Source organism: Siminovitchia fordii DSM 16014 = CIP 108821, from assembly GCF_000374565.1.
In the GTDB taxonomy this organism is placed as follows: domain Bacteria; phylum Bacillota; class Bacilli; order Bacillales; family Bacillaceae_C; genus Siminovitchia; species Siminovitchia fordii.
Genome location: NZ_KB894690.1, coordinates 150,920 through 204,275, shown reverse-complemented (window position 1 = coordinate 204,275; position 53,356 = coordinate 150,920). Strand labels below are relative to the sequence as shown.

Genomic DNA, 53,356 nt, shown 5'->3' with positions numbered 1-53,356 from the left:
TTGAACTGCACCCCGAATGTTAGACACATACTCGAACATTTGGAGGTGCTTTTTTAGATGGTAAAAATATCAGATTCAAATAAACATACTGCTGTTCTTCGCTATTTAGAAGGAAAGGAGTCATATCAGGATATTTCAAACTCTCTTGGAGTTGATTGTGGAGATTTTCGTCTTTGGGTTAAGCGTTATGAGTACCATGGGGAACAAGCATTTATAAAGAGCTATACAAACTATACAGCAGACTATAAACTAGACGTACTAAACTATATAAATGAACACGGGACGTCTATCCGAGAAACATCTGCGATTTTCAACCTTCCTACCACCAACTTGATACGGAGCTGGAAAAAACTCCTGGAGTCTGGTGGGATAGATGCCCTTATTCCAAAGAAAAAGGGGCGTCCAGCCATGAAAAGAAAAGATGAAAAGCAACTGAATAAAAAACGTTCAGCCGAAGGATCCGTAGAATCTTTACAGGCAGAAGTAGAACGTTTGCGTATGGAAAATGCTTATTTAAAAAAGTTGAACGCCTTAGTTCAAAACAAGGAAAAGTCACCAAACAAGACAAGGCACAAGTAGTCTATGAACTAAGGCATGAATTTCCGGTAAAGGCACTAATCAAACTAGCAGGTATTCCACGCAGCACTTATTATTACAACGTAAAAAATTTTGGCCGGCCAGACCCTGATAAAGAACTGAAACAATTGGTTCAGTCTATTTATGATGAACATGAAGGTCGTTTTGGTTACCGCCGTATACGCGATGAACTCAGAAATCGTGGGTATAAGGTAAACCACAAAAAAGTACAGCGCCTCATGAAGGAACTGGGGATTAAATGTATAGTCCGCATCAAAAAATATAAATCCTATAAAGGGACGGTTGGTGAGATCGCGCCGAATATCTTAGACCGTAACTTCCAGGCTGAAAAGTCAAATGAGAAATGGGTTACCGATATTACGGAATTTAAATTATTTGGGGAGAAGCTGTATTTATCACCCATACTGGATTTGTTTAATGGGGAAATCATCACTTATACAATCGGGCCAAGACCAACCTATTCACTAGTTTCCACCATGCTGGATCAGGCATTTAAGCGACTATCAGAAGAGGATGAACTCCTGCTTCATTCAGATCAAGGATGGCATTATCAGATGAAAAAATACCGGCATACCCTAGAGAAACGCGGGATTACGCAAAGTATGTCACGTAAAGGCAACTGTTATGACAACGCCGTTATTGAAAACTTTTTCGGTATCCTGAAGTCTGAATTTCTTTATCTTAAGGAGTTTGAAAGTGTGGAACACTTTAAACTAGAACTAGAAAAGTATATAAAATACTATAATCACAAACGGATTAAGGCCAAATTAAAAGGCATGAGCCCGATACAATACCGGGTTCATGCCCAACATGCCGCCTGACGAAATAACCGTGTCTAACTTTTTGGGGTCACTTCAGTTCGAGAGGCTTTTCTTAGTTTAATTTTTGTTTAACTTAACACCATGAAATTGAACTGTATAAACATCATTCCGTACATCATTCAACAGCGGTGCCGGGCTATGCTCCCGTGACCTTCTCAAAGCTCCCAAATCAAGCCGCCCGCTTACGATCATTTCTTTATCATTTTCTCCCCTGGCCACAATCCCGTCCTCTGTAAAATATGGATCACATGGAGAATAGATTCCTGCAAAACCAGCATTTGTTGAGAAGTTTCCTAGTTTGGGCAAATTGCTGAGAGTGGCTGTTTTTACAACAAAGACTTGGTTTTCTACCGCCCTTGCCCTTGCACAATGATCGACACGATACACTCCGTGCATCGTTTCGGTCCACGATGGACAGAAAATAATCTCCGCCCCATCGGACACCGCCTTTCTCGACAATTCCGGAAATTCAATGTCATAGCATGTTAACAACGCCACTTTAGCCCACTCAGTCTCAAAGATGTTCAACTGACTCCCGGCGTCCAAAAGACACACGTTTTTTTCAAATTGTGTCAAATGGATTTTATCCTGATGGACAAACTTACCGTCAGGGTAAAACAGGAAGCACCGATTGACCCACCGGCCGTTTTCATCTTTTACTACATGAGAGCCGCCTATAATATGAACATTGTTTGCAATACTTAACCGCCTGAACAAATTGAGATAAAGATCCGTATATTGATCAAGTCTCCTGACCAAATCATATTCCGATCCGTTTGGATGAAGGCAAATCAGCTGTGTTGAAAAAAATTCAGGAAATAAGATAAAAGCCGGATTGTCTTCCATTGCTTTGTTTGTCATTAATTCAACCTGTTCTTCAAACTGTTTTTCATCAACGATTTCTCTTATATAGTATTGAATCGCTGAAACAATAAGGTCCATATGATTCTCTTCCTTTCTGCCAAATTCCACCGTTACACATTAAACAAGAAAGTTTTTCCGGCCCCTGGAAGAAGTGTATTTCATAAATAGCATGATGGATATCAAAACGAGCACTGTCAGGAGAATAGCCAGCGCAGATCCAAGCTGCCAGTTCATTTCCACCATGAAGGTATCACGGATGACATTTCCGACCATAACCAGTTTATTTCCGGTCAACAAATCCGTTGTGACAAATACACTCAACGCAGGAACGAAAGTAATGATGATGCCTGCCAGTACACCAGGCATAGTGAGGGGAAGGGTAACATTTAAAAATGTCTTTACAGGGCTTGCCCCCAAGTCTTCTGATGCTTCCAAATAAGTCTTATCCAATTGTTCAATAGATGAATATATAGGAAGAATCATAAATGGAAGAAATCCATAAACCATGCCGATCAAAACTGCACTGGGTGTATACAGCATGTTGACCGATTCCGAAATTAATCCAAGTTTTAGAAGAATATTATTGATCACACCTTCATTATTCAATAGGATGATCCAGGAGTAAAGTCGTATAACAAGATTGCACCAAAACGGGATCATGACAAGGACAAGCAGAAGGTTTTTCCATTTATCGGCATGAGCCACAAAGTAGGCAAAAGGATACGCCAATAGGAGACAAACAATTGTTGTCATAAACGCCCAATAAAGGGAATTCCAAATGACCTTTAAGTACAAGGAACTGAAAGCAGTTTTATAGGATTCCACGCTAAACTCATAAATGGTTGTTCCATATCCGCCATTCACCGTAAAACTGATGATGGAAATCATGACGACTGGTATCATAAGGAAAAATAGCAGCCAAAGTAAACTTGGCGACAGCATCGCATAAGCACTTCTTACATTTTTAACCATAATCATCACCCCATTATCTACTTTTGTTTGAACTTCCCATACCTTTTCCTGCTGCAATAACCCCGATTACAATCAACAAAATCATAATAGTAGAAAGGGCATTAATCTCAGGGGATATCCCCTGACGGACCATTGAATAGACGAGAACCGGCAAAGTATTGGATCCTGGTCCCGCGGTAAAATAGGATATATTAAACTCATCAAGAGATATCGTAAAAACCAATAAGGATCCTGCAAGAATCGCAGGAAAGATCAATGGAAATGTAACTCTCCAAAACGTATGCCACCCGTTGGCACCGAGATCTTTGGCAGCTTCCTCTATGGAACTGTCAAATCTCACCAGCCGTGCCATGACAACAAAAATGACGTATGAGGTGGTCAACGCTACGTGACCGGGTATGACAGTTGTTGTACCCAGAGTTACGTCCATCCAGCCATATAGAGATAACAAAGCAACAGCGACTACCACGTGAGGGATAACGACAGGAATGTAAAATAAAAAATCAAACAGCTTCTTGCCTGGAAAATCATACCGATGCAAGGCAAGTGCAGCAAGCGTGCCTATCAAAGCAGAAATCACAGTTGTGACAATCGCAATAAATAAACTGTTCTTCGTCGCACTTAAAATTTGTCCATTTGAAAATAATTGTGCATACCATTCAAATGTAAAACCAGTCCATGTAGTCCCCGTCTTTGAGTCATTAAAAGAGTAAACCATCAGTACAAGTATGGGTACGTAGAAAAATAAAAACATAATGAATGTATATATGGAGAGTATCTTCTTTGTTTTTGGCCGCACCTTAACATCTACCTTTCTATGTTGCAGTAATTGAAAATAAAGTGGCTCGACAGGCCACTTTATTCAATACAATATGTTTTGTATTATTGAATTTTCAGCTCGTTATATAAACGATTGATTGACTCAAGAATTTTAGGATCCAAGATTTGATACCATTCTCCTCTTTCAACTTCCTTATCCGTCGGGTAAATGGCGGTATTATTTTTGATATCGTCATCCATCAACTCAACTGCTGCCGCGTTGGGACTGCTGCCGTTTATTTCTTCCGCATTCTTTTTGCTGTTTTCGGGGTCCAGCATAAAATTGATGAATACTTCTGCGGTATATTTATTTTCCGCAGTTTTTGGAATGGCCATATTATCCATCCAAAGCACTCCGCCTTCTTCAGGTAAAACGAATCCTACGTCTGGATTTTTAGCCATTGCCCGTGCAGCATCACCATTGTATGACATGCCAATCCAAGCTTCTCCACTTACAAACTGGGCTTCAGGTGTACCATCATATGTCAGTACATTAGGGTGAAGCTCTGTTAATTTTTCCTTAGCTTCCTCAAGTTGTTTTTCTGTGGGTTTATTAATGTCATAGCCTAACACCTGAAGAGGGACTGTGAATACTTCCCTAGCACTTTCATTCATGGCCACATGGCCTTTATATTCAGGGTTCCATAAATCATTCCAACTCTTTGGTTCTCCAGCTTTTTTCTTATTGTAGGCCAGTCCGATGCTTCCGTAGAAATAAGGAACGGAATACTTATTGCCAGGATCAAAATCCTGGTTTTTCAATGATTCAGATATATGCTCAAAATTCGGAATATTATCCATATTTAACTCTTGAAGAAAATCGTCTTTAATCATTTGTTCTACAAAATAATCGGTCGGAAAAACGACATCATAAGAAACAGCCCCGCCTTTAAGTTTCGTGTACATTTCCTGATTGGCGCTATATGTGTCTAAGATCACTTTAACACCATATTCTTTTTCAAAGCTTTTTAAAAGATCTTGAGATATATATTCTCCCCAGTTAAAAACTTTCAATTCCTTTGCCAGCTTTTTCTCTCCTTCTCCTCCGTCGGATTCCGAAGAAGATTTTGAAGAGTTCCCACATGCTGCCAAAACAAACACTAGCACCAAAGCAGCCATCAGCGATGTAAATTTTCTCAAGATGATTCCTCCTTATTATTAAAATCTATAAAACTATTGAAAACCCTTTCATTCTAACTGTAAACTATAGTATAGTTGATTTTTATATTATTGCAAATATATAATACATATGAATTTAATATATATTACAAATAATTTAACTACTTTAGTAAGAGGAGAAGTAATATGGATCTTCATCGATTACGCTGTTTCATAAAAATAGTAGAAGAAGGAAGTGTTTCTAAAGCGGCTGAAGCCCTGAATATGACACAACCGCCCTTAAGCATAATGATGGGCAAGCTTGAAAAAGAATTAAAAGTTGCATTATTTGACCGTTCCGGGAGACGTCTAACTTTAACAAGGGACGGGGAATTTTTATATTCCCGGGGAAAAGAGCTGATTGCATCGACCGAAAAGATGGTAAAAGAGCTGGTTGAGCATAACGGCGGAATACGTGGGACTGTCACCGCGGGATGCATTACCTCTGCTAATCTATTCATCATTCCCGATGCTGTGAAAAGACTCCGGGACGAGGCACCAAACATCGTCATGCGTGTAAAGGAGGGAAATTCTTCATTTGTACTGAATGAATTGAGAAATCATAGAGTAGATATCGGCATTGTACGTACGATATTTGAAGCGGAAGATCTCCATATTTCCACTTTAATGACGGAACCTTTACTGCTGGCATTGCCCCCCGGGCATCCATTATTGGAAAAGCCGTTGATCAGTATTGCCGATCTGCGGGATGAGAAATTCATCCTGCCTACCTCCTCGCACGGTTCGGGAATTGCTGAAGAGATCATGGAAGCCTGCAATAACAGCGGTTTTTCCCCTGACGTAATTTATTGGGGAACGGAAGTATTCCCCATGCTTTTAATGGTGATGAAAGGAGTAGGAATCAGCTTTGTACCTCAAAATTTCAGCCAGTTCAATTGGGCCGGACTGCCCAACCTTGTTCCTTTAGCGGAACCCACACTGGAAACAAAATTAAGCTTGGTCACACTTCAAAACCATTACCAGCCGTCTATTGTCGAACGTTTTTTGGACATCACCAGAGATGTTGCCAAAGGATTGCAGTTCCAAACTTAAATAGGGCGGGGCATCGCCCCGCCCTATTTAAGTTTATTTTACTCCATTTAAAGTTTCTCTTATGCTCTCATAAGAGTTATTCCAAAAATCAGGGGTTTCTTTGAACGTTTTTGCGACGATTTTAACCATCTCTTTGAATTTCTCATCATAGTTGTCATCTTCTTTTGATGGCAGTTCTTTTTTATACTCGTCGACAAAAGCTTTCGTCGATTCGGTGATCGGTCCCCACTTTGCCACTTCATTGCCATTTTCATCGATGAAAATGAATATCGGAATGACCCGCTTTCCATTTGTTAAATATTTGTCCATCAAATCCAAATGCTGATCACGCGGGAGAAGCCGGACGTCCATATCTGTTTTTTCCGCCAGCCGAAGCAAAACGGGAACATTTAACATACAATGGCCACACCAAACTTCAGCCAACGCTGCAACACGCAGGTTCTTCTCTTTTATTTTATTCAAAAACTCTTCGTCAACAGGCGGTTGGAAGTTCTCAAAAATATGTAAAAAGCTGTCTTTATGGTACTCCAACTTATCCATATATTGCTCAGGCGTCAATCCTTTTTCAAACCAACTATTCAAGTTCATTTTTGTCACTCCTTCGTTTTTCTTATAAAAAAGCTTATCGAATCGTGATTATTCTGTAAACAAAACTGCTTGTTTAATATAAGATAGATAGACAAACATATTTTGAAAAAGGAAGGGGAAGGTAAAGTTGGAAATAATCAATAACGCCATTCAAGACGAATATCCGGATGAATTCGCCCACTGTTTTGGATGCGGGCGCCTAAACGAGGCAGGTCATCATTTTCGGACTGGCTGGGAAGGCAGCAAAACGGTCACCATTTATGAACCCAAAGAAGAACATACGGCGATTCCCGGTTTTGTTTATGGCGGATTACTCGCTTCACTGGTCGACTGCCACGGTACAGGCTCAGCCGCACTTGCCCTACATAGGAAAAATGGCCACGAACCAGGCAGCGGGGAAGCTCCTCCTCGATTCGTTACAGCTTCATTGCATGTCGATTATTTAAAACCTACTCCCCAAGGAACAGCTTTAAAAGCGATTGGTACAGTCGAAGAGATCCACCCTAAGAAATGGAAAACCTCAGTAGAAGTCTTCGCCGGGAACATACTATGTGCGAAGGGCGAAGTAATGGCTGTCGTCATGCCTGATACCTTTAGAACTGAAAGAAAAGCTCAAGACGCACAGCCTTAGTAAGAGGAATCCCTCGGCCACCGATCTGATCCTTAAGCCAATGTACCTGATCGATAAAAGTTCTATGTCCTGTGCCACCGACGGCACTAAGACCTCCTGCCTCCTGTGCATCGTACACATTCTTTCTATTATAGAACTTGATCTATTTTATAAAAAGCATCCTTCTGTGAACTGCCCCGTAATTGTTAGACACAATCTGACGTTTACGGGGGTTTTTAAGTATCAAGCAAAGTTCCTTCCAATGCGTTTATATACCGTTTGGCAGACCTTTGCACAGCTTCATGAGCATTTTTGATGACTGCCTTTTGGAAAGCATTATACAAGCGGTCAAAATGAAGGTCATTCACACGATTGGCCAGCTCCTTTACTTTGCTGGCTGGAAGTGGTATAAGATTCGGATAACTGTACATGAAACTGACCCAGTTTGTATCTGCCACAACTTGAATAATATCGCCGGTCAATAAAATTCCTTTTCCACCGTTTCCTCCCGGCCAATGCAGAACAGATCCACCTTTGAAATGTCCGCCGAGCCGATGCAGAAAAAGATCTTCAGACAATTCCAATTGTTCATCCGACCAAAAAACAATTCGGTTGCTCGGCTCCATCACCCACTTTTTGTCATCCTCATGAATATAAATGGGGCAATCAAACGCTTCTGCCCACTGAACCTGAGTCGAATAATAATGCGGATGGGAAAGACTGATGCCATCAATTCCTCCCAGCTCCCTTATTTGCTTTTGGGTTTCTACATCAAGATAAGAGATGCAGTCCCATAGAACATTGATTCTGTCGCCTTGAACAACAAAGGCGGACTGGCCAATCCCGAATTCCGGCACCGTCGTTATCCTGTAAAGGCCTTCCTCCATTCTCACTATTTCATTTTGATAAATACCACTGGCCCGCATATCATCAAGCGTCGTCCAATCCTGGCCGTTCGGATTCACGTACTGCCTCTCCTCCGTACAAATACTGCAGTATTCAGGTGGCTCTTCGCTCTTATGATATTGAACACCACAGGTTGTACAAATGAATTTTTCCATCCCTATCCTCCACTTCATTTAGATTCCATCTTCTAATTCATGTAAAGCTATGGATATTTCCATGGCAAACGGACTTTATTAAAAACAGGATTCATGGTGACCGTACGATGCGCTTTTATCGAGATTCGCGCTCTTTGAAGTGTGATGATGACTAAATGAATAAAGTTTCCTAGATTCATTTAATCAGAACCGACAAGGGCCTTCTAAAGAGACTCTCCTTTAAAACCTTGATATTTCCCCTCCAATTCCCCTTTACCTTTCTACAGTCCCACCCGTTTTGTCCCCAACCAACAACAAAAGCAGCCAAATTTTGTTTTCTCCAGACGATGCCAGATAATTTTAAAGTTTATACAATAAAGTTAAGTCTAATATACCTAAGGTGGTGAATAAAATGGAAGCGGTAACAAGAAATTTCTTTTTATGTCTTTCCAAAAACAATTGGCTGAATCAGGTGGCAAGGAAAAGAGGCAGCGGTATTGTAACAGGAAAAATCATCGCCGGAATTGATTTTCCAAATTCGGTCCAAATCATCAGAGAGCTTAACAGAAAGGGTTTGTCCACCACTGTTGATCACTTGGGAGAGTTTGTCCATTCAAAAGAAACAGCCATCGAAAGAACAAAGGAAGCCATTGAAACGGTCGAAACGATCGCCAGGGAAAAGCTCGATTCCCACATATCCGTTAAAATGACATCGCTTGGCCTTGATATTGACCGGGATCTTGTCGTCAGAAACATGACAAGCATTTTAGATACAGCTGAAAAACATGGCGTCATGGTTACGATCGACATGGAAGATGAGCCACGCTGTGAGCAAACACTGGAGCTATTTAAACAGCTCAGGGAATCGTACAGTTGTGTCAGTACAGTCCTGCAGGCCTATTTGTACCGAACGGAACAGGATCTAAAAAAATTAAGTGTTTTGAAACCGTTTTTACGGCTTGTTAAAGGGGCCTACAAAGAGCCGGCAACAGTTGCCTATCCCGATAAAAAGGATGTCGATGACAATTATAAAAAATTGATTAGGCAAAGCTTGGAATACGGACTGTATACGGCCGTCGCCACTCACGATGACGAAATGATCAACTATACAAAGGCACTTGCAGAAAAACTGAAGATCCCAAATGACCAATTCGAATTCCAAATGTTGTACGGGATGAGGAGCAAGACTCAACTGGAGTTAGTGGAACAAGGATATAAAATGAGAGTTTACGTGCCATACGGACGCGATTGGTATGGTTATTTCATGAGAAGGCTGGCTGAAAGGCCGGCAAATATTTCATTTGCCTTTAAGGGATTAGTAAAAAAATAATCATATAAAATAATAAGGAGTTGTGGCGGATGATCACTTATAAACATGAACCATTCACTTATTTTTCCAAAGAGGAAAACAAACAGGCATTCAAAGCAGGGCTGGATTTGGTTGAAAGCTATCTTGGCAAGGACTACCCTTTAGTTATCGGCGGTGAAAAAATCACGACGGTTGAAAAAATCATTTCTATAAATCCTGCAAACAAAGAAGAAACCGTCGGCCGAGTGTCGAAAGCTAACCGAGTATTGGCTCAACAGGCGATGGACAGTGCACTCGCAGCCTTTGAATCTTGGAAAAAAGTAAAACCAGAAATCCGGGCAGATGTCCTATTCAAAGCGGCAGCCATCATTCGTCGAAGAAAACATGAATTTTCTGCATTGCTTGTCAAAGAAGCCGGGAAGCCATGGAATGAAGCGGATGCCGATACGGCAGAAGGCATTGACTTCCTGGAATACTATGGAAGGCAGATGCTTGAGTTGAAAGACGGGAAAAAAGTGGAGAGCCGGCCAGGAGAATACAACCGATATGATTATATCCCGCTTGGTGTTGGTGTAATCATTTCACCATGGAATTTCGCCTTTGCCATCATGGCCGGAACAACCGTGGCCGCCATCGTTTCAGGTAATACGGTCCTCTTGAAGCCGGCATCAACCACACCTGTCGTCGCAGCCAAATTTGTTGAAGTGATGGAAGAGGCAGGATTGCCAAAAGGGGTTCTCAATTATATTCCGGGAAGCGGCTCCGAAGTCGGCGACTTCCTTGTCGACCACCCAAAAACCCGTTTTATCAGTTTTACAGGGTCAAGAGAAGTCGGCACACGTATCTACGAACGTGCAGCTATTGTAAACGAAGGCCAGATTTGGCTGAAGCGCGTAATTGCTGAAATGGGGGGAAAAGATACAATTGTCGTGGATAAGGAAGCAGACCTGGAGCTGGCAGCTCAATCAATCGTTCGCTCGGCTTTTGGGTTTTCCGGACAAAAATGTTCTGCGTGTTCCCGCGCTGTCATTGTTGATGATGTATATGATGAAGTGTTAAATCGTGCCGTCGAATTAACCAAAGAGCTGACCGTAGGGGATCCTGCCGATCAGAATAATTTTATGGGACCGGTGAACGACCAAAATGCATTTGATAAAATCATGAAGTATGTCGAAATCGGAAAAAACGAAGGTGAATTGATGATCGGGGGAGAAGGTGATGACTCACAAGGTTACTTCATCAAACCGACCATTTTTGCTGGGGTGGATCCTAAAGCACGCATCATGCAAGAAGAGATTTTCGGTCCAGTCGTAGCATTCGCCAAAGCGAGAGATTTTAAGGAAGCGTTGGAGATTGCCAATAACACTGAATATGGGCTGACAGGAGCTGTCATCTCCGACAACCGCATGCACCTGGAACAAGCCCGTGAAGATTTCCATGTCGGGAATTTATATTTTAACCGCGGATGTACAGGGGCGATAGTAGGATATCAGCCTTTCGGCGGCTTCAATATGTCCGGTACCGATTCCAAGGCTGGAGGCCCAGATTATCTTCTGCTTCATATGCAGGCGAAGACTACATCTGAAATGTTGTAGTCATTGGAACGGAGATGAATTTTTATGACAGATGAAACTTTAAAGCTTGTCACAATTGTTGTGTATATGTTACTCATGCTTGTGATTGGCTGGGTAGCCTATAGGAAGACAGGCGACCTGACCGATTATATGCTCGGGGGGCGGTCTCTTGGTCCGGCAGTCACGGCGCTCAGCGCCGGGGCTGCAGATATGAGCGGCTGGCTCCTCATGGGGCTGCCCGGAGCTGTTTACGCAAGCGGATTGACCAGTGTATGGATTGCCGTCGGTTTAACGATAGGAGCTTACTTAAACTGGATTTTTGTCGCACCTAGACTCCGCAGCTACACACAGGTGAGCAATGATTCCATTACAATCCCCTCTTTCTTTGAAAATAGGCTGAAAGACAATACGAAACTGCTGCGAATTGTTTCGGCCCTTATCATCTTGGTCTTTTTTACTTTTTATGTTTCTTCAGGTCTAGTCGCAGGAGCCGTTTTCTTTGAAACCTCTTTTGGATTCGGTTATCAGCAAGGGTTGCTCATCATCGCCTTCGTTGTCGTGGCCTACACACTTTTTGGCGGTTTCCTCGCTGTGAGCTGGACGGACTTTGCTCAAGGCCTGATCATGTTGACTGCACTGTTGATTGTACCGGCATTGGCAGTTATGAATACGGGAGGTCCGGCAAAAACAGTTGAAACGATTCAGTCTATTGACCCTGAAATTTTTTCATTTTTTAGGGATACAACATTGATCGGAATTATTTCCCTCCTTGCTTGGGGTCTCGGTTATGTAGGGCAGCCCCATATCATTGTAAGGTTCATGGCCATCAGTTCAGTACGAGAAACAAAAGTAGCCCGCCGAATTGGGATGAGTTGGATGATTGTATCGTTGCTGGGAGCTGTATTGACAGCCCTTATTGGGATCGCGTATTTCTATACGACGAATCACACACTGCATGATAAGGAAGCTGTCTTTATCGAGCTGGGCCAAATCCTTTTCCATCCATTATTTGCAGGTTTTGTCTTAGCGGCGATTCTTGCTGCCATCATGAGTACCATCTCATCACAGTTGATCGTTACTTCAAGCGCTCTGACTGAAGACTTATACAAATTAATCTTCCGTCGTGATGCAAGTGACAAAGAGCTGGTCTTTTTCGGACGAATGGCCGTTTTAGCCGTGGCATTGATAGCCTTTATTCTCAGCTCCAATAAAACGGAGTCGATCCTGAATCTTGTAGCCCACGCATGGGCTGGGTTTGGCGCTTCGTTCGGTCCGGTCGTTGTATTAAGCCTCTATTGGAGAAAGCTGACAAACTGGGGAGCGATTTCCGGAATGGTTGCCGGGGCTGTGACTGTACTTGTTTGGCAAAGCTTGAACTCTCCTCTATACGAAATTGTGCCAGGCTTCATCATCAACCTTCTCGTTGCAGTGATTGTCAGCCTGATCACATTTAAACCGAATGAAGAAATCGACAAAGAGTTTGATGAGAGCTTGCGTCTTTTGAAGGAATAGTGTGTTTTCTTGAAGCGGTCAATGAAAAGTGTGATAAACTTTTCATTGACCGCTTGTATTTTGGATGGGGGGAGTTTCAATGGACAGCCTCTTGGAAAAAATCATGTCTCTGACGAGTGTCGAAGAAATAACAGAGATGATCAGTGAATATTTAAAAAAGCCCGTTGTCATAGAAGATGAACAATTTTCCCTTTTGGCTTACAGCTCTTTTTACATCGACCAGTTTGATGAAGCCAACAAGCAAACCATTTTTACAAAACGCTGGACGATTCCTATCTTGGAGAAGTTTATGAGTGAAGGGATTGTCGATCAGTTAAAAACAATTCCCGAACCATTCAGAGTGGAGCAGATAGAGGAGATTGGATTGAATCAGCGTGTTGTTGTAAGCGCTAAATATAAAGATCGCGTTTTGGGTTTCATCTGGGTGCAGGAAACCGACCGACCACTGACCGATAAAGACCTCAACTTTTTGCTGGATGTCTCTTTTCATGTAGGCAAACTTCTCTATCAAAATAAGCAATTGAAGCTGAAAAAAGACGAAGAGAAGAATAATTTTTATAGAAAAGTCCTGGAGGAAGCTTTCCAAACGGAAGCCCAAATCAAATGGGAAGCCGCCAATGTTAAAATTCCCATGCCAGATTCCTTTATTTCCATCGTTTTTACAGTTGGCCCCTCTAGTGAAGAATCTTTTGGAGAGCTACTTGAAAAAGTTGGACTTTTCGCAAATGCGTTAAAGATGCCAAGCCACCTTTTCATTGATCAGCTGATGGTGATTGTGATGATAGGCAGCAGCCTATCTTCCCCGAAAGAACTGTCTATGCACGCAAACACCCTGACATCGTCAGTGTTGGCACAGTTTACTGGGGAGCAGGTCTATGCTGGAATCAGCCGTGAACATACCTCTGTCACCCATCTTAGGAAAAGTTATCTTGAAGCTATGGAAGTCATTAAAGTAGCCAAATTGATCGGGCTGAAGGAACTTCCATCATTTGAATACAAAAACCTTGGGCTTTACCGATATTTGGAGGCGATTTCACAGCAGCAGAAAAAAATGGATGTCGTGAATGAGGACCTTCTGAAGCTGAAACTAAAGGACAAAGAAAGCCAAACGAATCTGCTTCAAACGCTTGAAACCTACTTGGAGGAAAATTGCAGGCTGAAGCAAGCTGCGGAGAAGCTATTCATCCATACAAACACACTGAAATACCGACTGAATCAAATTACGGAGTCGACTTCGATTTCGTTTGATGACTTCCATAAAAATTGTCAACTATATATTGATTTGCAGATTATGAAAGTGAAAGGGTAAGAAGCTGTTTCCAGTATGTTCTAAGAATAAACCATATCGTCATCTTTGGTAACAATTCGTCTCAGCGAAACAATCCTAAAAACTCTCGGAAAGCAATTAACAGCTCTCCAAGAGTTCTTTTCGTTATCTCTTCTCTTTCATATTTACAAAGACGCTTTTTACTTCGGTATAGTTTGCGAGTCCGTATTCCCCGCCCATTTCGCGGCCGATTCCAGACTGTTTGTAACCACCGAATGGCATGGTTTCCCATTCAAGGCCAAAATCATTGATCCAGACTGTCCCGGATTGGAGTTTGCCCGCGATATAATGGGCTTTTTTAACGTTTTCCGTCCAGATACTCGCTGCCAACCCGTAGTCGCTGTCATTTGCCCGACGGATGACTTCTTCCACCGTATCAAACGGGAAGACAGCCATGACCGGCCCGAAGATTTCCTCCCGGGCGATGGTCATATCATCTGTCACATCTGCAAAAATAGTGGGGCGGACAAAATACCCTTTGTCATAGACACGTTCTCCTCCTGCAATAAGGCGCGCACCTTCTTCCTTCCCTTTTTCGATATAGGAGAGGACAGTTTCTAGCTGTTTTTGTGAAACAAGAGGCCCCATTTCAGTCGCTTCATCAAGTCCATGCCCGACTTTTAGTGAATTTGCCCTTTCGGCCAATCCCTGCAATACTTCGTCATACAGGGAGCGGTGAACGTAAACCCTTGTGCATGCACTGCAGTTTTGGCCATGGTTATACATTGTTCCTGCAAACGCCCCGTCAATCGCTTCACTTAAATCCGCATCTTCCAGAATAATCGCCGGGGACTTTCCACCAAGCTCCAGTGTCACTCCCTTGATTTGGTCCGCGGCCTGCTTCATGACCGACTTGCCCACCGCCGTTGATCCCGTAAAAGCTACTTTATCGACACCTTTATGGCGGATCATCCCTTCCCCGGCTATCCGGCCAGATCCAGGGACGACATTTACCACACCGTCCGGAAAGCCGGCTTCTTTAAACAATTGCGCCGCATACAGAATGGAGAGTGGTGTTTCAGTTGCCGGTTTGATCACCACAGTACAGCCGACCGCCAAGGCCGACCCCAGCTTCCATGCTGCCATCGCAAGCGGAAAATTCCATGGGATAATCTGCCCGACGACCCCAATCGGTTCATGAACGATATAGTTCAGATAATCCGGTGAGACTTGGACTGTTTTCCCCTCAATCTTCGTGGCCCAGCCCGCATAGTACCGGAAGTGCTGAACAGTGCCGTCCACATCGTCGGCCAAGGCAACAGCATACGGCTTTCCATTATCCAATGTCTCCAGCTGCGCCAACTCTTCCCTGTGCTCTTCGATTAAATCTGCAAACTTGTAGATCAGCCTGGAACGCGAAGCAGCGTCCATCCGGGTCCATTCCCCTTTGTCAAAAGCGCAGCGGGCTGCGGAAACTGCCAAATCGATGTCTCCCTCCCCCGCCTCATAAACTTCCGCAATCTTCTCTTCCGTGGCCGGATTCAATACATCGAATGTCTGCCCGCTTTTTGATGAGACAAATTCCCCGTTAATATACAGCCCTAATTTATTTTTTAAAAACTCCCGAACTCTTGGCTTCAGCTCTGTTGATTTTGCCTTTACTTCTGTCATTTTCCTTCCCCTCCGTGGATCGTTGATGCTTCCAGAACATCCAACTGCTCCATTAACCTTTTAAGTGTTTCCTGCTCTTCCTGGTTCAATCCAAGACGCGGCCTACGGGCCGGGCCGCCGGCGAGCCCCTTCAAGTCCATAGCATGTTTGGTAATTTGGACATACTTTCCGGAACCCTCAAGGAAGTTCAAAAGGGGAAGCAGTTTATCATACAATTCCCATGCACGATCGATGTCCCCTGCCATATAGGCATCATACATTTCCTTGGCCGTCCGCGGTGCGATGTTCCCCCCAACGGAAATCCAACCTTCCGCCCCGACCATGAACGATTCAAGAACCATATCGTCCGCTCCACAGAATGTTTTGATAAATCCTTTGCCTTGGCGAGAAATGTCACGAACGTTCCTGATTTCTCCGCTGGATTCTTTGACGTGCGTAATATTCCTCACATTTTTGCCTGTCCGAAGGATTGTATCAACCGAAATGTTCACTCCTGATGTGAAAGGGTTGTTATAGATCATAACTGGAAAGGACACAGATTCAGCCACAGCCTTAAAATGTTCGTAAATCTCTTCTTCCTTTGGATGAGCGTAATATGAATTGATGAGTAGTGCGGCATCTGCTCCCGCCTTCTCAGCCTGCAGAGTGTATTCGATCGCATCCTCCGTAGTTTCCGCTGCAGTTCCCACGATAAGAGGGATTCTGCCGCCAACCTGCTCAACAGCCACTTCAACAGCCTTAAATCGCTCCTCTTTCGTCAAACTTACAAATTCTCCTGTGCTTCCATTGATAGCAAGTCCATCGACACCTTGGTTAATGAAATACTCAATATTGTTACTAAAACCTTCCCAATTGATCGTTTCGTCTTGGTGCATCGGTGTAATCAATACTGGAAATACGCCTTTTAAATTTTTCATCATCTATTCCTCCTAATGATTCTATTACTTCATTCTTATCTATCCGCATGACCGTATTTGTTCCCAGATTTTCTCGAGCTCCGCTCGATAAGTTTCCTCTGAGAATCTGTGGCATCCGCCGGAGACCTTGACTTTATTCAGCCGGGGTTTAATCTCTGAATGGAATACCAATATGCATTCACCCTCACCACTTACAGAAGTGGGAGATTTCTGCTGAATGAAGTTAAAAAATCAGGTCCTTAGAATACACACAGTAGGGAGTCAGGGTATTCAAAAAGATTACAAGAACGGTCAGTACAGAACTGGACAGGTAAGTTTTTTCTATCCAATTGAACTCTTTTCTTTGGCTATACGAGCCTGTTTACATTTTTCCTCCCAAAAATCAGCGCCGCTTATGCCAGCCTGAATCGGATCAAAAACAGGATCTTTACCTGCTTTTTTCTGAGTCTCATAATCTTTTAAAACTTTTAAAGTCGGTTTAGTGAGAAGTAAAATCGCAAGCAGGCTGAGCCATGCCATAGATCCGAATCCGATATCACCCAGCGCCCACATCATAGATGCTGATTTAACGCTGCCTATAAAGATCATGAGGAGCATGACAATTTTTAGCGTTGTTTTCAACCAAGGCAATTCTCGCTTTCCGCTCAAATAGATCAACGTTGTTTCTGCGATATAGTAATAAGCCATCAACGTAGTAAACGCAAAGAAGAAAATAGCTATGGACACAAACCCGGGACCGAATCCAGGCAGCACTGTTTCGACCGCCATTTGAGTATAGGCAGGACCCGCCTCGATGCCGGGCAACGTCTGAACAATCGGATCTCTTCCCTCCGGCGTCACATTATACATCCCCGTTACCAGAATCATTAGACCCGTTGCCGTACAAACCAAAATTGTATCAATATAGACTGAGAAAGCTTGAACTAATCCTTGTTTAGCGGGATGTGACACTTCAGCAGCCGCAGAACTATATGTCGCTTCCCCGCAACCGGCAACATTGGAGAATATGGCCCTTCTGACCCCCCAGGCAATCGCTGTTCCTACTATTCCGCCAAAGATTTGATTGGATCCGAAAGCACTAGTGAAGATCAAGGAAAGCATCCCAGGCACTTTGTCATAATTCAAGCCTAATACAATAAAAGTAACGACCACATAGCCAACCGCCATAAACGGAACAACGGTTTGCGATACACTGGCAATGCGTTTTAGACCGCCAAAAATAATTACTCCAAGTAAAGCAACCAAGAATATTCCGGTAACTGTCTTGTTTAAGCCAAAGGCATTTTCCATTCCTGCTGCAATATTATTTGCCTGTACTCCAGGTGTTAAGAATCCGTAGGAAATAGTGACAACCACAGCCATGATTACAGCAAACCACTTGAGATTTAACCCTTTTTCAATAAAATAAGGAGTTCCCCCGCGATATGCATTTCCCACCTTGCTCTTAAATACTTGTGCAAGCGTCGATTCAATAAAGGCACTCGCACCGCCCAACAACGCCATGACCCACATCCAGAAAACCGCTCCCGGTCCGCCGTATGCAATGGCGGTTGCCACACCTGCGATATTCCCTACCCCTACACGGCCTGACAAAGCTAAACAAAATGCCTGAAAAGAGGAGATACCGTTCTCGGAGCTTTTTCCCTCAAACAACAACAGAATCATTTCTTTAAAATACCGAATTTGAACAAAACGAGTCGTAATAGAGAAAAATAGTCCTGCTCCAAGTGCAAAAACAACTAGACCAGTCCCCCATACTTGATCGACCAGCCAATTAATGACTCCTTCCATCATGGGCTCCCCCTAAAATTTATTTAATTAAAAACCCCTTCGGCAACGGATCCGTCGGATCGAGTACAAAGGTTTGCAATCCGGTAATAAATGCTCTTGCATTCACAGAGAATTGAACTTTCCCGTCATAATGTGCCTTGGATTCAAGAAAGCTTCCGTAAACGCTTTCATTTAATAGAGTTTGTTCCACTTCTATTCCATCTCTTGATAAAAGGGATGCAAAACAAGCTGTTGTTGGTCCAAAGCCCGGTGATCGGACAATCCAACCATCCTTCCGAAAGGTGACGGTCTTAATTTTTCCTTGTACCAGTGCTTCATCATCCATCAGTATGATGCCTTGTATGTCAGAATTAGTTTTTAGTTCCTGTAAGTTGTTTTTCCCCCACTTTTTTAAAGCGGAAAGCTCACTGAGCTCAATTTTTAAACCCAGTGCTTTATTATCAAACAGAGCATACCGTTGATCCGCCTGAACGATTGTATACGATTCATCAAGCAGCGGAACATCAGTTTTAATCACAGAACATTCTCCAAGTGCCACTCTTGCAGAGACAACTTGTTCTTTTTCCTTTACTGCAATCACAGGAATCACACCCTGTACCGTTTCGATGTAATACTCACCAGCTGCTTTCTCCTGCAATCTGCCGCTTTCAAGCATTGCAGTAACTATTGCAATAACCCCTCCATAATGAATAGGCAATGTACCTTCATGGTTAAAAAAGACGGCTGCCACATCACCACTCTCGGTGAACGGAGGAACGACCAGACATCCGTTTATCCCCGCAAACCCCCGCGGCTCATTAAGTAAAAGTGCCATCTCTTCCGAGAATACGCTTGGCAGCTGCTCATCGAACTCTTTTAAACTTCCATATTGAACAAAAGGTACATCATTAATGATCCGAAACACTTCACCTGCTATGTGTACGTCTGTTGCAGTGTATATTTTTTGAAGGTTCATTTCACTTCCTCCCTTTCATGTTCCATTGGCGGAATGAGGAGAAAACCTTCTTTTAACGGATCTTCTTCGTTGTAGAAGAAGCGATGCATGCCCATCAGCCAAGCAGATCCTGAGATGTTCGTTACGACTGCTTCCAGCCCATTTACGCTTGTTGTTTCCAAGACGCGTCCTTTAAACAAAGAGCCAACAATGCTTTCGTGTACGAACTCTTCTCCTACGACAATTTCCTGATTGGCATAAAGAACCGCTAGTTTGGCTGAAGTTCCAGTTCCGCAAGGTGAACGATCTATTCCCCCAGGCGGGACGACAACGGTATTTTTCACATCCGCCTTTTCGTTTGTTGGATCTGTAAAAAACTCTATATGGGTTAATCCATTGATGAAAGGATATTTCGGATGGACAACCTCTATCTGCTCATTGATGGTGTTTCTGATTGTAATCGCCTGATCGATTATCGTGGAGGCGTTTTCAGGAATCAGCTCAATCCCGATTGACTTTGCGTCAATGATGGCGTAGAAATTGCCTCCATAGGCTATATCTGCTTTTACTTTTCCAATTCCTTCCACGTCAACTGAGACTCTTCTCAACAAAAAAGCCGGTACATTGCAGAATGACACTTCTTTGGCCTTCCCGTTCTCAACCCTGATTTCTACTTCCACCACTCCTGCTGGCGTATCCAGTTTTAAAGTAGTGACAGGTTCTTTCGCTTCAATGATTCCCGTCTCAATCAAAGCAGTACAGACACCTATCGTATCGTGTCCGCACATCGGCAAATATCCGCCTGTTTCAATATAAATCACACCGAGGTCAGCTTCAGGATGGCAAGGATCCGTAAGCAACACTCCAGACATAACATCATGTCCCCTTGGTTCATTCATGAGCAGCTTTCGAATCCAATCATATTCTTTTTTCATATAAAGCATTTTCTCTGACATAGTGCTTCCTTTCAATTCAGGAAGACCGCTGATCAAAGTCCTTGTCGGGTTCCCTCCCGTATGTGTATCAATGGTTGTAAACACCTTATGTGCCTTCATCGACTCACCACCTTTTTCGAAAACCGGTTATAGCGGAGCGGATCAACAGGAATGCACGTTCCCTTTTCATTAAGCATCTCTTCAAGCACTTTTCCGGTCACAGCCGAAAGGCTGATCCCATCCCCTTCATGGCCTGCCGCTATGTAAAAGCCTGGGACTTCATCCACATGGGAAACGATTGGTAGATGATCTTCTGTGTATGGACGCAGACCGGCGTAGGAACGTATCATCATCATATCCGCCATCTTCGGATAAAAACGGATCGCCCTTCTCGCAATGCACTCAATGACTTCATTTTTCACTCTCGTATCAAAGCCGACAAACTCCCTGCTGCTTCCGATAAGAAAGTTTTGACTTTCCGTCGGTTCAAACACAAGGGCCACTCCGTACTTTTCGGTGAGTGAATCCACTCGCCGCTGCCCTCCAAACTTAGAAATCAAGTAGCCGAATTCCATTACCTTGCGGGAGCCGACATGTTCCTGTCTGGAAGCAACAATAATATGCCCTTTCCTTGGCTGAATTGGAATGGAAAGTCCTAACATTTCTCCAATTCGAGGTGCCCAGACACCACATGCATTTACCACTTGATTAGCCTTAAAATCGCCATTCGAAGCTTCTACTCTAAACCCTCCATCTGGTTCTTTTTTTATACTTTTTACTTCGGTTCGTTTCCAAGCTTCAGCTCCATAGTTTTGTGCGCTTTCCAGTAAAGCAAAAGCGAGCATATAGGGATTAATGGTTGAATCCGTAGCACATTCCAAACCACCTAGCAGATCATCGGCAAAGTACTTTGATTCCTGGCGAATGTCTTCGCGATCCAATATCCGGAAAGGCAGTCCTGCTGCCTTTTGCCTATCTACCCACTGCTGAGCTGCTTCCATTTCTTCCTCCGACTCACAGACAAGAATGCTTCCTGGTGCACGGTATTCAAAGGGATAGTTCAATTCTTTTGACAGTTGATCCACCAGCTTTTGGCTGACCAGGGACATTTGGCTGTCAAAGCCGGGATCTTTATCAATCGCCAAAATGTTTCCGTCACATTTGGAAGACGTCCCACTGACAAATTCCCTTTTTTCGAGAATAGTCACTTGCCGCCCTGATTTGGATACGTAATAAGCGATCGCACAGCCAATAATCCCGCCGCCAATCACCAATACGTCGGTATGCTTCAATACTGTCCCTCCTTTCGTTGCCTAACTATATTTGCAAGGATTGTGCCATTGCGTATGCTCGATCAAATGCGCCTTGGCGTGTTTGCGCCCAGATTTTATCGAGCTCCGCTCGATAAATTTCCTCTGAAAATCTGTGGCATCCGCCGGAGGCTTTAACTTTATTCAGCCGGGGTTTGAACCCCCACTGAACGGAATACCAATATGCATTCATCTCACCACTTACAGAATTGGGAGACTTCTGCTGAATGAAGTTAAACGGCTTTATTTTATAAGAACATTTAAAAAATTAAACAGTGGATGTATAATTAAATAGACACTGTATAAAAAATTTTACTCACGGGAGGCAGCTAAATGGCTTTTTCACTTCCATCCATTGAAGATATTCTAAAAGAAGCATTGAAAATAAAATCAAACACCAACCAGTTTTTATATATGGAAAAGGAACAACCATACAAAACCGTCCACGTAGACGACTCGACGGAAGACTTAATTCAAGCGTTTCAGGAGGCTTCCTCAATTGTCATCCTGGATGAGCAAAATCAGCCGGTTGGAACTGTGTCAGCCTCTGAAATCATCCAAATTTTTTACATCTTATACAGGCAATTGAAAGCTTTTTATACGACCGTTATTCAAACAACCGACTCATCCGTAACCGTCATTGATAAGGAGGAACGGGTAAAAACATGGACCGAAGGTGCAGAAAAGATTTTTTCCATCAAACAAAATGAAATTTTGAGTCGAAAAATAACCGATTTTTTTGAACCGGAAAAGCTTGAAATACTGGAATCCCTCCATAAGGGAAAAAGCATTGCCCATCATCAGCACCAGCCCAGATCCGACTTGTTTGTGCTGATCAACTCCAATCCCGTTCTTTGCGACGGAGAAATCATCGGGGCTGTAGTCTCTGAAACAGATGTTACAAGCCATGTGCTTCTTAATGAAAAGTTATTCAACATGTCAACGGAAGTCCATCGTCTCGAGCAGGAAGTTGCCAAGTATAGAAAAACTCAAGACCCCTTCAGTACCATCAAAGGAAAAAGCCTTGCCCTTCAAAAAACAGTTGAATTTGCCAGAAAAGTTTGCGGAGTAAAGTCCACTGTCCTGATTATGGGTGAAAGCGGGGTAGGCAAAGAAGTGTTTGCCAAGGCCATTCATGAGGCAAGTGAACTGAAAGAGGCCCCTTTCATCCCCGTTAACTGCGGTGCGATTCCGGAATCATTATTTGAAAGTGAAATGTTCGGCTATGAAAAAGGAGCTTTTTCTGGTGCCAGCCAAAAAGGGAAAAAAGGAAAAGTAGAACTAGCGAAAGGAGGAACGCTTTTTTTAGATGAAATCGGTGAAATGCCGCTGGATATGCAAGTAAAGCTGTTACGGGTATTACAAGAGCGTAAGTTTTACCGAATCGGGGGAGAACAAGAAATAGATATCGATTTTCGTGTTATTGCTGCTACAAACCGCGATTTGGCAGAGCTTGTCGAAGACGGGAAATTCCGCGAAGATTTATTTTATAGATTGAATGTGGTCAGCATACAAATTCCACCGTTAAGGGAAAGAAAAGAAGATATCGTTGAACTGACAAGCCATTTTTTTAAAGAATTGTCCATTCGATATAAACGGCCGATTCACCGATTCCCATCAGATATCATGCATGCTCTACTCCAATACGACTGGCCGGGGAATATTCGAGAGCTCCGGAATGTCATTGAGCGCCTAGTTGTTTTTGCAGTCGATGGGCTGATAAAAACAGAATACTTGCCTTTTAATTCAAATGGACGAGTGATTAATCAGGCTCAAATAAATGACGGGCGAACGAGTGAAAAGGAAGAAATTCTCCCTCTCCAGGAAGAGATGGATATACATGAAAAGGGAGTATTGGAGCGGGCATTAAGAATCGCTAAGGGAAATAAAGCCCATTGCGCGAAACAGCTCGGCATCACTAGAGCCACCCTATACAATCGAATGAAACGCCTCGGATTAAGTTAATCTGGTATATTTCTTGCATTATATTTTTGCAACGAATTGAAGGAGGGGATCATGTGAACAGGCTGAAAGAAATGGTTGTTTGTCGGTGCGAGGAAGTGACCTTCGGACTTCTTCAGGAAACAGCCGAAAAACATCAATGCACAGCAAGAGAATTAAAATTAAGAACACGGGCGGGAATGGGCTTTTGTGGAGGACGGACATGCCGGGTTTCCGTAGACAAAATGATTGCAAGTATTGTAAAGGAAGTTTCCTTGTCAGATATTCCTTTAAAATATCAACCTCCCATCCGCCCGGTCACTTTCAGATCAGTAGGTGATAATCATGAATAGAATCATAGACCATCCTATTCTAGGGTCCATCAATAATCAAAACACTATTCCTTTCCAGTTTGATGGAAAGACCTACAATTCTCACGAAGGGGAAACGGTAGCTGCTGCCTTGCTGGCAAACGGTGTCCGTCGGCTGCGGGACCATGAAGAAAGCGGAACACCACGAGGCTTCTATTGCAATATTGGCCACTGTATGGAATGCCGGGTTACAGTGAATGGACAATCCAATGTAAGGGCCTGCTTAACTCTTGTTGAGAAGAATATGAGAATAGAGAGTGGAAGGCAGCTTCCCAATATTGTGAAAAGGATGGTGGAAGAGCAGTGATAGATGTCATTGTGATCGGAGCTGGTCCCGCGGGTTTAGCTGGAGCTATCGCCGCGAATAAGAATGGGCTGAGCGTTATGGTACTCGATGAGTTCATCAAGCCCGGTGGACGGCTGCTTGGACAATTGCATCAAGAACCATCCGGCGAATGGTGGAATGGGATAGAGGAATCAAAGCGGCTGCATGAAGAAGCAATAAACTTAGGCATCGATATTCGTTTAAATGTATCCGTTTTCAACATTTTTCAAGAAGACTCCCTTTGGAATGTTTATACAGATGCGTGTACATATCAAGCTCCGTTTATTTTGCTTGCAACCGGAGCAGCCGAATATCCGATTCCCATTCCGGGCTGGACTTTGCCTGGTGCCATGTCCATTGGTGCTGCCCAGGTAATGACCAATGTCCATAGGGTTCAAGTTGGAAAAAGAGGGATCATCATCGGAGCTAATGTTTTGTCCTTTGCCATTTTAAATGAGCTACAGCTCGCGGGAATCCATGTGGACAGGATCGTCCTCCCGGATAAGAGTCCGCTGAGCAAAGACGCAGCCATACCAGAAGAAGTGATGAAATCCCTGTTAAACGTCGCACACCTTGCCCCTTCCCCTTTTCTAAGAGCGGGAAGCCGCATGATGAAAAATGTAGGGATGAGAAAAATAGGACTGCGCCTTTTTCCAAAAAATGGGGTAAACGTCAATGGAACATCGCTGCAATTGCGTAAAGCGGCAGTTGAAATTGTGGGCAAAGAACAAGTGGAAGGTGTTCGTGTGGTAGATATTGACGCTCAAGGCAACAAAATCTCTGACTCGGAAATTGAGTACGATGCCGACTTTGTTTGCATCGCTGGCGGTTTATACCCTCTAGCGGAGTTGGCAGCTGTGGCGGGTTGTCCTTTTGAATACATACCTGCGCTCGGCGGACATGTCCCCATTCATTCAGAAGCAATGGAAACGCCGCTTCAAGGACTGTTTGTCGCTGGAAATATCACTGGGATTGAGAGCGGAAAAATCGCTATGGCGCAAGGGACAGTTGCTGGCCTTTCTATTGCCAATAAAGTAGAAAAAGAAAGTAAAACAATCACTAAAAAACTAAACCAGGCGCTACAACAGGTACAAACTGTTAGGCAAACATCTTCAATACAATTCAATCCTGAAATCAACAGCGGAAGAAATAAAATGAATAATCTTTGGGCAGCATTTGATGTGAATAACTCCAAAAATATAGTCTAAGAAATTTGATAATAGGAACAAAAAAGCAGGTGAAAGAACTTGTTTTCTCCACCTGCTTTATTTTTATGCCTTTATTCAACCTTTGTCATTAATCGTTTACTCATCAACAGCCTGCATTCCTACAAACTTCCACTCCAGATTAAGTGAATCTCCCTGGAATTGGTTCTGGTCTTCTCCATTGTCCACGAAGGAGAATTTTACAACAAGACGGTCACTGGCTCCGCTTGGGAGGCCATCTTTCCCTATAGCAGGAATGGTAATGTTTCTAGCTACGGCATCCGGTGACATATCTTTCAGTTTTGACAAAGAAGTTTTATAGATTGGTTGGTTGTTTTTGTCCATATTCAGCAAAAATTCCACTGAAATATGCTCTCCGAAATCTTCCGTATTGTCTCCTTTTGCGTCAATGACAGTATAATCTGTCTCTATAATTACTTTGCCTATATCCAGTGAGCCATTGTTTTTAAGTGTAAAACTCCGAAGAAATGAGTCTCCTGGCTTAATGTTTTTTACATTGATCAAGGTATTCGGATTCACTGACAAGTCCAAGGTCCCTGATGCGAATGTATTTTCCGATATCTTATGGTCACTAAAATAAGCGTAAGTACCGCCACCTATCAGAGCGATACCAAGCAGTATTGACATTAGGCCTACTCTTAAGCCTTTTGTTAAGTGCAACATATGCTCCCCCCTAATTGCATCCTTTGCCGGACGGAAGACTTGAATCTTAAGATGCTTCCTCTAAATCTTTTTCCTGACTATTGTGGTCGGTCAAAAAATCAAATATGGCTGTGCTAATGATATCTCCTGCAAATTGCAGTCTTTCAGGGCTAATATTTTCGATCGTATCGTGGTGAGTGTGATATTCCGGCTCCAAACCGCCGTTTGCTGTCCCCATATTAAAGCAAGCTGCGGTAATGCCCGCATTATGGAATGGCACATGGTCAGACGACCCTCTTCTGAAAAGAATCAGTTTTTCTTTATCTTTGCCCAATTTATCAAAAGCGGCATTGGTGTAATCCCAGGCTGTATTTGCCTTGCCATCAACCGTATTGACCGCAAGATAAGAAGCGGGCTCATATTTCGCTCCAAGCATTTCCATCTGGAAGTTAATCAGACTTCTGTCGAAATCCTCTTTCGGAAGGTTGCGTACATAGTAATTTGAACCAACCAAGCCGACTTCCTCGGCACCGAAGGCTACAAACCTCAATTCTTTATCGGTCGGGAAATTCTTTAAAATCCTCGCAAGTTCAACAATTGTGCTGGTCCCTGATCCGTCATCATTGGCTCCTGGAGAATAAGGAACACTGTCATAATGGGAAGTGATGTACACAATTTCCGGATTTACAACATTCGCGGGCTTCTTCACAGCAATGACATTTTGGGATTTTTGATTAGTGTGTGTATGAATGATCAAGTTAGCCTTTACCGCGCCTTTGGAAAGTTGCGCAAGCAATGCTTCACCATCATCTTTTGTGATTCCCACGACCGGAATGGTACTATTATTATTCAGTGTCGGACGAACTGGAGTAAGACTGTCCGTGTTATCATAAATCACAACGCCAATCGCTCCGGCATTGGTCGCATTCACTACTTTTTCCCAATAGGAATTCTCTCCCCTCTGAACCAAAGCAATCTTCCCCTTTGCATCATCTGAGAAGTCGCCAGGCTGCCCAAGGCCTGCATGATAAAAGTCGCCTGTAACACCTTTCACACCAGTTACAGATGATCCTGTAGCGGCACCCAAAGCAAGTTCCTTATTATTGTTTAGGATTTTCAATGTTCTTTCTGTCCGGTTATTAATGGCGAACTCCTGGATGGAGGTTTCGTACCCAAAGCTCTGGAATTGGCTTTTTAAATATTCCGCAGCTTTCCTTTCACCATCCGTACCTGCAACTCTCGGCCCGATTTCCACACTTAATTGATGCAAGTAATCCATGACTCTAGCAGAATCAAATATGGCATCCCACTTGCTGATTAGGGCATCGGCATAGTCTCTTAATAGATTGGCGGCATTCTCGGAAATCATTCCTTTTGTTACATAGTTGTTTAGTAAAACATGAAAGCTTTCCATGTGTTTGATCGCTTTCTTGTATGATTTGCTGCTTTCATAATGTCCTACCGCAGTGATGTGGGTTTTTAAGGCACGCGAAACAGCTGGGCTTGCAAAATCCCCATCTTTTTCCAGGCTGTCAATGATCGCCTGCATGTTGACAATGCTGGCTTCTGTTTCTTCTTGAGTGATTGCATTGCTGCTTGTATGATTATAATCCATGCTTTTTGGTGAAAATCCGACCAGTGTAGAACTAATTAATACGGCCGACATGAAGGCGCCAAAACGGCGTATTCTCATATAAAAAGCCTCCCTTATTCAGTTTTTAAAAATCGAAATATTCCGTTAAACGGAGCAGGATCTCACCCTGCTCCGATTTTACCCCCTATTTTTGTTCGCCTGGTCTTTGCGTTGCATTGAATGTCCATGTCAATTTCAGTGAATCTCCTTGGAACTGGTTTTGATCCTCCCCGTTTTCAAGGAAATTAAATTTGACTACAAGGTCATGAGTCTCCCCAGCCGGAAGTCCCTTATCACCAAACTCGGGATAAAAAATATTTTGGTTTACAGCTTCCGGAGTCATATCTTTCAGCTCTGCCAAAGTGGTTTCAAAAATGACTTCATCAAGGTTATTCACGTTATATAGAAATTCGACCTGAATATGCTCTGCCATGTCTTCGGTATTATCCCCATTGGCATCAATGACTGTATAATCTGTTTCCAGCAGCACCTTATCGATGTCCAGCGTTCCCCCGTTTCCTAATTCAAAGTCACGGATAAATGAATCGCCGGGGGCGATATTGTCAACATTAATAATTTCTGTCGGAGATAGAGTCAGATCAAGGGTTCCCGCAGCAAATGTATTGTTTGTCGTTTCCGTATCACTGAAATATGCATAAGTCCCTCCTCCGATCAACGCCGTACCCAGAGCCACAGTCATCATACCCATACCGAAACGTTTTTTCATTCCCATACTTGATTCCCCCATTAATTTATTTTTTCTATCTCTATGAGATAGGTACTACCCATTTCCAAGATTAATAAAATGCTATTTATTTGACGTTTGCGCTTCTGAATCCTTATATTTTTCCGGAATTCGCATTGTCCGCCATAACGTGATAAGGCCATACCCAACTAGCAATATTCCAGGTAAAAACAATAAAAGCGCCGCCCCCAGTTGTGATTCTGTGATCTTAAATAGATAGCCCGCATACGGAATTGTAATCCCTGTATATTGGCCAACAATATTTTTAATATGGACAGGTTCCAAATCTGGACCATTGTTATTATCGCCTTTTGTAATAAAACGGCTGCCCCCGTCCTTTATCTCTGTAATTCTATGCGTTACGAGGACATTCTCTTTTGTGATAAAAGTGATGACATCCCCTTTTTCAAATCGATCCCCTTCTGACGTTATTTTAATAAAAATGATCGAACCGGTCTTAATATCGGGCTCCATCGAACCAGAAAGGACAGCCTTCATTTGGTAGCCAAAAATGCTGGGATATTCACCCGACATTTTGGATGTAACCACATTGATCAAGATGACAGCCAGGACGATCAGCGAAAGGGTCGAACCAATATTGCTGATTGCTTTCTTTGTTTTTTGCCACTTCATTGTAAAACATCACTCCAACCTGTTTTTGGTTGTAAAAATCCCTTACGGAACTTGTTCTTTCCCCTCTTCTTCGCTGCTGACATCGGCATTATTTGAAATGTCCGTTTGTTGGTCCCCAGGTTCGGATTTTATGGGCTCTCCTTTTTCACTTTGGGTGGCAGCATCATGATCGACCTTGTTCTTCGGATCACCCGCTTCTTCCATGTCTTCTATTTTGTCCTTTTGTTCTTCAATTTCAACAGACTTAGCCTCGTTATTGTCCAAGTCACTTTCTCTGTCTATTTCTTCGTCCTGGTCGGCCGGTACTGTATCATTAGATTCATCTGTTTCTTCCTGCTGGTCATTGACGGACATTACACCAGAAATTTTTTCCTCATGGGTGTAAAGTGCCGTTGTTGGAGAAGTCAGATGAAAGGCGATGCAAATGAACAAATACAGGATAGCAAGCCACTTGATTATTAAATTTTGATTCAAGGAAACTACCACTTTTTTTGCTATTTGAAAGCCTCTCATCCTATTTTCTCCCTTCGATTAAGATGCTTTTTTCGTCTGTGCCCCTTGCTCCTGGGCAGCGAGGTCTGATACGGCTGAATGAATGATACTGCCGATGATTTCCATTCTTTCCGGACTGACGTTTTCAATTACGTCTCCCGGAGTGTGATACCATGGCTCCAAGCGATGAGCGACAGGCTCTTCCCAGATGAAAAGTGCTGCATCAATTCCGGCTTCATAGAACGGAATGTGATCCGATCCGCCTGAGCGGTACATGTGTAAGATTTTTTCATCTATTCCAAGCTTGGCAGCTGCCGCTTTTCCGGTCTCCCATGCCAGATTGGATCTGCCATCTCCGGTATTCACAGACAGTTGTGTAGCCTTGTCCCAATTTGTCCCTACCATATCCAAGTTAAAGTTGACCAAACTTCTGCTTACTTCTTCTTTTGATAACTGGCCAACGTAATATCTAGAACCTACCAACCCAATCTCTTCCGCACCAAAGGCTATGAATCTGATTTCTTTATTTGTTGGCATGTCCTTGAAATTCCTGGCTAATTCCAGGATGGAAGAGGTACCCGTTCCATTATCATTGGCACCCGGTGAACCGGGGACACTATCGTAATGTGCCGTAATATAAACGATTTCCGGATTTTCAATGCCCTTTGGCTTTTTAACAGCAATAACATTTTGTGACTTCTGATTTGTCAGCGTCTGTACTGTGAGATTTACTTCCAATCCACCCGATGAAAGCTTCGAAAGCAATTCTTTTCCATCCGCCTGTGTAATCCCGACTACCGGAATGGTGCTTCTATTGTTCCCCAAGCTCGGGTTGATAGGGGCAAGGCTTTCCGTATTGTCATAAATGATGACACCTGTTGCTCCTGCCTTCGCTGCGTTATCCACCTTTTCCCAATATGTGTTCTCCCCTCTTTGAATAAGAGCGATCTTTCCTTCTGCATCATCTGTAAAATTCTCCGGCTTCCCTAATCCCGCATCATACAAGTTTCCTGTAATGCCTCTTTCATCGGTTTGCGCTGAACCGCTTGACACGGCCAAATGTAATTTTTTGTTATTATCTGAGACGATTTTCAATTCTCCTGCCACTCTGTCCCTGATATTAAATTCCTGAGTCGAAACATCATATCCAAGTCTTTCGAACTCATTTTTAATATATTGGGCGGCCTGCCTTTCTTCATCCGTCCCCGTAACCCTTGGTCCGATATCAACACTTAAATGCTGAAGATGCTGCATCGCCTTTTCAGGATTAAACCTTGTATCCCATTTTTCTATCAGGTCATCTGCATATCCCTTAAGAATACGCGCTGCCTTTCCGGAAATGAGTTTATTCTTTTCCTGCTGATCAAGGAGTGTCTTGAAACTGTTCATATGCTTGATGATTTTATCCGCTTCTTTTTTCTGTTCGTAAAGATCTACTGCAGTCAAGTGGGTTGTTAATGCGCGAGCCGCTACCGCACTTGTTATTTCACCTTCAGCTTCAAAGTGCTTAACAAGCTTTTTCATTGCATTGGCACTTACGCCTTCAGCCAAGTAATCGATGACAATTTTTGCCTCGTTATAGTTGTTTTTATCCCCATTAGGATTGTATCCGTTTTCAATATTGCCGGCTGCATCAACTGAAAACCATTTAATCGTGGTCGTTTCATCGATTTTTAAAGATTCCGCCGCTTCTCTTGTTCCAGCCACTTGAATCACTTTTGACTTGAGAGTTGGCCTTGATCCATCAAGCGTATAATAGACAGTTGCCGGTTCACTCGTTTCAAACTTAATTTCTACAGGGTTGTTATAAGTACCCGCTCCAGGAGTTATTTTGGATTCAGGTTTGACATCATCGTTAGCATTTTCATAGGCCACTTCGAACATACCGATTAGTCCGTTTGCGAATTCCATCGCCTCAGCATGCCCTTCACTGAATGCCGGCTGGAAACCTACGGCTGTCCACCGTTTTGTATCGGCATTCCATAGATCTGCGCCAACTTCAAAGTTCCATGCATAAATACCGTGTTCATACCAAAGGGTATCCGCGGAGTTTCCTCCTGCAGAATATAAAACATCAGGAATCGGTCCCGTCCTGCTTGGCAAAATAACTGTTCCACGGTGTTCTTTGATCTTTTTTAGAATATGTTCGGACGCTTGCCAATAATATGCTTCCTCTCCAGCTGTAGGGCGGGGCAACGTTACCCGGTTTCCATCATATGCACCAGGGGACCACATGAAATAACCGCCGTAAGCATGGATATTCATCGCAAATTTAATGTTTGGATTTTCTTCAGCCAGCCAATTTAAATTCCGTGCCTCAGGTTCAGAGAATGGTTCCGGTCCGGCAAAAGTATCGGAGGTGCAGCTTTTCGAACCGCCAATCCAGCCGTCCCAAACACTTCCAATTTTATAGTTCCGGTTTAAGTCGACTCCCCATGAATTGCGGTAAGCCGGATCAGATGCTTCGGGGCCACAATGATTTGACAAGTTTCTGCGCTGCATGTTGTAGTCATAAAATGAATAGTGCCCTCCATCAGGATTGATGGTTGGAACAATAAAGATATCCAGATTATCTACAAGCTTCTTTGTATCCTCGTCTGTATGATAATTCCGAAGCAGGCGCTCCGCCGTTTCAACAGACACAAGCGGTGTTACCCATTCACGAGCATGTTCCTGTGAATAGCCGAGTACCCCTGGCTTGGAGCCGTCACGCACCTTACCGATACGAATGGCTTTCACTTCGAATGGATCCCTGGATACTTCCTTTGGCGCTTTTAAATTATCAGTCAGCTTTATATCGCTTTGCGGCTCAACTATGCCGGTTCCATTGGAGTTTCTATACCTTGTGGCAGTGACCAGATCACCGGCATTTTCGTTAATGGCTTTAATGACATCCGTAGATGTGCTGGTCGGCTTGCCAGATTGGTCAGTCCCTAGACTTACCTCAATATGTTTTTTGTCAACAGATACCTTTAAATCCGCACTTTCTCTATCAGGTGCACTGATGTCAACCGTAATATCATTTCCGCCTTCATGTCCCCATGATTTTGATGTAAGAACCATTGCCGCATTCACAACATTTCCAACCGTAGCCTGAGCTTTCCGTCTATAGCCGTTTGTTTTTTCAGGAAGTACTACAATTTCTGCTAACTCCGGAAATTCTTTGGCCAGTTGCTCAATCCTTTCTGTCACTTCGGTTGGCGTCATGTATCTGTCAACAAAGTCACTGAAATACTCATCGTCTGAAGGGGTCCCTTCTCCGATCCATTCTTTTAATGCTGTTTCTGCCTTTCCACCTTGGTCAGTTGTAATGACTACCTTTTCTGGAACAGATTCAATATCGGTCAACACGTAGTGATAGAGATATTCACCCGCATCAACTTTCCTTGTCATAGAAGCAGTTTGCTTATTTCCTTTGCTATCTGTCCATTCTGCCATCATGCCAACATTGGGTCCTGCACTTGACTTTACTTCAAGATATAAGAACTGCCCTGATTGATTTTTGAAATAATCTGCCCTGAACACCTTAACATTGTCTGCCTGCTGTGCCAGTTGGCGTTTCTGTTTATCTTTCTCTTCCTGCTGCCTTAAAAGTTTTTCACCTTCTTCAGAAGTTTGAAGGATTGTCACTTTATACCCTTTAAGCTTGAGCATCTCAATGTCAGCCTCTGTAACAACTGCTTGCACTTCAAGCTGCCCGTTTCGGTCACTGACATACCCTGTCAAATCGAAGCCTTTTACTACCAAGTCCTCCACTGCCTTCCGATCTGGGACGACAATTTCTACAAGTGCTGTTTTCCGTTCAAATTCAACCTCGGTCGTCTCCTCTTTCGGGGCTGCTGCAGTGGGGTTAACAAAAAATGAGGAAACGATCAAAGCAACGACGCTTGTCCCCGCTAAAAAATATGACATAAATCGTCCGTATGACACTTAATTCCCCCCTACATAAAAATTTTGAATTTCCATTGTTGATTATATCAGTATTTTTAGAAGATTGTTATCATTTGAAATAAAATGATTATATAGCATTATAAAGATAACATTTTTTACAACGGAGGGTAGTATTTAGGTAATATGGCAATTAATACTTACTGATACATAGTTAGTTCTTTGTTCCTATTTTGGTTTTTCATGGAGAAATACGGATAAAATGATTAAACAATCAAAAAAACCCCTGAATCGTTAAAATTCAGGGGTGACCTCATAGGGAATATCAATTTTAACTTGCCTTGCCGTTTGGCAATTCGGTTTTCTGTTTTTCCAATAATACTTTCAAATAATCGCTATTTGCTTTCAGCATTTGATGTGTTCCATCCGTCATCAAGTTATTCTTTTTATGTTGGTCGAGCAGCTTATTGAAACCGTCTAAATGCTTCATAACCTTCTCGAATTGACCGGTCTCTTCATAATGTTTTAAGGACTCTGCATGTACCTTCAGGGATTGAGCAACACCTTTGTTTGTAAACTTGCCAATTTCCTCGTAGCGTTCGACAAGCGTTTTAATATGATCGGCAGATACCTTTACAGGTATTTCCGGTCTCGGAGGATTAATCGGGATCACCCCTTGATAATCAGTATTGAAGCCGCTGATAGGCCGTATCGGCACTTCATTCCAGCGTTCGGGATCAGCCTTATACAATTCTCCGGAAGCAAGCCCTGATAAAAATGCATGAGTGGCGATGATATTCTGCTGTATCAAAGGCTCCCGTTCTCCGTCAAGGAATTGTCCAGAGGTTTCCAAGAAAACAGCTGGATTGCTGTGGCCATCAGGGTTTAGTCCTTGATAATTGAACCCGAGCATCATCCCTGATGATACTCCACCTCGGATATCAATCACATTGCTGCCGGTGATATATTGGTCAACCGTAAATTCTTTATATGGTTTCATTGCATCATATACAGTAACCATTGCTTGGCGGGTTAAATCCTCAAACTCTCCTCCCTTGATGTTTGGAAGGGTAGGTCCTCCAGGGTTTAAAGAAATACCCAGCGACAGTGTCACAGGAATGTTAGTCCCATAGAAGTTTTTATTGCCTTGATGGTGGATGTCCATCATAAATTCAGGTTTGATTTCCGCCCAGAATTTGTAGTAACCGACTGATTCAATAGCAGCAAACCCGCCATCAACCCAGTCCCTGTTCAAGTCTACTGTGATTGTTTGGCCTCTTTCATTCAACTTGGGCTCCCCAGTTTCATGATCATACAGGATTGTTCCCCGCTGGTTTCTATTTGCACCATCGACATTATACATCGGGATAAAATAAACAGTCAGCTCGTTCAAAATTTCTTTGTAAGAAGCGTCCTTTTCATTTATCAGGTTTTCAATCAGACGCAGCGTCGCATTTGTACCATAAGGCTCGTTGCCATGGATACGCCCTTGAACCCAGATCTTTTTGTCCCCGTTACCTATTTTGGCAACGTAAAGATCCTTGCCTGTTTCACTTCTCCCTTCCTCGATCCCTAACTCCCTCAATGTAAACACATCGAGTTTGCCATTACTTTTTTCTTCCAACTGCCCAAGAATATCCACCATTTCATCGTAGAGAATGACATTGGAGCCAACGATGCTTTCCGACTCTGCTCCAGCAACCCCGCTTGATGAAAAAATAAGAAACAAGGCTGCGAATACAAAAAATACACGTCGCTTTAACAACTTTCTCACTCCTTTCAAAATATCCCTCTTTGTCATTTGATTGAATGGCGAGTTATGTAAGAGGTTGATAGGGTCCAGCGTCAATGGCAGATAACATCCGACTTCTATTTCTTCATAATTGTCCCATCAATTGCCCACATCACCTCCTCAAAATCCAATCAATCTGCCAATTTTTGCTGAAATCAGTCAACCATTGGCGAATAACAAATCTAACCGTAATCTTCCTTATCCGTGTATATCTGTTATATAACGATCCAAAAAAAGGATGAAGATAAAAAAAGGATAGCTTTTTTAAATCAAATGGGCTATCACTCTGAATCTACTGTCTTCGCTTTAAGATTTTATACCTAGGACTTGTTCAAAATAACTGTCACAATCATACGATTGATTACCAAAATTATATCAGATTTGTCTAAATATTTTAATAACATATCCAAAAAATAGTTCATAAGAAATACAAATTTCTTCCCTATCCCTTTCTTATTAGCACTAAGTTACTTAATACAAGCGAAAAAAGGTAGGGCAAAGTGCCCGGCAATACACAGACAATGTCGAAGTATCCTAATACTTACCGAAATACCCTTTATCCAAAAAAGTTGAAGATTCATCGTGAAAAATACTGTAAAAAGAAGGTGTCATCGCTATCTTTTATAAAGAAATTGGGCATAACGACCATTAAAAATAGACGAAAGAAGGCGAACCCCTTTCTCATCTTTTTACACCTTACGCCTACAGTTTCCTCTCGTATCTGGTTCTCGGGCTTGTGTTGCCCACCAGACGGTTTTGTCCCCTTCTATTTTATTACCCCACTTTCAAATAGGGCCTCTGTTCCGGGTATCTCGATTATGACTTCCGCTCCTAAATCTCCGAGTACTTTCGTTACAAAAGGACCAGGGATAAATTTCCCGAACTCAATGACCTGATACCATACAGCGGCCCCTTCTGATTCAACTAAAGCATAACCCCCTCCTCCGACTATTTTTGCACTAGTTAGGGCAATTGGAAAATTCCTATGATAAAAGGTTACAATAAAAAAAGACCTCAACATGAGGAGGGATCCGAGCGTGCATTCAATCATACTATTCGATGGAGTTTGCAACTTTTGCGATGCAAGCGTCCAATTTATTATAAAAAATGATCCAAAAGGGCATTTTCGCTTTGCCATGCTCCAGAGCGATATCGCTCAAGAACTGCTGAGACAATATAATGTACAATCCAATGTAGACAGTATGATTTTGATAGAAGGGAATAAGGCCTATTGCAAGTCCGGTGCAGCCTTGAGAATCTGCAGGCATCTGAAAGGTCTTTGGAAGTTGGCTTATATACTGTTGATCATCCCGGCGCCAGCACGGAATTTTGCATACGATGTTTTGGCCAAAAACCGCTACAAATGGTTCGGAAAAAAGGAAAGCTGCATCCTCCCGTCTTCAGATGTGCGTGGAAGATTTTTATCTTAGATAGCGAGAAATTTGGTATGGGCATGGTTTGATTAGAAACGAGCCATGCCCATATTTTTTCATGAAGTTTATCATTTATGGGAGAGAATAACTTCACCTCGAGTTGGTAAGAAATTAAGTTACGGACTTTTATTAACCTCAAAAAATTGATAAAAAGGCTCCTTGTCCAATTCTTTTAGTTCCAATTCAAAATCAAACCACTTAAATATCTGGTCGCTCATATCGTTTACCCGGAACAGAATTTGGCTATCTTGGGCGATTCCCTTGATTTGCTGAGCTGCCTCTAATGAATCCTTTGATAAACTTCGAAAATGATATTCTACTTTTTCGTTATGATGATCAACAAAAATCAGCTTCCAGGTGAATTCTGTCTCGTCAGTCGGATCACTCAGTTTCGCTTTATGTACGGATGGCTGTACATAAATCCCCTTGATTTCATCGAATGATTTGACTGTCCGCTTTCCGGTCCAAGAATGGGAAACCAGTCCAAGATCCTGATGAATCCCCCGATAATCAGACCACATGACATATTGAAAGCCACTGTACAAGAAAACAGTCCCAATAATAATACCGGTTAAAAGCCGTTTTCGCTTTAAATCGGGACTGAAAAAACGAATCGATATGAAAAGAAGAAGTGCCAGCATGAAGACAAGTGAAAGGGAACTGAGCTCACTGGCTCCCGGTTCATATAGGATATATTTTCCATCCGAAATCGCTTTTTGTTTTCTCTCTTCATAAGTCTCATATGAATAAAATATGAGCGGAACAATGATGATACAGTAAACATAGATAGCGAGCCAGCGCTTTACCTTTTTCTTGAAATCTGTCCAAGATGTACGCATTAATTGGCCAAGCAGATAAAGCGGGAGACTTACGAGAAACAAGATAAAGATGGAAGCGGTCATATTCTCCTCAAATTCTGATAAAGCCCCGAAAGCAAATACTAAACTAAAAACTAAAAAAATGATTCCTATGTACTTTTTTATCTCATTCACCTCTTTCGTGATTGAAAAGACAAGCAGGAGCATCAACTTGAACTACTTTCCTATTTTATTCATTTTCTTCCATATTCACCAGTGCCAGTCCTTCTGATAAACTAGTAATATTATAAAGTTCAAGGAGATTTGATAGTGAAAAATGTTATCTTTGGTATAGCGGTCCTTATAATAGTGGGACAAATCGCCGGATTAATTTTCTACCCTATGTCTCCAAAAAGTACAGTGGGACAAGAACCTAATATTCAGGAGCCTCCTATAAAACAACCCTTATATGCGGACGAAGCAGTTGATTACTCCTTGCAAAATGATGAAGTGAATATCACTTTTGATAATGGAGAGAACTGGCTCCCCATTCCGATTGAAAAAGATGCGCTTTTTAATGGGGAGTACAGTGGGAATCGTGAGGAGCTGATTGAAAATAGCTATGTCTTGACAGAAAATCATGCAGCCTTCCTATACTCGGAAGGAGCAAGTCCAGAAGAAAATTCAATCAAATTGATACACTCATTTGACAAAGGAAAGTCATGGGAAGAAGTGATCATTGCAGAGGATTATCCACCCATCCGTTTTCGGAAAGTTGCTTTTCTTAATGACCGCTTCGGCTACATCATCATTTCCGGTGACCGTACAATGTCACAAGAACGGTCGAGTGTCTTTTTGACGCTTGATAGTGGAAATACTTGGAAAGAAACCAATAACTCCAATGTCACAAGGTTAGTTGCGGATGGCGGCTTTACCGATGAGCAGACAGGTTTTTTATCGTTTGGTATCTTGAATCCTGAACAACCTGAACTTCATGTGACACAAGATGGCGGCGCGACTTGGAATGAAGCGGAAATTCGAATTCCTGCCAAATATCGTAAAATCTTTGTGATTGCAGAAGCCCCCTTCAAAGAAGGAAATCAGCTGGCAATGCTCATAAACCAGGGACCCAGCGGCGATTATGCAGGCGGAGAAGTAAAAGGAAAATTCCTTTCGAAGGATAATGGAAAAACGTGGGCGTTTTCAACGGAGGTACAGGCAAATGAATAAGAAAACCAAACAAATCTGTGGCTGGATTTTGCTTCTTCTCGCCATCGGCTTTTTCGTTTGTCAAATGACATTCTTGTTTTTACATGCCCGATTCCAAGTCGAATACAGCGATGAGCGTTTTTTCTACTTTCTTAATATTTTAAGCATCGTCTTCCTTGGACTATCCATACTTCTTTTGCTTAAAATTGGTAAAAAGCAGAAGCTCATTGGTGGAATGGTAATTGTCCTATTTATCTTAGTCAATGGGATACTTCTCGCTGTTGATTCTACAAGAACAAGAAATATTGTTCGGCTTTCTCCCGATTACAAGCATGTTTTATCCATCAAAGAAAATAAAGAAACGGGGCAATCCATATATTACAGAACGTACTTCCATATTTTTGCCTGGCCAAAAGAAACACTTCCCTATAAAACAACCGGTGATTTTAAGGTGTATTGGCTGGCCAACGATGTGGCCGCCGTAACATATCGGGCGGCTGACCATACCATTCATCAATACATCGCTACGTATGGGGACCGCGGAGACGGTGGCTATTACTATGTAGGTCCATCCATCTACGGCCGCTGGTCGGGAGGTAATATTGAGGTTACGAGCAGCCAGGATGGAATTAAGGTGATCCATAACGACGGAATGGATTCATTTAACTGGGATCAAGTCGTACAATTCGGAACGTTGGCGGTTGTACTGACCAACAATAATGAAGCTGTTTGGACAATTGCTCTTGACGAAAATTTTAAAGTCCAGTCCGAATCGCTCGTACCCCCAATTGGAGACATCAGCATTTATAAGGCAACAATGGAAAAATCAAGACCTGTCACATTAAAGTATGCAGGTTCTTAAAAAAGAGGAAAAAGGCGTTCCGGGTCGAATTAATCAATTTGAAAAAAATGAGAGGATGGACGGTTATGCAACCAAAAAACATTGCCACTTTCGAATGTGAAGTCATTCAGAAAGAATTTAAGCTGATTGGACAAAGTATCACTGTAAACTTCCCGGACTCCTTTCCCGATGCTGCCATCAAGTTGCAAAAGGATTTTTTCAACAGAGTAGATGAAGTTCATAACACAAAAAGTAAAGAAGTGTTATTCAGCCCGTATATGTGCAACGAAATTATCGCAACCTATTTTGCCTGCCTTGAAGTGGATGAGATTGATAAGATTCCTGAAGGTATGATCGGATTCAAACTTCCTATGACGAAATATGCAAAAATATCCTGTTCAAACAAAACGATAAGCGAAGGATACGACGCCGTTTTCGCCTGGATGAAGGAGCATGGATACAAGCAGCGATGGTTTGACCATTCATCTCCTGTGGAAATTTATTATATTGATGAAAATGCCCTGGAAGAAACTGCGGAGATTTTAATACCCATTTATTAAGAAAAATGCAAAGACAGGCAAGACAGTTTCAGCCACCATAGCAGCAACTGACTTTCATTACATCATGTGAAACGTCACTGATAAGATTCATCAAGCTTTACTTTGTTGTTTCCAAAGAATTTTTGCCGCAGGTGTACATTAACCTGGTCCTCGCCTCTATGGGCGCATGTACCCCCATGACGCCGCATCCTAAGATTTCTCCCTGTCCATCAGGCTGAACAAAGTCATATCATCGTTAGAAAAAACTTTGTCTAATGTCATACATGAAAAGATAGGCGGCTTTATATACGAAGGCCGCCTTGAACAATCAAACTGATCGATCATATCACGTTCAACTCTTTTTTCTCTGCTTTATAATGTACTCCTTCAATGATCCATTCATTTCCTTTCCCTTTTTTATAAAAAATGGTCAATGTAGTAGGTCCATATAATTCAATGGAGCTAAACTGCCTGATACTCATCTCTGTATCGCTGATTTTTTTAAATTCATATGGAAGCTTGCTGTTAAACCAGAGCGGGAGCTCGGTCGGAATAAGTTCCATGACTCCGTTTTTTTCTATGAAATATGACTGAAGGAACTTTTCCGCCAAATCCAAGTCACTGATATTCCTATAATAGTTTATATAGTCTTCCTTCGTTTTTAAATCGAGGGTTTCCCCATCAGGTTTAAGCGGAAGGATAAAATCGTTCGCAAGATTTACAGCCACTTCCTCCATCCCTCGTTCATGACTATTCACATGGTTCGCTTCGCTGCTCTTGAGTTGGATGGCTTGTGGAGTATGTATGCTGGAATCCCCTGGGGTATAAGAAAATAACAAACCTGTGGCTGCTAGCAGATTCAAAAAGATTGACGCGGGCATATACATTCCTCCTCTTTACATAATGAAATGGCTTTATTTATGATTTTCCCTAATACTCAGGCGGCAAACCCATTATTCGATTTCGACGAAAAAAAAAGCTGTGCAGTTCGGGAAGTTCCCGCTGCCAACAGCTTTATCAACAAAACTATTTGATCGGTATCCAGATCTCATTATAGGAATCTTTCTTATATGGGTCAGGGTCAATGTATGCTTCAAAAGTAGCTATTTCAGCCGGTTCATAGCTGTTCGAAGGAAACCATTCGGAATATATTTTTTTCGTTGTATCTACGATGGCTTCCGGGGCAGGGCCTATGGCCTCAAACACAGCCCATTTAGCTGCAGGGAAATGTAATTTTGAGAATTGATCAGATGTTTCTCCGCTGGATTCAGCGGCAATCCAATAGTCAGTTCTATTGTTCTCAACATTATGGTTAGCACAAACACCTAACAGACCTTTAATCTGCCCATTGTTCAATTCCAATAATCGGGCAGCTGATCCGTTTCCATTAACTTCTTCCCAAAAGTCCGGTACACCTGGAATTCCCATTTCTCCATTTCCGCACGGAAATCCCCGTTTAATACCTATTACTTCAAATGCACTCCTTTTGACAATACGATAGTTCATTGGTTCTGCTCCTCTCAGATTTACTTGGATCATAAGCCGGTTGTAAGATTGCAGCCTTCCCTGACCTTTCCTAGCTTCACTTGGAGTTATTCCATGCTGTTTTCGGAAAGCTCTTGAGAAAGACTCAGGAGTATCGTAACCGTAATGATAAGCAAGGTCGATTATTTTTCTATCGGTACTGGACAATTCTTGAGCTGCTAATGTCAGGCGCCGGCGCCGGAGATATTCTCCCACGGACATATCAGTCAATATCATGAAAATACGCTGAAAGTGAAAAGGAGACACGTTCGCCTGTTCTGCAATATCGGAAATAGTGATGGGGTCCAGTAAATGTTCCTCCATGTAGTCTATTGCTTTTTGTAAAGATTCGACCAATGCCATGCCAATCAACTCCTTATAAAAATCATATCATTTCGCTAAATTCATTCATGACTTTTTGTGCTCAGTACGGACAGTTTCCATATACATTAAAGCAGTGAAGCTTATCCCTACCCTTCATGTTGAAATGAAAGGTTTTACACTAAAAAAAGTTCGGACAAACCATCCGAACCTTTCCTATTTAAAATTCGACACTCTCCAATGCATCAGGTCTATCCACTCCATCCCTTCGTCCTCGGACTGGTGAAGGACTGTCCATGATCGTTGTATCCCGTGCTTCAAATAAACTTCATGATCAGGAGATTGCTCATGTATTCCGGTAATGTCATAATATCCGCTGTGATGCAAATCAGCCCAAACTTGATAGTCGACGACTGTCAATTCGTCCAAAGGATTTGTAACTGAGTGCTTCAGCACAAAGGAAGCTTTCTCCCCATCCACTGCAACATTTTCCAAATAGATACCCTTGTCGGAAGCTGTCTCTTCATTCTTCAACTTTCGCAGCATCCCGTATCCTTTCGTTTTCCCTATGTCTTTGTTTAACCTGACCTCAGATCCATCTCCCGTTACAACGACTTCGGCCATTGAACGGTAATCAGGTGAGAGTGGATCAAACCCGCGTCCATCCCCTTTAAAATAACGGTAAGGAGATTGGTTATTCGGGTTTTTTATCCAATTTTTGGATAGGAATGTTTTATAAAGAAATTTCCATTCCTTTTTCTCATATAGCTCATCTTCCGGTTTTAAAATTTCTTCCAATGAATCAAGCACCTTTGTCATTTGGAATTTCTCCATGGGAACATTTTGTTCTTTCTTCCCATTTTTTGTTACCCTGAGTTCCGGCTGATCCAAATCTTTTTCTGATACCAACGACCGTTTGGCGTATATCCCATATGTATATTCCACTTGACTTCTGACCCAGCGGTCGACAAAGACGGGCTCTTCCACCTTGGCAATTTTTTTGCCGTTCCGGTAAATGAGATATTCTTCCACACCTTCAATCGGCTCCCACTCCATCGCAACCAGTGACCTGGAAATAATGGTCGTTTGGGTGCAATTTTTCAAAACACTTTCAGGTTCTTTGAATGCTGTGTCCGTTGAGGTTTGGACTTTCATCCTTTCAGGCATACCTCTTCTGGACCCTATTTCGATTGTATAAAGATAAGTAGTCCCCGCAGCCAATTCGTTATCCGTAAAGGATTCATCATCCCCTTCATAAATCAGCCGGCCTTCCCTGTATATTCGGAACGGCCCCTTCCCGCTCCTAAAATGAAAAATGACTTCATGTGTCCTCTGCTCAACCGACTCAATCGGAAAATGCTTCGGATAAGACATCTTCGTTTGAAGCTTTTTACCAATCATTACAAGAGTAGTTCCAATAAAACTGATCAATGGTATCAAATAACGCCTGACCATATTATCGTCCTCGCTTTCCCTTTTCAGTTCGAACCTGTGACAAGAACCCATCATATCCTAAACATCAGGGAGGGTTGGTGATGATCTCATCAGGTGTGTTTTTTCAGGAAATGCTTATTTTATATTGTATCGCCTTTTTAGGTTGGGCCGCCAGGAAAAGGAATATCCTGGGCCAAGGATCAGTAGCTGTGCTGACCCAACTCCTATTATATATCACTCTGCCTGCTCTCATTTTACATTCTCTGAATATTCGACTCTCGCTGGAATTTATGAAAGATTTTATTTGGCTGATGACAATGTCGGCCTATATTTGTATCCTTTCCGCAATTGTTGCGGCCTATTTCAGTAGAAAATCCCGTCTGCCGGCGCAACAAAAATCTGTGTTCGAAAGCCTGATGATTTTTGGTAATCAGGGGTTTATCGGATATGCTGTCAGTTTTATCCTATTAGAAGAAAAAGGAATTATCTATCTCACTATTTTTAACGTATGTTATTTGATTTTTATTTGGGCATACGGTATCCATCTATTTACAAGAAAAAAGGATGCGGTAAACTGGCGAGCTGTTTTTGTGAACCCTGGTATTCTCTCTACAGCAGCCGGTCTCATCCTGTTATTCCTCCCCTTTGGCTGGCCGGCTTTTATTGCAGGAACTCTGGAAAGTGTAGGAAAAATGACCGTACCTTTATCCATGATTCTTGTCGGCGCATTAGTTGCCAATGTTAAGGCGCAAGCCTTCTTTTCATCATTAAAAAACACTTTTCTTTGGAGAGCTTCTTTTATAAGACTACTGCTTATTCCTTTGCTTTTGCTCCCGTTCATCGCAATGCCGGTTCCGCCTCCCGTTTTGCTAACAGCGTTCATTGTATCCGGTATGCCATCTGCTCCGACTATTTGTATTTACGTACAAAAGTACGGCGGAGATTCACTTTTTGCTTCGCTAGGTGTATTAATCACAACGGCACTTTGCATCATGACAATTCCACTTCTCTGCCTTTTTATTGCTTATACCTATCAGTTACTTGCCTCATATTAATGAAAAGATGAAATCATGACAAAGATCCGGCCTGATCATGAAGCTCATCATCCATCTCCTTCCGAAACAAGGACACTCTCACAGATTTCAAAAAATCATAAGGATGCCGCATCTGCAAACGTGAGCGGTTCTCTTTGGAGAAGCTTCTCTAAAATGCATATTTCAAATCCAAGATCGTGGAGGATTTCACCACATCACCGTTTTTTGGATGTGGGCATGTTTTTCCGATTCCTTCACGAAATAAAAGGAAACAGCTCCTTAAATTAGGGTGTATGATCGAAGCCAAACGGAAGGATTAAGCTCTTTTTAAACTTGCGGTGGATTGCAGACAAATAGAAGATGCGCCGACGGATCTTCTTTTTATTGAAATAATCGAAAAGACTGTGAACGTTTCCCTGTATGGACGCTCCCTGAAACAGGTTGTGATACACTTAATTCGAATTGAAACCTTAATGGAGTGTATCGAATAATGAACAATAACAATTTTGAGACTGCTACACATGTGAAGAGAAACTATCGGCCGGCGATCATTACGATTTCAGTCGTGCTTATCGGTGCAATAGGAGTATTAGCCGGGATGCCAGGGGTCGAGGACTTCGATGCCTTTGATGTCACAATTCTTCCTTTAATGAATGCCATTTTAAACAGCTTCACCTTTGTATTTCTGACTGCGGCTTTGATTGCGATTCTAAAGCGCAACATCAAGGTTCACCGCCGTTTCATCTATGCGGCTTTCGTTACCACATTTTTCTTTCTCATCACGTATGTAACGTTCCACTTCCTATCACCTTCCACGCCATATGGGGGATCGGGGCTGTTGGCCGGCATCTATTATTTCGTTTTAATTACACATATCACGCTGGCTGCCGCCATTGTGCCGCTTGCCCTCACTAGTGTTGCACGCGCATGGAACATGGAAAATGATCGACATAGAAAAATCGCCCGCTGGACGATGCCGATCTGGTTGTACGTTAGCTTTACAGGCGTACTGGTCTATATTATGATTTCGCCTTATTATGGATAATACGTTTTAAGGAGTGCTTCCAATAACCGGGGGCATTTTTTATTTCTCTTTTTTCCCCTGTACACTGTCCCCCTCTAAGTACTACACCTATTTGATTTAGGGTATTTCCTCAAAGGAAAACACGGGTACCTTTCTTCACCAATCGTGACCGCTTTTTAGGGAAACCGACTAAAATGGGCATCTTTCCCCACTAATGGTGACCGCTTTTACTGATAACCGCATAAAACGGGAACCTTTCTTCACTAATCGTGACCGTTTTTACTGATAACCGACTAGATTGGGCAACTTTCCTCACTAATGGTGACCGCTTTTACTGAAAACCGACTAAAACGGGCATCTTTCTCCACTAATCGTGCCCGCTTTTACTGAAAACCGACTAAAACGGGCATCTTTCCTCACTAATGGTGACCGCTTTTACTGAAAACCGACTAAAACGGGCACTTTTCCTCATTAATCGTGACCGGTTTTTAAAAAAACCGTCTGGAACGGGCACCTTGCCTCACTAATCGTGACCGCTTTTTAGGTAAACCGCCTAAAATGGGCATCTTTCTCCCCCAATCGTGACCCACCGGAAACAACAAAGAACGGGCGATAAGCCCGTCCTGATGTCCAATTACCTTTATAAACATCCCCTTGTTCAATATTAATCAGCAAAACCGATTCCTATCACTCTCAAGCGGACTATTTAGCCATTTCTCGGAACCAGCTTCGCTTGTACTACAAATCTTCCCTTATCGGGATCCAGCAAGTAATCACAGGTTGATAAGGTGAGGACTTGATCATCAGCCTGCAATTCAACATCTGTCCAATAAATTGATTCATCCATCATCTTCTGTAAAAGAGCGGCATACTCTTCGTCCGAATCGAATTCCGTTTGAATATAGTCAAAATCGGTTGTTGTATGATAAACGGCAAACACTTTCGCATCGTAAGCGCCATACAGCGAATCAAAATAAATCGTTTGATGCGATTCAAAGAAATCTTGATCAAGGAACTTCTTCAACTGATTGAACATGGAACCATCTTTCATAGAATGGCCATAGATAATGGTATTCCGATCATGTGCAGTAATATCATTCCTGTAATCCATGAAAATACTGCCCGCACGAGAGTCTTCCTTTTTATAATTCCGGTACAGATAATACTCATTTGTATCTGCCTGCAAGATCGGATAATTAACCTTCGTATCATCAATGGTGATCCAACCTATTATATCAGGGTTTATCTGAAGCAATTTATGAAACTGAGGACGAATCTCACCTTCTTTGACCTCCTCGATTTCAGCGGAATGTTCATTATAATAGAGTTCCTGGACTTCTGCCAAAACCTGGCGATTTTTGTAATAACCGATGAAAATGCTCGCCAGCTCATATCCCGAATAAACAAGGACGATTAAACATAAGATGGTGAACACCTTTTGTCCGATGCTCCCTTTCTTTTGCCGTTCTCCGCTCATTATCAACACCTCAAGCAAAAAGATTATTGGGTTCCCAAAGGGAGAATATACAAACCGGATTCTTCATCCATTTTGACAATCGCCTGCACTCCGTATATTTCTTGAATCAATTCAGAAGTAACGACATGTTCAGGAGTGCCTTTCTTTATCAGTTTTCCATCTTTCATCACCATGATCGTATCACTATAACGAATAGCTTGATTAATATCATGAAGCACCATCACAATCGTTAAACCATTTTCGCTATTTAACTGTTTGACCAATTCCAATATCTCATACTGATAATAAATATCTAAATAAGTGGTTGGTTCATCCAGAAATAGATATGGAGTGCTTTGCGCCAATGTCATTGCAATCCAAGCACGTTGCCGCTCTCCTCCCGATAGCTCACTGATCATTTTATTCTTCTTATCTATTAAATTTGTTTTTTGTAAAGCCCATTCGACAGCTTGTTGATCATCAGACGTCTGATTGGAAAAGATTGATTTGTACGGCAGTCTTCCATAGCTTGTCAGCTTTTCTACTGTCATATCAGCTGGTGCACTATTTTGTTGATGTACAATCGCAATTTTTTTAGCCAGTGCCTTCGGCTTTATATGATGCAGTTGCTTCCCATCTATCATAACTTGCCCTTTATTCGGTGCATAGCTATTGGCTAATATCCCTAACAAAGTCGACTTCCCTGATCCATTTGGGCCAATAATGGTCGTAATCTTATGCTGATCAATCTTACTGGAAATATTTTTTAGATGATTCGTTTTCTTATCATATGAATAGGTAATATCTTTAATTTCCATAGATACGATCACTCTTTCTAAGTAAGAATATTAAAAATGGCCCACCAATCAATGCCATAATGATCGATGCAGGAATTTCATTTGGAGCTATTAATGTTCTTCCCAGCGTATCCGATAGTAAAATTAATAGTGCACCTAGTAGCGCAGAAAAAGGGATGAGTACTTTATGATCTGTTCCAACCAGTATTCGGCCGATATGCGGTACAAGCAGCCCCACAAATACGAACAATCCAGCAGTGGCCGTAGCGACTGAAGCAAGCAACACCGCAATTCCTGAAATGACAAAACGAGCTAAGTTCACATTAAACCCCAGGCTTTTTGCTGTTTTATCTTCCAATGCCAAATAGTTACACCAAGCATAAACCGTTAAGGCCAGAAGTAATCCGATTGTCCCGTAAATAACCATTATTTCCACATCACTCCACTTCTTCATCGCCAAAGTGGATGTTGTTACTTCTTGTACCATCGATGTTGTATAACTTCCCCGGTAATTAAACGTTTGGCTTAAACTTGTAAAAATCGCATTGATTGCCACTCCAATTAAAATCATCCGCAACGGATCTAAACCTGATTTCCACGAGATGGAATAGACAAGAAAAAATGCCAGGGCACCACCTAAAAAAGCAAACAAAGGCATATAGAAATATAAAGTCGGAAAGATTACGACCATTAACATCGCCATAAAACCTGCACCTGATGAAACACCGATTATTCCTGGCTCTGCTAATGGGTTCCTCATCACTGCTTGCAGCAACACTCCCGAAACCGATAGAGACGCTCCTGCAAACACTGCAATAATAATCCTCGGCAGACGTAAATCTCTAATGACTTGAACGTCTCCATTTGTACCAGTTATTAGCCCGTTTATTAATTCACCGAAAGAAACATGAATACTGCCGGCATTGACCGAGTAGATAAGCGCAATCATTAATAATACAATTATTGTCATAAAACTAAGCCATTTTTTCTTCATTTAGAACATCCTTTTCAATAGACAGCGATCTATTCCACCCTTATTCCGAATAGAGCAGTTTTACCATCACATCTAACGCTTCAGGCGCCGCTAAGTTTCCGGTCGTACCGAAAAGAGTCTCCTCCAAATCGTATACCCGATTATTTTTTACAGCATTAAAATGTTTCCAAATATCATTTTCCTTAAATTCCTTGTCAAACATTTCTACCACTTCATCCGGCATTCCGTGTGCCGCCCGTAAAATAATATCAGGATTTGATTGCTGTAAATGTTCGGTATTAGAGGCGAGATATTCAACTTTTTCTCCAGAAAAAACATTTATACCGCCGCACTTTTTAACCAGGTCGCCTATGTACGAACGATCCGTCGCAACTAAATAGCTTCCGGGGACCCCCATTAAAATGAGTACCTTAGGCGCAGGTTTCCCTTCAATTTTTTTCTCAATTTCTATCAATTTTTCATCAAATTCATTTACTATTTTCTCTGCTTGCTCTTGACGATGATATTGTTCTCCGATCTTTAAAACTTCTGAGTACATATCATCGATACTCTCTAAGTTTACATATCGCGTAGTAATGCCTGCATCATCAAAAACAGACTCCAAATCATACTTTAATGTGGTAACAGACATAACTTCTTTCGGATGCAATGACATAATCAATTCCATATCTGGACTCATCGGATTTCCTACTTCTGTAATCCCCTTGTATCTCTCGGGCAATTTTTTATAGCTTGTTGGAATACCGATTAAATCAATTTCCAATGCATCCATTATTTCAGTTACTGCCACCGTCGTAGCTACTATACGATTATTTTCAGGATCATTATTCTCTTTTATTGTTTTCTTTGCATTTTTTTCAGATGAACAGCCTATGAGTAACAAGATGACAACCATCAACATAATAAGGATTTTCCTTTTCATAAGAAGTTCCCACCCATAGCAAGACATATTTATCAAAACAGGAGTCTTGTTACCAAGAACAAAGGCAACAAGACTCGACTTAACGTACTTCTTAATTATTCGTACCTAGTTTTCTACGCCACTTAATGATTAATAAAATGAGTGATCCCATTAATAAAGTGGCAAATAAAATAATTTTTGCTTTATCAGCTGTTTTAGGATTGATTCCTAGTTTGTTCGTAATGCCGCCGTTATTTTTATTAATGTTATCGCCATTACGGTCAAATGCAGGGACTGTAGTATCAGTTTCATTATCTTGCTCAGACTTAGTTTCTCCATTCGGCTTTAGCTTCTTATCGTCTACCTCGCCTTTAGGCGGGTAAGTTTCTCCCGCTTTTAATAGCTTGATAGAATTTGGATCGAAAGCAAATTGCACATCATACTCGTTGTGATAGCTTAAGCCTGGAATGTCAAAGTCGACTTTTACCCAAGCATCCAGCTTTTTAAATAAATCGCCTACTTCAAATTCTACGACACGAGTATCCGCCTTAGTGTCTGTACTTAATACTGTCGTCGCAGCTAATTTCCCTTGTTGATTGACTTTAAAGTCTGTAATCCATGAACTATTTTTTAGCGTAATCGCTAAAAGTTTCTTTCCATCTTTTACTTTCAGATGACCAGGGCTTACAACATAATCATTCATCACAGATGTTTGGTTCGTATTGTATTTTAATACTTTGTATTCAATTGAATACTCTCCATCTTTTAAGTTTCTCGGGTCGATGACTTGATGTTGTCCCCCATTGCCATGGCCACCATTTTGACCGTTGTTATTGCTGTTGTTATTGCCGTTTTGATTTCCATTATTCGAATGACCGTTATTGTCTCCTCCGATTGGATCTTTGCTATCATCCACAAATCCGTTATCGCCATTTTGTACTAGCTTAAGTTGGTCTGTATGGAACTTAAAGCGGATGTCATATTTGTTGTCGTATTCGAAACCTGGAATTCCTTTGACAATGATGTGGACTTTACCATTTAAAATTTCATCCAAATCTTCGACAGCAAATTGAACGATGCGTGTGTCATCCTTCTTGTTCTCACTTACAGTTTTTACCTCTTTAAATTTGTTACCAAAAGCTGTCTGGAATGACTTCCACCACGAACCATTTTTTAATGTGGTCTGAACCGTATATTTCCCTTTTTCAATTTTGACTGTTGCCGGTTTAATAAAATAACCATCAGCTACAGAAGAAATATTTTCTTTATCTTTCCACACGGCAAACGGTAGCGTGTAAACTCCATCTTTGTATTTCGAATCATCTTCACCCGGATTTTTTCCTGGTCCTTCACCCGGGTTTTCTCCTGGCCCTTCACCCGGGTTTTCTCCTGGCCCTTCACCCGGGTTTTCTCCTGGCCCTTCACCCGGGTTTTCTCCTGGTCCTTCACCCGGGTTTTCTCCTGATAATGGGATTTCACTTGTATCAAATTTAAAGCGGATGTCATACTTATTATCGTAATTAATGAATGGAACGATAATATGCACTTTGGCATTTAGGATTTGATCAAGATCATCTACTTTAAATTTAACAATCCTTGTACCTTTCTTCACATCTTCACTAACTGTGGTAACATCAATAAAATCATTACCTGATTGTACCTTGAAATACTGCCACCATGAACTATTCTTTAATTCAGCTTGGACAGTGTACTTTCCATCTTCTATGGTCAGTTGGGCTGGCTTTTCGAAATAATCATCCGCTACAGATTTCTCATCCTTCTCTGCTTGCCACACGACAAACGGTAGCTTATAAACTCCATCTTTGTATTTCGATTGATCTACTTCTTCGTCCTTGTCATCATCTTCTACCACCGTCACGGTGTCCTTGTTAAACTGAAGGCGAAGCGGTTGGTCTCCATTGTGAGCACCTACCGTATACTGCACTTGCGCGTTCATCATCGTTGTTAGCTCATCAAGTTCATACGTGACTGCTCTCGTATTTTTCGCTTCATTTACTTCTTCTGTTACTGGCTGCTTTCCTTCCACTTGAAAACCAGTGACTGTCTTATGATCAGTTAACGTAAGCGTTAGAAGGGTTTTTCCATCTTTTACTGCTAGGGAAGCTGTCTGGTCAATATACCTTGCCATACCGGATGGTTTATCTTCTTTAGCATGCAAGGCCTCAAGGTCAATTGTATAATTTCCTTCTTCCAAATGTATTGGAGTCGAAGTCTCTTCAGGTTCTTCCACAACGACTTCTGATACACTGTCTTCATCGAATGCTAGACGAAGCGGTTGGTCACCATTGTGAGCACCTACCGTATACTGCACTTGCGCGTTCATCATCGTTGTTAGCTCATCAAGTTCATACGTGACTGCTCTCGTATTTTTCGCTTCATCTACTTCTTCTTTTACTGGCTGCTTTCCTTCCACTTGAAAACCAGTGACTGTCTTATGATCAGTTAACGTAAGTGTCAGAAGAGTTTTTCCACCTTTTACCGCCAGGGAAGCTGTCTGGTCAATATATCTTGCCATGCCGGATGGTTTATCCTCCTTAGCATGCAAGGCATTAAGAGCAATTGTATAATTTCCTTCTTCCAAATATATTGGTTCTGGCTTATTATCCCCATTTTGGAGTTCCATTTTACTCGGATCAAATTTAAAGCGGATGTCATATTGATTATCGTAATTAATGAATGGAACGATAATATGCACTTTGGCATTTAGGATTTGATCAAGATCATCTACTTTAAATTCAACGATTTTTGTATCCTTTTCTTCATCTTTACTTACTTCAGTAACATCAATAAAATCATTGCCAGATTGAACTTTGAAATACTGCCACCATGAACTGTTCTTTAATTCAGCTTGGACAGTGTACTTTCCATTTTCAATGGTTAGCTTAGCCGGCTTTTCGAAATAATCATCCGCTACAGATTGCTCATCCACAAGCTCTTTCCATACGACAAATGGCAATGTGTAAACTCCATCTGCATATTTCGGATGATCCGTATCTCCATCTTCCTCTTTTTCATCTGCTTCTGTAATGCTGTCCTTGTTAAATTGAAGTCGAAGCGGCTGGTCACCGTTATGAGCACCTACCGTATATTGGACTTGCGCGTTCATTATCGTTGTCAATTGATCAAACTCATACGTGACAGCTCTCGTATTGTCAGCTTCATTTACTTCCTCTTTTACCGGCTGCTTTCCTTCTACTTGAAAACCGGTAACTGTCTTATGATCAGTTAAGGTAAGCGTCAGAAAGGTTTTACCAGCTTTCACGGCTAGTGAAGCCGTCTTATCAATATACCTTGCCATGCCGGATGGTTTATCCTCTTTAGCATGCAAGGCCTCAAGATCAATTGTGTAATTTCCTTCTTCCAGTGTGATTGTTTCTGGATCAGTTTTTTCTCCATCCTCATTTTCTTCAGTCGTGCCATCTTCTTTTCCCGGCTCTTGTTTATCTCCGCCGTTTTCTTCAGCGGAACCGTCCTCGTTTCCTGGATCCTGTTCATCTCCACCATTTTCCTCAGTAGAGCCGTCCTCGTTTCCTGGATCCTGTTCATCTCCACCATTTTCCTCAGCAGAGCCGTCCTCGTTTCCTGGATCCTGTTCATCTCC

Annotated in this window: 47 protein-coding genes; 17 read left to right on the top strand and 30 right to left on the bottom strand. The window is 42.2% G+C overall.

What is annotated here, in order from left to right; translation table 11 throughout:
• Positions 1–57 precede the first annotated feature (57 nt).
• A protein-coding gene (locus C509_RS25535) for an IS3 family transposase (protein WP_154654392.1) occupies positions 58–1,418 on the top strand; the annotation gives its coding sequence in 2 pieces (ribosomal slippage) (positions 58–514 and positions 514–1,418; 1,362 coding nt in all).
• 57 nt (positions 1,419–1,475) lie between these two features.
• Here the strand turns inward: C509_RS25535 and C509_RS23805 are convergent.
• From C509_RS23805 to C509_RS0110820, 4 genes are all read right to left on the bottom strand, one after another.
• The gene (locus tag C509_RS23805) at positions 1,476–2,360 is read right to left on the bottom strand and encodes a carbon-nitrogen hydrolase family protein (RefSeq protein ID WP_018706960.1); all 885 of its coding nucleotides are present in this window, start codon (positions 2,358–2,360) and stop codon (positions 1,476–1,478) included.
• A gap of 39 nt (positions 2,361–2,399) precedes the next feature.
• The gene (locus C509_RS0110830; protein ID WP_018706959.1) at positions 2,400–3,254 is read right to left on the bottom strand and encodes an ABC transporter permease; all 855 of its coding nucleotides are present in this window, start codon (positions 3,252–3,254) and stop codon (positions 2,400–2,402) included.
• Between the two features lie 13 nt (positions 3,255–3,267).
• Positions 3,268–4,008, bottom strand: a complete 741-nt coding sequence (locus C509_RS23800) for an ABC transporter permease (RefSeq protein ID WP_245542464.1) — start codon at positions 4,006–4,008, stop codon at positions 3,268–3,270.
• Positions 4,009–4,136: 128 nt separating this feature from the next.
• Positions 4,137–5,213 carry an ABC transporter substrate-binding protein gene (locus C509_RS0110820; protein ID WP_018706957.1) on the bottom strand — a complete coding sequence of 359 codons (1,077 nt, stop codon included), beginning with the start codon at positions 5,211–5,213 and terminating at the stop codon, positions 4,137–4,139.
• 165 nt (positions 5,214–5,378) lie between these two features.
• On the opposite strand from C509_RS0110820, the gene C509_RS0110815 reads away from it, so the two are divergent.
• Complete coding sequence (locus tag C509_RS0110815) at positions 5,379–6,284, top strand: LysR family transcriptional regulator (protein WP_018706956.1); 906 nt, start codon at positions 5,379–5,381, stop codon at positions 6,282–6,284.
• 33 nt (positions 6,285–6,317) lie between these two features.
• Here C509_RS0110815 and C509_RS0110810 read toward each other — a convergent pair whose 3' ends face one another.
• Positions 6,318–6,872, bottom strand: a complete 555-nt coding sequence (locus tag C509_RS0110810; RefSeq protein ID WP_018706955.1) for a thioredoxin family protein — start codon at positions 6,870–6,872, stop codon at positions 6,318–6,320.
• A 127-nt stretch (positions 6,873–6,999) separates the two neighbouring features.
• On the opposite strand from C509_RS0110810, the gene C509_RS0110805 reads away from it, so the two are divergent.
• Positions 7,000–7,503 carry a PaaI family thioesterase gene (locus C509_RS0110805; protein ID WP_018706954.1) on the top strand — a complete coding sequence of 168 codons (504 nt, stop codon included), beginning with the start codon at positions 7,000–7,002 and terminating at the stop codon, positions 7,501–7,503.
• 215 nt (positions 7,504–7,718) lie between these two features.
• Here C509_RS0110805 and C509_RS0110800 read toward each other — a convergent pair whose 3' ends face one another.
• On the bottom strand, positions 7,719–8,543 hold the full coding sequence (locus tag C509_RS0110800; RefSeq protein WP_026319802.1) for a hypothetical protein: 825 nt from the start codon (positions 8,541–8,543) through the stop codon (positions 7,719–7,721).
• Between the two features lie 47 nt (positions 8,544–8,590).
• Complete coding sequence (locus tag C509_RS27230; RefSeq protein WP_281168069.1) at positions 8,591–8,722, bottom strand: hypothetical protein; 132 nt, start codon at positions 8,720–8,722, stop codon at positions 8,591–8,593.
• Between the two features lie 212 nt (positions 8,723–8,934).
• On the opposite strand from C509_RS27230, the gene C509_RS0110790 reads away from it, so the two are divergent.
• From C509_RS0110790 to C509_RS0110775, 4 genes are all read left to right on the top strand, one after another.
• Complete coding sequence (locus C509_RS0110790) at positions 8,935–9,852, top strand: proline dehydrogenase family protein (RefSeq protein WP_018706951.1); 918 nt, start codon at positions 8,935–8,937, stop codon at positions 9,850–9,852.
• 29 nt (positions 9,853–9,881) lie between these two features.
• Positions 9,882–11,426, top strand: a complete 1,545-nt coding sequence (gene pruA / locus C509_RS0110785) for an L-glutamate gamma-semialdehyde dehydrogenase (RefSeq protein WP_018706950.1) — start codon at positions 9,882–9,884, stop codon at positions 11,424–11,426.
• A gap of 24 nt (positions 11,427–11,450) precedes the next feature.
• Entirely contained in the window at positions 11,451–12,917 is a 1,467-nt protein-coding gene (gene putP, locus C509_RS0110780) for a sodium/proline symporter PutP (RefSeq protein WP_018706949.1), read from the top strand.
• Positions 12,918–12,996: 79 nt separating this feature from the next.
• Positions 12,997–14,226: a PucR family transcriptional regulator gene (locus tag C509_RS0110775; protein ID WP_018706948.1), complete on the top strand. Its 1,230-nt coding sequence runs from the start codon at positions 12,997–12,999 to the stop codon at positions 14,224–14,226.
• A gap of 123 nt (positions 14,227–14,349) precedes the next feature.
• On the opposite strand, the gene C509_RS0110770 is transcribed toward C509_RS0110775, so the two are convergent.
• The 6 genes from C509_RS0110770 to C509_RS0110745 all read right to left on the bottom strand — a co-directional run bounded on the left by C509_RS0110770 (position 14,350) and on the right by C509_RS0110745 (position 21,724).
• The gene (locus C509_RS0110770; protein ID WP_018706947.1) at positions 14,350–15,855 is read right to left on the bottom strand and encodes an aldehyde dehydrogenase family protein; all 1,506 of its coding nucleotides are present in this window, start codon (positions 15,853–15,855) and stop codon (positions 14,350–14,352) included.
• Positions 15,852–16,772 (bottom strand): 4-hydroxy-tetrahydrodipicolinate synthase, encoded by a 921-nt coding sequence (gene dapA, locus C509_RS0110765; RefSeq protein WP_018706946.1) that lies wholly within the window; start codon positions 16,770–16,772, stop codon positions 15,852–15,854. The genes C509_RS0110770 and dapA overlap by 4 nt, the downstream gene beginning before the upstream one ends.
• Positions 16,773–17,093: 321 nt before the next feature.
• Complete coding sequence (locus tag C509_RS0110760; RefSeq protein ID WP_018706945.1) at positions 17,094–18,563, bottom strand: alanine/glycine:cation symporter family protein; 1,470 nt, start codon at positions 18,561–18,563, stop codon at positions 17,094–17,096.
• A 19-nt stretch (positions 18,564–18,582) separates the two neighbouring features.
• Positions 18,583–19,518, bottom strand: coding sequence for a proline racemase family protein (locus C509_RS0110755; RefSeq protein ID WP_018706944.1), 936 nt, complete (start codon positions 19,516–19,518; stop codon positions 18,583–18,585).
• Complete coding sequence (locus tag C509_RS0110750; RefSeq protein WP_018706943.1) at positions 19,515–20,552, bottom strand: proline racemase family protein; 1,038 nt, start codon at positions 20,550–20,552, stop codon at positions 19,515–19,517. Before C509_RS0110750 ends, C509_RS0110755 begins: the two co-directional genes overlap by 4 nt.
• Positions 20,549–21,724: an NAD(P)/FAD-dependent oxidoreductase gene (locus C509_RS0110745; RefSeq protein ID WP_018706942.1), complete on the bottom strand. Its 1,176-nt coding sequence runs from the start codon at positions 21,722–21,724 to the stop codon at positions 20,549–20,551. Before C509_RS0110745 ends, C509_RS0110750 begins: the two co-directional genes overlap by 4 nt.
• A gap of 351 nt (positions 21,725–22,075) precedes the next feature.
• Here C509_RS0110745 and C509_RS0110735 point away from each other — a divergent pair, with 351 nt between their 5' ends.
• The 4 genes from C509_RS0110735 to C509_RS0110720 are packed head-to-tail and all read left to right on the top strand — an operon-like array spanning position 22,076 to position 25,587.
• Entirely contained in the window at positions 22,076–23,707 is a 1,632-nt protein-coding gene (locus C509_RS0110735) for a sigma 54-interacting transcriptional regulator (protein WP_018706940.1), read from the top strand.
• 53 nt (positions 23,708–23,760) lie between these two features.
• Positions 23,761–24,036, top strand: coding sequence for a (2Fe-2S)-binding protein (locus C509_RS0110730; protein WP_018706939.1), 276 nt, complete (start codon positions 23,761–23,763; stop codon positions 24,034–24,036).
• Positions 24,029–24,361 carry a (2Fe-2S)-binding protein gene (locus C509_RS0110725; protein WP_018706938.1) on the top strand — a complete coding sequence of 111 codons (333 nt, stop codon included), beginning with the start codon at positions 24,029–24,031 and terminating at the stop codon, positions 24,359–24,361. The genes C509_RS0110730 and C509_RS0110725 overlap by 8 nt, the downstream gene beginning before the upstream one ends.
• Positions 24,358–25,587, top strand: coding sequence for an NAD(P)/FAD-dependent oxidoreductase (locus tag C509_RS0110720; RefSeq protein ID WP_018706937.1), 1,230 nt, complete (start codon positions 24,358–24,360; stop codon positions 25,585–25,587). The genes C509_RS0110725 and C509_RS0110720 overlap by 4 nt, the downstream gene beginning before the upstream one ends.
• A 96-nt stretch (positions 25,588–25,683) precedes the next feature.
• Here the strand turns inward: C509_RS0110720 and C509_RS0110715 are convergent, their stop codons facing one another.
• From C509_RS0110715 to C509_RS0110680, 8 genes are all read right to left on the bottom strand, one after another.
• Positions 25,684–26,268, bottom strand: coding sequence for a TasA family protein (locus C509_RS0110715; RefSeq protein WP_018706936.1), 585 nt, complete (start codon positions 26,266–26,268; stop codon positions 25,684–25,686).
• A 46-nt stretch (positions 26,269–26,314) separates the two neighbouring features.
• Positions 26,315–27,940, bottom strand: coding sequence for a M28 family peptidase (locus tag C509_RS23795; RefSeq protein WP_018706935.1), 1,626 nt, complete (start codon positions 27,938–27,940; stop codon positions 26,315–26,317).
• Positions 27,941–28,025: 85 nt separating this feature from the next.
• Positions 28,026–28,613 (bottom strand): CalY family protein, encoded by a 588-nt coding sequence (locus C509_RS0110705; RefSeq protein WP_018706934.1) that lies wholly within the window; start codon positions 28,611–28,613, stop codon positions 28,026–28,028.
• A gap of 75 nt (positions 28,614–28,688) precedes the next feature.
• A complete protein-coding gene (gene sipW / locus C509_RS0110700; protein ID WP_018706933.1) occupies positions 28,689–29,258 on the bottom strand; it encodes a signal peptidase I SipW in 570 nt (189 codons plus the stop codon).
• Between the two features lie 42 nt (positions 29,259–29,300).
• Positions 29,301–29,771 carry a hypothetical protein gene (locus C509_RS0110695; protein WP_018706932.1) on the bottom strand — a complete coding sequence of 157 codons (471 nt, stop codon included), beginning with the start codon at positions 29,769–29,771 and terminating at the stop codon, positions 29,301–29,303.
• 18 nt (positions 29,772–29,789) lie between these two features.
• Entirely contained in the window at positions 29,790–33,680 is a 3,891-nt protein-coding gene (locus C509_RS25135; protein ID WP_018706931.1) for a M28 family peptidase, read from the bottom strand.
• Positions 33,681–33,969: 289 nt separating this feature from the next.
• Positions 33,970–35,403 carry a M14 family zinc carboxypeptidase gene (locus C509_RS23785; RefSeq protein ID WP_169509203.1) on the bottom strand — a complete coding sequence of 478 codons (1,434 nt, stop codon included), beginning with the start codon at positions 35,401–35,403 and terminating at the stop codon, positions 33,970–33,972.
• A 793-nt stretch (positions 35,404–36,196) separates the two neighbouring features.
• Positions 36,197–36,451 carry a CoA transferase gene (locus tag C509_RS0110680; protein ID WP_018706929.1) on the bottom strand — a complete coding sequence of 85 codons (255 nt, stop codon included), beginning with the start codon at positions 36,449–36,451 and terminating at the stop codon, positions 36,197–36,199.
• A 16-nt stretch (positions 36,452–36,467) separates the two neighbouring features.
• Here C509_RS0110680 and C509_RS0110675 point away from each other — a divergent pair, with 16 nt between their 5' ends.
• Positions 36,468–36,860: a thiol-disulfide oxidoreductase DCC family protein gene (locus C509_RS0110675; RefSeq protein WP_018706928.1), complete on the top strand. Its 393-nt coding sequence runs from the start codon at positions 36,468–36,470 to the stop codon at positions 36,858–36,860.
• A 119-nt stretch (positions 36,861–36,979) separates the two neighbouring features.
• Here C509_RS0110675 and C509_RS0110670 read toward each other — a convergent pair whose 3' ends face one another.
• Entirely contained in the window at positions 36,980–37,888 is a 909-nt protein-coding gene (locus tag C509_RS0110670) for a hypothetical protein (protein ID WP_169509202.1), read from the bottom strand.
• A 102-nt stretch (positions 37,889–37,990) separates the two neighbouring features.
• Between C509_RS0110670 and C509_RS0110665 the strand changes: the two genes are divergently transcribed.
• The 3 genes from C509_RS0110665 to C509_RS0110655 are packed head-to-tail and all read left to right on the top strand — an operon-like array spanning position 37,991 to position 40,270.
• The gene (locus C509_RS0110665; protein WP_018706926.1) at positions 37,991–38,890 is read left to right on the top strand and encodes a WD40/YVTN/BNR-like repeat-containing protein; all 900 of its coding nucleotides are present in this window, start codon (positions 37,991–37,993) and stop codon (positions 38,888–38,890) included.
• A complete protein-coding gene (locus C509_RS0110660) occupies positions 38,883–39,731 on the top strand; it encodes a hypothetical protein (protein WP_018706925.1) in 849 nt (282 codons plus the stop codon). Before C509_RS0110665 ends, C509_RS0110660 begins: the two co-directional genes overlap by 8 nt.
• Before the next feature lie 47 nt (positions 39,732–39,778).
• The gene (locus tag C509_RS0110655) at positions 39,779–40,270 is read left to right on the top strand and encodes a GyrI-like domain-containing protein (RefSeq protein ID WP_245542463.1); all 492 of its coding nucleotides are present in this window, start codon (positions 39,779–39,781) and stop codon (positions 40,268–40,270) included.
• Positions 40,271–40,590: 320 nt separating this feature from the next.
• On the opposite strand, the gene C509_RS0110645 is transcribed toward C509_RS0110655, so the two are convergent.
• The 3 genes from C509_RS0110645 to C509_RS25130 all read right to left on the bottom strand — a co-directional run bounded on the left by C509_RS0110645 (position 40,591) and on the right by C509_RS25130 (position 43,600).
• Positions 40,591–41,130: a hypothetical protein gene (locus C509_RS0110645; RefSeq protein ID WP_018706922.1), complete on the bottom strand. Its 540-nt coding sequence runs from the start codon at positions 41,128–41,130 to the stop codon at positions 40,591–40,593.
• Between the two features lie 145 nt (positions 41,131–41,275).
• Positions 41,276–42,136, bottom strand: a complete 861-nt coding sequence (locus C509_RS0110640) for an AraC family transcriptional regulator (RefSeq protein ID WP_018706921.1) — start codon at positions 42,134–42,136, stop codon at positions 41,276–41,278.
• Between the two features lie 174 nt (positions 42,137–42,310).
• Entirely contained in the window at positions 42,311–43,600 is a 1,290-nt protein-coding gene (locus C509_RS25130; RefSeq protein WP_211214266.1) for a hypothetical protein, read from the bottom strand.
• Positions 43,601–43,629: 29 nt separating this feature from the next.
• Between C509_RS25130 and C509_RS0110630 the strand changes: the two genes are divergently transcribed.
• Positions 43,630–44,583, top strand: coding sequence for an AEC family transporter (locus tag C509_RS0110630; RefSeq protein ID WP_018706919.1), 954 nt, complete (start codon positions 43,630–43,632; stop codon positions 44,581–44,583).
• A 469-nt stretch (positions 44,584–45,052) separates the two neighbouring features.
• Positions 45,053–45,607: a DUF420 domain-containing protein gene (locus tag C509_RS0110620; RefSeq protein ID WP_018706917.1), complete on the top strand. Its 555-nt coding sequence runs from the start codon at positions 45,053–45,055 to the stop codon at positions 45,605–45,607.
• A gap of 685 nt (positions 45,608–46,292) precedes the next feature.
• On the opposite strand, the gene srtB is transcribed toward C509_RS0110620, so the two are convergent.
• The 5 genes from srtB to C509_RS0110595 all read right to left on the bottom strand — a co-directional run.
• Positions 46,293–47,066, bottom strand: coding sequence for a class B sortase (gene srtB, locus C509_RS0110615; RefSeq protein WP_026319801.1), 774 nt, complete (start codon positions 47,064–47,066; stop codon positions 46,293–46,295).
• Positions 47,067–47,086: 20 nt separating this feature from the next.
• Entirely contained in the window at positions 47,087–47,860 is a 774-nt protein-coding gene (locus tag C509_RS0110610) for an ABC transporter ATP-binding protein (RefSeq protein ID WP_018706915.1), read from the bottom strand.
• The gene (locus C509_RS0110605) at positions 47,850–48,833 is read right to left on the bottom strand and encodes a FecCD family ABC transporter permease (RefSeq protein ID WP_018706914.1); all 984 of its coding nucleotides are present in this window, start codon (positions 48,831–48,833) and stop codon (positions 47,850–47,852) included. The genes C509_RS0110610 and C509_RS0110605 overlap by 11 nt, the downstream gene beginning before the upstream one ends.
• Positions 48,834–48,873: 40 nt before the next feature.
• Positions 48,874–49,755, bottom strand: a complete 882-nt coding sequence (isdE, locus tag C509_RS0110600; protein ID WP_018706913.1) for a heme ABC transporter substrate-binding protein IsdE — start codon at positions 49,753–49,755, stop codon at positions 48,874–48,876.
• Positions 49,756–49,846: 91 nt separating this feature from the next.
• Positions 49,847–53,356: NEAT domain-containing protein (locus C509_RS0110595; protein ID WP_018706912.1), on the bottom strand; the 3,510-nt coding region annotated here is incomplete at its 5' end.

What these genes read in the sequence shown, in the direction of transcription:
- C509_RS23795 (WP_018706935.1), bottom strand. Translation starts at nt 27,940, where the DNA reads ATGAGAATACGCCGTTTTGGCGCCTTCATGTCGGCCGTATTAATTAGT.
- C509_RS0110800 (WP_026319802.1), bottom strand. Translation starts at nt 8,543, where the DNA reads ATGGAAAAATTCATTTGTACAACCTGTGGTGTTCAATATCATAAGAGC.
- C509_RS0110760 (WP_018706945.1), bottom strand. Translation starts at nt 18,563, where the DNA reads ATGGAAGGAGTCATTAATTGGCTGGTCGATCAAGTATGGGGGACTGGT.
- C509_RS0110640 (WP_018706921.1), bottom strand. Translation starts at nt 42,136, where the DNA reads ATGGCATTGGTCGAATCTTTACAAAAAGCAATAGACTACATGGAGGAA.
- C509_RS0110735 (WP_018706940.1), top strand. Translation starts at nt 22,076, where the DNA reads ATGGCTTTTTCACTTCCATCCATTGAAGATATTCTAAAAGAAGCATTG.
- C509_RS27230 (WP_281168069.1), bottom strand. Translation starts at nt 8,722, where the DNA reads ATGAATCTAGGAAACTTTATTCATTTAGTCATCATCACACTTCAAAGA.
- C509_RS0110705 (WP_018706934.1), bottom strand. Translation starts at nt 28,613, where the DNA reads ATGGGAATGAAAAAACGTTTCGGTATGGGTATGATGACTGTGGCTCTG.
- C509_RS25130 (WP_211214266.1), bottom strand. Translation starts at nt 43,600, where the DNA reads ATGGGTTCTTGTCACAGGTTCGAACTGAAAAGGGAAAGCGAGGACGAT.
- C509_RS0110725 (WP_018706938.1), top strand. Translation starts at nt 24,029, where the DNA reads ATGAATAGAATCATAGACCATCCTATTCTAGGGTCCATCAATAATCAA.
- C509_RS0110750 (WP_018706943.1), bottom strand. Translation starts at nt 20,552, where the DNA reads ATGAAGGCACATAAGGTGTTTACAACCATTGATACACATACGGGAGGG.
- C509_RS0110660 (WP_018706925.1), top strand. Translation starts at nt 38,883, where the DNA reads ATGAATAAGAAAACCAAACAAATCTGTGGCTGGATTTTGCTTCTTCTC.
- C509_RS0110645 (WP_018706922.1), bottom strand. Translation starts at nt 41,130, where the DNA reads ATGCCCGCGTCAATCTTTTTGAATCTGCTAGCAGCCACAGGTTTGTTA.
- C509_RS23805 (WP_018706960.1), bottom strand. Translation starts at nt 2,360, where the DNA reads ATGGACCTTATTGTTTCAGCGATTCAATACTATATAAGAGAAATCGTT.
- C509_RS0110810 (WP_018706955.1), bottom strand. Translation starts at nt 6,872, where the DNA reads ATGAACTTGAATAGTTGGTTTGAAAAAGGATTGACGCCTGAGCAATAT.
- C509_RS0110610 (WP_018706915.1), bottom strand. Translation starts at nt 47,860, where the DNA reads ATGGAAATTAAAGATATTACCTATTCATATGATAAGAAAACGAATCAT.
- putP (WP_018706949.1), top strand. Translation starts at nt 11,451, where the DNA reads ATGACAGATGAAACTTTAAAGCTTGTCACAATTGTTGTGTATATGTTA.
- pruA (WP_018706950.1), top strand. Translation starts at nt 9,882, where the DNA reads ATGATCACTTATAAACATGAACCATTCACTTATTTTTCCAAAGAGGAA.
- C509_RS0110605 (WP_018706914.1), bottom strand. Translation starts at nt 48,833, where the DNA reads ATGAAGAAAAAATGGCTTAGTTTTATGACAATAATTGTATTATTAATG.
- C509_RS0110695 (WP_018706932.1), bottom strand. Translation starts at nt 29,771, where the DNA reads ATGAGAGGCTTTCAAATAGCAAAAAAAGTGGTAGTTTCCTTGAATCAA.
- C509_RS0110775 (WP_018706948.1), top strand. Translation starts at nt 12,997, where the DNA reads ATGGACAGCCTCTTGGAAAAAATCATGTCTCTGACGAGTGTCGAAGAA.
- C509_RS0110670 (WP_169509202.1), bottom strand. Translation starts at nt 37,888, where the DNA reads ATGCTCCTGCTTGTCTTTTCAATCACGAAAGAGGTGAATGAGATAAAA.
- C509_RS0110715 (WP_018706936.1), bottom strand. Translation starts at nt 26,268, where the DNA reads ATGTTGCACTTAACAAAAGGCTTAAGAGTAGGCCTAATGTCAATACTG.
- C509_RS0110655 (WP_245542463.1), top strand. Translation starts at nt 39,779, where the DNA reads ATGAGAGGATGGACGGTTATGCAACCAAAAAACATTGCCACTTTCGAA.
- isdE (WP_018706913.1), bottom strand. Translation starts at nt 49,755, where the DNA reads ATGAAAAGGAAAATCCTTATTATGTTGATGGTTGTCATCTTGTTACTC.
- sipW (WP_018706933.1), bottom strand. Translation starts at nt 29,258, where the DNA reads ATGAAGTGGCAAAAAACAAAGAAAGCAATCAGCAATATTGGTTCGACC.
- C509_RS23800 (WP_245542464.1), bottom strand. Translation starts at nt 4,008, where the DNA reads ATGTTTTTATTTTTCTACGTACCCATACTTGTACTGATGGTTTACTCT.
- C509_RS0110790 (WP_018706951.1), top strand. Translation starts at nt 8,935, where the DNA reads ATGGAAGCGGTAACAAGAAATTTCTTTTTATGTCTTTCCAAAAACAAT.
- C509_RS0110680 (WP_018706929.1), bottom strand. Translation starts at nt 36,451, where the DNA reads ATGTTGAGGTCTTTTTTTATTGTAACCTTTTATCATAGGAATTTTCCA.
- C509_RS0110770 (WP_018706947.1), bottom strand. Translation starts at nt 15,855, where the DNA reads ATGACAGAAGTAAAGGCAAAATCAACAGAGCTGAAGCCAAGAGTTCGG.
- dapA (WP_018706946.1), bottom strand. Translation starts at nt 16,772, where the DNA reads ATGAAAAATTTAAAAGGCGTATTTCCAGTATTGATTACACCGATGCAC.
- C509_RS0110830 (WP_018706959.1), bottom strand. Translation starts at nt 3,254, where the DNA reads ATGGTTAAAAATGTAAGAAGTGCTTATGCGATGCTGTCGCCAAGTTTA.
- C509_RS0110755 (WP_018706944.1), bottom strand. Translation starts at nt 19,518, where the DNA reads ATGAACCTTCAAAAAATATACACTGCAACAGACGTACACATAGCAGGT.
- C509_RS0110815 (WP_018706956.1), top strand. Translation starts at nt 5,379, where the DNA reads ATGGATCTTCATCGATTACGCTGTTTCATAAAAATAGTAGAAGAAGGA.
- C509_RS0110620 (WP_018706917.1), top strand. Translation starts at nt 45,053, where the DNA reads ATGAACAATAACAATTTTGAGACTGCTACACATGTGAAGAGAAACTAT.
- C509_RS0110630 (WP_018706919.1), top strand. Translation starts at nt 43,630, where the DNA reads ATGATCTCATCAGGTGTGTTTTTTCAGGAAATGCTTATTTTATATTGT.